This window comes from Streptomyces sp. CB01201, assembly GCF_002803085.1.
GTDB classification, from domain to species: domain Bacteria; phylum Actinomycetota; class Actinomycetes; order Streptomycetales; family Streptomycetaceae; genus Streptomyces; species Streptomyces hundungensis.
Map to the genome: position 1 here is coordinate 271469 of NZ_NNBJ01000003.1, position 55812 is coordinate 327280.

General features: G+C 71.9%; 56 protein-coding genes (2 of these 56 only partly in view). 15 read left to right on the forward strand and 41 right to left on the reverse strand.

Annotation, left to right across the window (positions count from 1 at the left end):
- Positions 1–100, forward strand: the 3' end of a protein-coding gene (locus CG740_RS09190) for a tyrosine-protein phosphatase (RefSeq protein WP_100574509.1). 824 nt of this gene lie to the left of the window's left edge; only the last 100 of its 924 coding nucleotides appear in the window; its start codon lies off the left edge, out of view; its stop codon occupies positions 98–100.
- A 91-nt stretch (positions 101–191) separates the two neighbouring features.
- On the opposite strand, the gene CG740_RS09195 is transcribed toward CG740_RS09190, so the two are convergent.
- The 5 genes from CG740_RS09195 to CG740_RS09215 form a co-directional block, all read right to left on the reverse strand.
- Positions 192–1928, reverse strand: coding sequence for a DEAD/DEAH box helicase (locus tag CG740_RS09195; protein WP_100574702.1), 1737 nt, complete (start codon positions 1926–1928; stop codon positions 192–194).
- A 131-nt stretch (positions 1929–2059) separates the two neighbouring features.
- A complete protein-coding gene (locus CG740_RS09200; RefSeq protein WP_030362889.1) occupies positions 2060–2263 on the reverse strand; it encodes a cold-shock protein in 204 nt (67 codons plus the stop codon).
- Between the two features lie 226 nt (positions 2264–2489).
- A complete protein-coding gene (locus tag CG740_RS09205; protein ID WP_100574510.1) occupies positions 2490–3647 on the reverse strand; it encodes an acetyl-CoA C-acetyltransferase in 1158 nt (385 codons plus the stop codon).
- 26 nt (positions 3648–3673) lie between these two features.
- Positions 3674–4288 carry a TetR/AcrR family transcriptional regulator gene (locus tag CG740_RS09210; protein WP_100574511.1) on the reverse strand — a complete coding sequence of 205 codons (615 nt, stop codon included), beginning with the start codon at positions 4286–4288 and terminating at the stop codon, positions 3674–3676.
- 22 nt (positions 4289–4310) lie between these two features.
- Positions 4311–5141 carry an SDR family oxidoreductase gene (locus CG740_RS09215; RefSeq protein ID WP_100574512.1) on the reverse strand — a complete coding sequence of 277 codons (831 nt, stop codon included), beginning with the start codon at positions 5139–5141 and terminating at the stop codon, positions 4311–4313.
- Positions 5142–5195: 54 nt separating this feature from the next.
- Here CG740_RS09215 and CG740_RS09220 point away from each other — a divergent pair, with 54 nt between their 5' ends.
- Complete coding sequence (locus tag CG740_RS09220; protein WP_100574513.1) at positions 5196–6365, forward strand: acyl-CoA dehydrogenase family protein; 1170 nt, start codon at positions 5196–5198, stop codon at positions 6363–6365.
- Positions 6362–7342 (forward strand): acyl-CoA dehydrogenase family protein, encoded by a 981-nt coding sequence (locus CG740_RS09225; RefSeq protein ID WP_100574514.1) that lies wholly within the window; start codon positions 6362–6364, stop codon positions 7340–7342. Before CG740_RS09220 ends, CG740_RS09225 begins: the two co-directional genes overlap by 4 nt.
- Before the next feature lie 133 nt (positions 7343–7475).
- Here CG740_RS09225 and CG740_RS09230 read toward each other — a convergent pair whose 3' ends face one another.
- From CG740_RS09230 to CG740_RS09245, 4 genes are all read right to left on the reverse strand, one after another.
- Positions 7476–8015 carry a pyridoxamine 5'-phosphate oxidase family protein gene (locus CG740_RS09230; RefSeq protein ID WP_100574515.1) on the reverse strand — a complete coding sequence of 180 codons (540 nt, stop codon included), beginning with the start codon at positions 8013–8015 and terminating at the stop codon, positions 7476–7478.
- 41 nt (positions 8016–8056) lie between these two features.
- Positions 8057–8593: a HutD/Ves family protein gene (locus tag CG740_RS09235; protein WP_234376158.1), complete on the reverse strand. Its 537-nt coding sequence runs from the start codon at positions 8591–8593 to the stop codon at positions 8057–8059.
- Complete coding sequence (locus CG740_RS09240; protein ID WP_100574516.1) at positions 8590–9309, reverse strand: vWA domain-containing protein; 720 nt, start codon at positions 9307–9309, stop codon at positions 8590–8592. Before CG740_RS09240 ends, CG740_RS09235 begins: the two co-directional genes overlap by 4 nt.
- A 272-nt stretch (positions 9310–9581) precedes the next feature.
- The gene (locus CG740_RS09245) at positions 9582–10487 is read right to left on the reverse strand and encodes a LysR family transcriptional regulator (protein ID WP_100574517.1); all 906 of its coding nucleotides are present in this window, start codon (positions 10485–10487) and stop codon (positions 9582–9584) included.
- Positions 10488–10640: 153 nt separating this feature from the next.
- Between CG740_RS09245 and CG740_RS09250 the strand changes: the two genes are divergently transcribed.
- Complete coding sequence (locus CG740_RS09250; RefSeq protein ID WP_100574518.1) at positions 10641–11066, forward strand: tautomerase family protein; 426 nt, start codon at positions 10641–10643, stop codon at positions 11064–11066.
- A 15-nt stretch (positions 11067–11081) separates the two neighbouring features.
- On the opposite strand, the gene CG740_RS09255 is transcribed toward CG740_RS09250, so the two are convergent.
- From CG740_RS09255 to CG740_RS09275, 5 genes are all read right to left on the reverse strand, one after another.
- A complete protein-coding gene (locus tag CG740_RS09255; protein WP_100574519.1) occupies positions 11082–12194 on the reverse strand; it encodes a hypothetical protein in 1113 nt (370 codons plus the stop codon).
- Positions 12195–12208: 14 nt separating this feature from the next.
- Positions 12209–12427 carry a hypothetical protein gene (locus CG740_RS09260; RefSeq protein WP_100574520.1) on the reverse strand — a complete coding sequence of 73 codons (219 nt, stop codon included), beginning with the start codon at positions 12425–12427 and terminating at the stop codon, positions 12209–12211.
- A gap of 239 nt (positions 12428–12666) precedes the next feature.
- Positions 12667–14127, reverse strand: a complete 1461-nt coding sequence (locus tag CG740_RS09265; protein WP_100574521.1) for a glutamate synthase subunit beta — start codon at positions 14125–14127, stop codon at positions 12667–12669.
- Positions 14120–18685 carry a glutamate synthase large subunit gene (gene gltB, locus CG740_RS09270; RefSeq protein WP_100574522.1) on the reverse strand — a complete coding sequence of 1522 codons (4566 nt, stop codon included), beginning with the start codon at positions 18683–18685 and terminating at the stop codon, positions 14120–14122. Before gltB ends, CG740_RS09265 begins: the two co-directional genes overlap by 8 nt.
- Positions 18686–19096: 411 nt before the next feature.
- On the reverse strand, positions 19097–19828 hold the full coding sequence (locus CG740_RS09275; protein WP_100574523.1) for a VIT1/CCC1 transporter family protein: 732 nt from the start codon (positions 19826–19828) through the stop codon (positions 19097–19099).
- Between the two features lie 239 nt (positions 19829–20067).
- Between CG740_RS09275 and rbsK the strand changes: the two genes are divergently transcribed.
- Positions 20068–20955 carry a ribokinase gene (gene rbsK / locus CG740_RS09280; protein WP_100574524.1) on the forward strand — a complete coding sequence of 296 codons (888 nt, stop codon included), beginning with the start codon at positions 20068–20070 and terminating at the stop codon, positions 20953–20955.
- Between the two features lie 226 nt (positions 20956–21181).
- Here rbsK and lgt read toward each other — a convergent pair whose 3' ends face one another.
- The 9 genes from lgt to CG740_RS09320 form a co-directional block, all read right to left on the reverse strand.
- Positions 21182–22147, reverse strand: a complete 966-nt coding sequence (lgt, locus tag CG740_RS09285; RefSeq protein ID WP_100574525.1) for a prolipoprotein diacylglyceryl transferase — start codon at positions 22145–22147, stop codon at positions 21182–21184.
- Between the two features lie 80 nt (positions 22148–22227).
- Positions 22228–23052, reverse strand: coding sequence for a DsbA family protein (locus CG740_RS09290; RefSeq protein ID WP_100574526.1), 825 nt, complete (start codon positions 23050–23052; stop codon positions 22228–22230).
- Between the two features lie 84 nt (positions 23053–23136).
- A complete protein-coding gene (gene trpA, locus CG740_RS09295; RefSeq protein ID WP_100574527.1) occupies positions 23137–23952 on the reverse strand; it encodes a tryptophan synthase subunit alpha in 816 nt (271 codons plus the stop codon).
- On the reverse strand, positions 23949–25244 hold the full coding sequence (trpB, locus tag CG740_RS09300) for a tryptophan synthase subunit beta (RefSeq protein WP_100574528.1): 1296 nt from the start codon (positions 25242–25244) through the stop codon (positions 23949–23951). Before trpB ends, trpA begins: the two co-directional genes overlap by 4 nt.
- A gap of 174 nt (positions 25245–25418) precedes the next feature.
- Positions 25419–25574: a tryptophan biosynthesis modulator TrpM gene (gene trpM / locus CG740_RS41850; protein ID WP_376208002.1), complete on the reverse strand. Its 156-nt coding sequence runs from the start codon at positions 25572–25574 to the stop codon at positions 25419–25421.
- Positions 25575–25577: 3 nt separating this feature from the next.
- Positions 25578–26387 (reverse strand): indole-3-glycerol phosphate synthase TrpC, encoded by an 810-nt coding sequence (trpC, locus tag CG740_RS09305; RefSeq protein ID WP_100574529.1) that lies wholly within the window; start codon positions 26385–26387, stop codon positions 25578–25580.
- A 165-nt stretch (positions 26388–26552) separates the two neighbouring features.
- Entirely contained in the window at positions 26553–27140 is a 588-nt protein-coding gene (locus CG740_RS09310) for a DUF2752 domain-containing protein (RefSeq protein ID WP_100574704.1), read from the reverse strand.
- Between the two features lie 73 nt (positions 27141–27213).
- Positions 27214–27483, reverse strand: coding sequence for an HGxxPAAW family protein (locus CG740_RS09315; RefSeq protein ID WP_100574530.1), 270 nt, complete (start codon positions 27481–27483; stop codon positions 27214–27216).
- A gap of 166 nt (positions 27484–27649) precedes the next feature.
- Positions 27650–28309, reverse strand: a complete 660-nt coding sequence (locus CG740_RS09320) for a TIGR02234 family membrane protein (protein WP_100574531.1) — start codon at positions 28307–28309, stop codon at positions 27650–27652.
- Positions 28310–28659: 350 nt separating this feature from the next.
- Between CG740_RS09320 and CG740_RS09325 the strand changes: the two genes are divergently transcribed.
- Positions 28660–29877, forward strand: coding sequence for a S53 family peptidase (locus CG740_RS09325; protein ID WP_100574532.1), 1218 nt, complete (start codon positions 28660–28662; stop codon positions 29875–29877).
- Here CG740_RS09325 and CG740_RS09330 read toward each other — a convergent pair.
- On the reverse strand, positions 29867–31351 hold the full coding sequence (locus CG740_RS09330) for an anthranilate synthase component I (protein ID WP_100574533.1): 1485 nt from the start codon (positions 31349–31351) through the stop codon (positions 29867–29869). The genes CG740_RS09325 and CG740_RS09330 overlap by 11 nt on opposite strands.
- A 2-nt stretch (positions 31352–31353) precedes the next feature.
- Complete coding sequence (gene hisI, locus CG740_RS09335) at positions 31354–31704, reverse strand: phosphoribosyl-AMP cyclohydrolase (RefSeq protein ID WP_100574534.1); 351 nt, start codon at positions 31702–31704, stop codon at positions 31354–31356.
- 83 nt (positions 31705–31787) lie between these two features.
- Between hisI and CG740_RS09340 the strand changes: the two genes are divergently transcribed.
- The gene (locus tag CG740_RS09340) at positions 31788–32420 is read left to right on the forward strand and encodes a TIGR03085 family metal-binding protein (RefSeq protein ID WP_100574535.1); all 633 of its coding nucleotides are present in this window, start codon (positions 31788–31790) and stop codon (positions 32418–32420) included.
- 24 nt (positions 32421–32444) lie between these two features.
- Here the strand turns inward: CG740_RS09340 and CG740_RS09345 are convergent, their stop codons facing one another.
- The 11 genes from CG740_RS09345 to hisD form a co-directional block, all read right to left on the reverse strand.
- The gene (locus tag CG740_RS09345) at positions 32445–33686 is read right to left on the reverse strand and encodes an MFS transporter (RefSeq protein ID WP_100574536.1); all 1242 of its coding nucleotides are present in this window, start codon (positions 33684–33686) and stop codon (positions 32445–32447) included.
- Between the two features lie 25 nt (positions 33687–33711).
- On the reverse strand, positions 33712–34299 hold the full coding sequence (locus CG740_RS09350; protein ID WP_100574537.1) for a winged helix-turn-helix domain-containing protein: 588 nt from the start codon (positions 34297–34299) through the stop codon (positions 33712–33714).
- 212 nt (positions 34300–34511) lie between these two features.
- Positions 34512–34892: a hypothetical protein gene (locus CG740_RS09355; RefSeq protein ID WP_100574538.1), complete on the reverse strand. Its 381-nt coding sequence runs from the start codon at positions 34890–34892 to the stop codon at positions 34512–34514.
- A 153-nt stretch (positions 34893–35045) separates the two neighbouring features.
- Positions 35046–35801 (reverse strand): imidazole glycerol phosphate synthase subunit HisF, encoded by a 756-nt coding sequence (gene hisF / locus CG740_RS09360; protein WP_100574539.1) that lies wholly within the window; start codon positions 35799–35801, stop codon positions 35046–35048.
- Entirely contained in the window at positions 35798–36202 is a 405-nt protein-coding gene (locus CG740_RS09365) for a RidA family protein (protein WP_100574540.1), read from the reverse strand. Before CG740_RS09365 ends, hisF begins: the two co-directional genes overlap by 4 nt.
- Positions 36199–36927 (reverse strand): bifunctional 1-(5-phosphoribosyl)-5-((5-phosphoribosylamino)methylideneamino)imidazole-4-carboxamide isomerase/phosphoribosylanthranilate isomerase PriA, encoded by a 729-nt coding sequence (gene priA, locus CG740_RS09370; protein ID WP_100574541.1) that lies wholly within the window; start codon positions 36925–36927, stop codon positions 36199–36201. Before priA ends, CG740_RS09365 begins: the two co-directional genes overlap by 4 nt.
- Positions 36927–37571 (reverse strand): imidazole glycerol phosphate synthase subunit HisH, encoded by a 645-nt coding sequence (gene hisH, locus CG740_RS09375; protein ID WP_100574542.1) that lies wholly within the window; start codon positions 37569–37571, stop codon positions 36927–36929. The genes priA and hisH overlap by 1 nt, the downstream gene beginning before the upstream one ends.
- Entirely contained in the window at positions 37568–37732 is a 165-nt protein-coding gene (locus tag CG740_RS40280; RefSeq protein ID WP_199846383.1) for a hypothetical protein, read from the reverse strand. Before CG740_RS40280 ends, hisH begins: the two co-directional genes overlap by 4 nt.
- A 3-nt stretch (positions 37733–37735) precedes the next feature.
- Positions 37736–38329 (reverse strand): imidazoleglycerol-phosphate dehydratase HisB, encoded by a 594-nt coding sequence (hisB, locus tag CG740_RS09380; protein WP_100574543.1) that lies wholly within the window; start codon positions 38327–38329, stop codon positions 37736–37738.
- On the reverse strand, positions 38326–39432 hold the full coding sequence (locus CG740_RS09385) for a histidinol-phosphate transaminase (protein ID WP_100574544.1): 1107 nt from the start codon (positions 39430–39432) through the stop codon (positions 38326–38328). The genes hisB and CG740_RS09385 overlap by 4 nt, the downstream gene beginning before the upstream one ends.
- Positions 39429–40760 (reverse strand): histidinol dehydrogenase, encoded by a 1332-nt coding sequence (hisD, locus tag CG740_RS09390; protein WP_100574545.1) that lies wholly within the window; start codon positions 40758–40760, stop codon positions 39429–39431. Before hisD ends, CG740_RS09385 begins: the two co-directional genes overlap by 4 nt.
- A 154-nt stretch (positions 40761–40914) precedes the next feature.
- Between hisD and CG740_RS09395 the strand changes: the two genes are divergently transcribed.
- From CG740_RS09395 to ybaK, 4 genes are all read left to right on the forward strand, one after another.
- A complete protein-coding gene (locus CG740_RS09395) occupies positions 40915–42519 on the forward strand; it encodes an oxidoreductase (protein ID WP_100574546.1) in 1605 nt (534 codons plus the stop codon).
- Positions 42520–42697: 178 nt separating this feature from the next.
- Positions 42698–43735, forward strand: coding sequence for a hypothetical protein (locus tag CG740_RS09400; RefSeq protein WP_100574547.1), 1038 nt, complete (start codon positions 42698–42700; stop codon positions 43733–43735).
- 5 nt (positions 43736–43740) lie between these two features.
- Positions 43741–44514: an LON peptidase substrate-binding domain-containing protein gene (locus CG740_RS09405; RefSeq protein WP_100574548.1), complete on the forward strand. Its 774-nt coding sequence runs from the start codon at positions 43741–43743 to the stop codon at positions 44512–44514.
- Positions 44515–44531: 17 nt separating this feature from the next.
- Positions 44532–45023, forward strand: coding sequence for a Cys-tRNA(Pro) deacylase (ybaK, locus tag CG740_RS09410; protein WP_100574549.1), 492 nt, complete (start codon positions 44532–44534; stop codon positions 45021–45023).
- Between the two features lie 135 nt (positions 45024–45158).
- Here ybaK and CG740_RS09415 read toward each other — a convergent pair whose 3' ends face one another.
- From CG740_RS09415 to CG740_RS09430, 4 genes are all read right to left on the reverse strand, one after another.
- Positions 45159–45812, reverse strand: a complete 654-nt coding sequence (locus CG740_RS09415; RefSeq protein WP_100574550.1) for an ABC transporter permease — start codon at positions 45810–45812, stop codon at positions 45159–45161.
- 34 nt (positions 45813–45846) lie between these two features.
- Positions 45847–46665, reverse strand: coding sequence for an ABC transporter permease (locus CG740_RS09420; RefSeq protein WP_199846393.1), 819 nt, complete (start codon positions 46663–46665; stop codon positions 45847–45849).
- 23 nt (positions 46666–46688) lie between these two features.
- Entirely contained in the window at positions 46689–47696 is a 1008-nt protein-coding gene (locus CG740_RS09425) for an ABC transporter ATP-binding protein (RefSeq protein WP_100574552.1), read from the reverse strand.
- Positions 47697–47780: 84 nt separating this feature from the next.
- Complete coding sequence (locus CG740_RS09430; RefSeq protein WP_100574553.1) at positions 47781–49031, reverse strand: NYN domain-containing protein; 1251 nt, start codon at positions 49029–49031, stop codon at positions 47781–47783.
- Between the two features lie 265 nt (positions 49032–49296).
- On the opposite strand from CG740_RS09430, the gene CG740_RS09435 reads away from it, so the two are divergent.
- Positions 49297–49476 (forward strand): hypothetical protein, encoded by a 180-nt coding sequence (locus CG740_RS09435; RefSeq protein ID WP_100574554.1) that lies wholly within the window; start codon positions 49297–49299, stop codon positions 49474–49476.
- An 81-nt stretch (positions 49477–49557) separates the two neighbouring features.
- On the opposite strand, the gene dnaE is transcribed toward CG740_RS09435, so the two are convergent.
- Entirely contained in the window at positions 49558–53103 is a 3546-nt protein-coding gene (gene dnaE, locus CG740_RS09440) for a DNA polymerase III subunit alpha (RefSeq protein WP_199846384.1), read from the reverse strand.
- A gap of 224 nt (positions 53104–53327) precedes the next feature.
- Here dnaE and CG740_RS09445 point away from each other — a divergent pair, with 224 nt between their 5' ends.
- From CG740_RS09445 to CG740_RS09455, 3 genes are all read left to right on the forward strand, one after another.
- The gene (locus CG740_RS09445; protein ID WP_100574555.1) at positions 53328–54656 is read left to right on the forward strand and encodes a DUF2252 domain-containing protein; all 1329 of its coding nucleotides are present in this window, start codon (positions 53328–53330) and stop codon (positions 54654–54656) included.
- Positions 54657–54769: 113 nt separating this feature from the next.
- Positions 54770–55444: a hypothetical protein gene (locus CG740_RS09450; RefSeq protein WP_100574556.1), complete on the forward strand. Its 675-nt coding sequence runs from the start codon at positions 54770–54772 to the stop codon at positions 55442–55444.
- Positions 55445–55502: 58 nt separating this feature from the next.
- A protein-coding gene (locus CG740_RS09455) for a thioredoxin domain-containing protein (protein ID WP_100574557.1) crosses the window boundary here: on the forward strand, positions 55503–55812 show its 5' portion. 500 nt of this gene lie beyond the right edge of the window; only the first 310 of its 810 coding nucleotides appear in the window; it begins with the start codon at positions 55503–55505; its stop codon lies beyond the right edge, outside the window.

The following is a 55812-nucleotide window of genomic DNA, read 5'->3' on the forward strand; positions in this document are numbered from 1 at the left end:
ACTGGGCTCTCAGTACGGTGACTTGTACGGCTACCTGACCCGGGGGCTGGGCCTGTCGCTCCGCGACCTGGCAGGGCTGCGGGCCCGGCTGGTGGCCTAGCCCGGAGCGGCACGCTCTCCTCCAGGCCGCCGCGAACAAGCCCCGCCCATTCACGTTCCGAAGGGGCGGGGCTTGCGGCTGCCCAAGGGGATCAGGCTCCGGCCCGGCCCCGGCCCGCGCCGCTCTGTCCGCGCCCACGACCGCCCGCGGAGCGAGCCGCCGACCCGCCCTGGGTGCGGGGTGCGCCGCCACCCTGGGTGCGGGAGGCCGAGCCGCCCTGGGTGCGAGAGGCCGCGCCGCCCTGGGTACGGGAGGCCGAGCCGCCCTGCGCACGGGAAGCGGCACCCCCCTGCGTACGGGAAGCCGCACCCTGACCCCGCCCGCCCTGGCCGCGGGAGGCGGCACCGCCCTGAGCCGAGCCCTGGGCGCGGCCCGACGAGCCCTGGGCGCGGCCGCCGCGCGCGCCCCGGCTGCGGCCACCGGTGGCCTTCTTCGGCTCCGGCTGGGCCGGGACCTCGATGACGACCGGCACGCCGGACGGCTCGCGCGCGCCCGTGACCCGGACGAGCTCCTCGGAGCTCGACTTGATCTCGGCCGTGCGCGGCCTGATCCCCGCGAACGACATGAGCTTGGTCATCTCGCGCTTCTCGTCCGGCAGGACCAGCGTGACGACGCTGCCCGACTCGCCCGCGCGGGCGGTGCGCCCACCGCGGTGGAGGTAGTCCTTGTGGTCGGTCGGCGGGTCGACGTTCACGACGAGGTCGAGGTCGTCGACGTGGATGCCGCGCGCCGCCACGTTCGTCGCGACCAGCGCGGTGACCTGACCGTTCTTGAACTGGTCCAGCGTGCGGTTGCGCTGCGGCTGGGAGCGTCCACCGTGCAGACCGGCCGCCCGGACCCCGCTCGCCAGGAGCCGCTTGACCAGCCGGTCCACCGAGCGCTTGGTGTCCAGGAACATGATCACCCGGCCGTCGCGGGCCGCGATCCGCGTGGTGACGGCCTTCTTGTCGGTCTCGTCCATGACGTACAGGACGTGGTGTTCCATCGTGGTGACCGCGCCCGCCGACGGGTCGACGGAGTGCACCACCGGGTCGGTGAGGAACATCCGGACCAGGCGGTCGATGTTGGCGTCCAGGGTCGCCGAGAACAGCATCCGCTGACCGTCCGGCTCGACCTGCTTGAGCAGCGCCACGACCTGCGGCATGAAGCCCATGTCGGCCATCTGGTCGGCCTCGTCGAGGACGGTGATGCCCACGTTCTCCAGCGAGCAGTCACCCCGCTCTATGAGGTCCTTGAGCCGGCCCGGGGTGGCGACCATGACCTCGGCGCCGCGGCGCAGCGCGTTGGCCTGCTTGGTGATGGAGAGGCCGCCGACGACGGTGGTCAGGCGCAGGTTCACGGCCGTGGCGTACGGCGTGAGCGCGTCGGTGACCTGCTGGGCGAGCTCGCGCGTCGGTACGAGGACCATGGCGAGCGGCGCCCTGGGCTCGGCGCGCCGGCCCGCGGTGCGGGCGAGCAGGGCGAGGCCGAAGGCGAGGGTCTTGCCGGAGCCGGTGCGGCCGCGGCCGAGGATGTCGCGGCCCGCGAGCGAGTTCGGCAGGGTGGCGCCCTGGATCGGGAACGGCTCGGTCACGCCCTGCGCGTCGAGCGTCTTGAGCAGCGCCGCGGGCATGTCCAGGTCGGCGAAGGCCTCGACGGCCGGCAGCGCGGGGGTGAGGGTCTCCGGGAGTTGGAACTCGCCCTGCGGCGCCATGGTGCGGCCCTTGGCGGGCTTCGCGGACTTGGCGGCGGGGCGGCCGGAGCTCCTGCGGGCACCGGAACTGGAACCGGAACCGGAACGGGAGCCGGTACCGGCACCGGAACCGGCACCGGGGCGCTTGCTGGTCATGCGCGTCATACGGAATTTGCCTTCCTGGGACAAGACAGCACAAGCCGGGACCCGCACCTGAGGGTGCGGGCCCCGGCTGCGAAATTCGCGAGCCGCTGAATCAGCGGCTGCAAAATACGCCTCGTCGGCGATTAGGCGGGAACGATGTTCTCCGCCTGGAGGCCCTTCTGGCCCTGGGTGACCTCGAAGGAGACCTTCTGGCCCTCAAGGAGCTCACGGAAGCCGGAGGAGGCGATGTTGGAGTAGTGGGCGAAGACGTCGGGGCCGCCGCCGTCCTGCTCGATGAAGCCGAAGCCCTTTTCCGAGTTGAACCACTTCACGGTGCCAGTAGCCATGTCATTTCTCCTAAGACAGGGGCAGTTCCGGAAATCCGCGGATTTACGGATTCCTCGTCGCCGCATTGAGCCCATCCGGAGAAACCCCGGAAACAAATAATGCGCCTGAGGATCATTCCCGTCAGGCGCACATAAAGTATATGGGTACCAAAACTGCAACAGGCACCACGATAGCACGGCCCTCCGCGGCCCGTCCGTGGGCCACGTCACGGACGGGGAGGTCGCGTCAGAGGCGTTCGATGATGGTCACGTTGGCCTGGCCGCCGCCCTCGCACATCGTCTGGAGGCCGTAGCGGCCGCCGGTGCGCTCCAGCTCGTGCAGCAGGGTCGTCATCAGCTTCACGCCGGTCGCGCCCAGCGGGTGGCCGAGTGCGATCGCGCCGCCGTTGACGTTGACGCGGTCCGGGTCGGCGCCGGTCTCCTTGAGCCAGGCGAGCGCGACCGGGGCGAAGGCCTCGTTGATCTCGACGAGGTCGATGTCGTCGATCGTCATCCCGGTCTTCTTCAGCGCGTGGGCGGTGGCGGGGATGGGCGCGGACAGCATGCGGATGGGGTCCTCGCCGCGCACCGAGAGGTGGTGGACGCGGGCGCGCGGGGTCAGGCCGTGTTCGGCGACGGCCCGCTCGGAGGCGATGAGGAGGGCGGCCGCGCCGTCGGACACCTGGGAGGAGCAGGCCGCGGTGATGGTGCCGCCCTCCAGGACGGGACGGAGCGCCGCCATCTTCTCCAGGGTGGTGTCCGGGCGCGGCCCCTCGTCCGTGGTGACGTCGCCGTACGCGACGCACTCGCGCGCGAAGCGGCCCTCGTCGACGGCTCGCAGGGCTCGCCGGTGCGAGCGGAGGGCGAACTCCTCCATGGCGCGGCGGGTGATGCCCCACTTCTCGGCGATGAGCTGCGCTCCGTGGAACTGGTTGACGGGTGCGTCGCCGTAGCGGGCCCGCCAGCCCTCGCTGCCGAGGTAGGGGCCGTCGGTCAGGCCGAGCGGTTCGGCGGCCTGGCGCGACGCGAAGGCGATCGGGATCATCGACATGTTCTGGGTACCGCCCGCCACCACCAGGTCCTGGGTACCGGAAAGGACGCCCTGGGCGGCGAAGTGGACGGCCTGCTGGGACGAGCCGCACTGGCGGTCGATGGTGACGCCGGGCACTTCTTCGGGCAGGCCCGCCGCCAGCCAGGACGTGCGGGCGATGTCGCCGGCCTGGGGGCCCACGGTGTCCAGGCAGCCGAAGACGACGTCCTCGACGGCGGCCGGGTCGACGCCGGAGCGTTCGACAAGCGCCTTCAGCACATGGGCGCCGAGGTCGGCGGGGTGGACCGCCGAGAGCCCGCCGCCACGCCGGCCCACCGGAGTGCGTACCGCTTCGACTATGTAGGCCTCGGCCATGTCAACTCCCGATTTGTGTATGCGAGTTATTCGCGTACGGCGATTCCGTCCAGGACCATCGAGAGGTACTGGCGGGCGATCTCCTCCGGGCTGTGTCCGCCGCCGGGCCGGTACCAGGACGCGGCGACCCACACCGTGTCGCGCACGAAGCGGTAGGTCAGGCGGATGTCGAGGTCGGTGCGGAAGGCGCCCGCCGCGACGCCCCGCTCCAGCGTTCCCAGCCAGGCCTTCTCGAACTTCTGCTGGGATTCGGTCAGATAGCCGAAGCGGGACAGCGCGGCCAGGTGCCGGGACTCCTTCTGGTAGATCGCGACGGCGGCGCGGTGCCGGTCGATCTCCCGGAAGGACTCGGTGACCAGGGCCTCGATGGTCTCGCGGGGGCCGAGTCCGGCGGCGAGTACGGCGTCGTAGCCCTCCCAGAGTTCGTTCAGGAAGGTCGAGAGGATCTCGTCGAGCATCGACTCCTTGGAGTCGAAGTGGTAGTAGAGGCTGCCCGCGAGCAGGCCGGCCTCGTCGGCGATCCGGCGCACGGTGGTCGCGTTGTAGCCCTGGGCAGCGAACACCTCGGCCGCGGTGGCCAGGAGTTCGCGCCGCCGCTCGGGCGAGGCGGTCACCTGCGTCTTCTTCTTGTTCGTCGGCACCTGACCATTGTGCTGTCCCCGGCTAGGCGTGCTGGCTGCTGACGGAGACGACCTCGCCGGTGAGGTACGAGGAGTAGTCGCCGGCCAGGAACACGATGACGTTGGCGACCTCCCACGGTTCGGCGTAGCGGCCGAACGCCTCGCGGGCGGTGAGCTCTTCGAGCAGTTCGGCGGAGGTGACCTTCACCAGGTGCGGGTGCATGGCGAGGCTGGGCGCCACCGCGTTGACGCGCACGCCGTACTCGGCGGCCTCGATGGCGGCGCACCGGGTCAGCGCCATGACGCCGGCCTTGGCTGCGGCGTAGTGGGCCTGGCCGGCCTGGGCGCGCCAGCCGACGACCGAGGCGTTGTTGACGATGACGCCGCCCCGGCCGCTGTCCTTGAAGGCGCGCAGGGCGGCCCGGGTGCAGCGGAAGGTGCCGTTCAGGGTGACGTCGAGGACCTTGGACCAGGCCTCGTCCGTCATGTCGACGAGGGAGCAAGTCCCGCCCAGGCCCGCGTTGTTGACGACGATGTCGAGACGGCCGTGTTCGTGTTCGGCGAGCGCGAGGAGGGCGGCGACCTGCCGTTCGTCGGTCACGTCGCAGGGGACGGAGGCGACCCGGTCCGCGCCGAACTCCGCGGCCAGCGCCTCCTCGGTCTCCTTCAGGCGGCGGGCGTGGGCGTCGCCGATGACGACGCGGGCGCCCTCTTCGAGGAGCCTGCGGGCGGTGGCCCCGCCGATCCCGGCGCCGGCCGCCGCGGTGACGACGGCGGTGCGGCCGTCGAGCAGTGCGTGGCCGGGCACGTACTGAGCCGTGTTGGCCGCCGTCCGGGCCTCGCCGGCCGCCGCCTGAGCCTTGTTGTCCGTCACGGCGCCACGTTAACCTACCAAACACTTGTTAGGGAAGGATGGTGTGCCGTACCCATGGACCTGGACCCCACGCCCGACCAGGAGGCCTTCCGGGCCGAGGCGCGCGACTGGCTCGCCGCGCACGTGCCGTCCGCGCCGCTTCCCTCTCTGGAGACCGAAGCCGGCTTCGCGGCCCACCGGGAGTGGGAGGCGCGGCTGTCCGCGGACCGCTGGTCGGTGGTGTCCTGGCCGCAGGAGTACGGAGGCCGGGGCGTCGACATCTTCCGGTGGCTGGTCTTCGAGGAGGAGTACTTCGCGGCGGGCGGCCCCGGGCGCGTCTCGCAGAACGGCATCAACCTGCTCGCGCCCACCCTGTTCGACCACGGTACGCCCGAGCAGCGGGCGCGCGTCCTGCCGGACATGGCGAGCGGCGCGACGATCTGGGCGCAGGCCTGGTCCGAGCCGGAGGCGGGCTCCGACCTCGCCTCGCTGCGCTCCAAGGCCGTGCGCACGGACGGGGGTTGGCTGCTCTCGGGGCAGAAGACCTGGTCGTCGCGGGCCGCGTTCGCCGACCGCGCCTTCGGCATCTTCCGCACCGACCCCGAGGCCGCCAGGCCCCACCAGGGCCTGACCTATCTGATGTTCGACCTGCGCGCCCCGGGGGTGGGCGTACGCCCCATCGGCCGCCTCGACGGCAAGCCCGCCTTCGCCGAACTCTTCCTGGACAACGTCTTCGTGCCGGACGAGGACGTGATCGGCGAGGCCGGCGCGGGCTGGCGGATCGCCATGTCGACGACCGGCAACGAGCGCGGTCTGATGCTGCGCTCCCCCGGCCGCTTCCTGGCCTCGGCCACGCGGCTCGTGGAGCTGTGGCGCACGGCGGGCGACCCGGCGGACACCGCACTGCGCGACCGGGTCGCGGACGCGGTGATCGGGGCGCGCGCCTATCAGCTCTTCACCTGCGCGGGCGCCTCCCGCTTCGCCGAGGGCGGTGTGATCGGCGCCGAGTCGAGCCTCAACAAGGTGTTCTGGTCGCGGTACGACATCGCCCTGCACGAGTGCGCGCTCGATCTGCTCGGCCCGTACGGGGAGCTGTCGGACGAGGCCGACGAGGCGCCCGCGCACGGGAGTTGGGCCGAGGGCCATGTCTTCTCGCTGGCCGGTCCGATCTACGCGGGGACGAACGAGATCCAGCGCGACATCATCGCCGAGCGGCTGCTCGGCCTGCCGAAGGGGCGCCGATGAGGTTTCTGCTCACCTCGCAACAGCTCGACTTCGCCCGCTCCCTGGACGCGCTGCTGAGCGCCGCCGACACGCCCGCGGCGATACGGGCCTGGGCCGCGGGGGACGCGGGGCCCGGCCGGGCCCTCTGGTCGCGGCTCGCCGATGCGGGGGTGTTCGCGCTCGGAGTGCCCGAGGAGCACGAGGGGATGGGCGCGCTTCCGGTCGAACTCGCGCTCTCGTGCGTGGAGTTGGGGCGGCACGCGCTGCCGGGTCCGGTCGTGGAGACGGTGGCCGCCGCCGCACTGCTGGCCCGGCTCGCGGAGCTCGGCGAGGAGGGCCCCGCCAAGCGGCTGCTGCCCGGTATCGCCTCGGGCGCATGCCTGGCGAGCGTGCTGTGGCCGGGCGGTGGCCCGTACGCACTCGACGCGGACGCGGCGGACGTGGTGCTCACCGTCGCGGACCAGGAGCTGCGGCTCGCCCCGGGGCACGGCCCCGTCCAGCCGTCGGCCGACCCGGCCAGGCGGCTCGCACGGCCCCTGCCGGGCGGTGAACTGCTGTACACGGGGCCCCAGTTGGAGGATGCCGTCGCCTACGCCACCGGGTGGGCGCGGCTCGCGGCGGCCGGGCAGTGTCTCGGAGTCGCCGAGGCGCTGCTTGCCCGGACGGTGGCGTACGTCAAGCAGCGCACCCAGTTCGGGGCGCCGATCGGTTCGTTCCAGGCGGTCAAGCACCGGCTCGCGGACATCCTGATCGCGATCGAGTTCGCGCGGCCGCTGCTGTACGGGGCCGCGCTGTCGCTCGCGCCGGGCGAGGTGGCCGCGGCGAAGGTGACGGCCGGGGAGGCCGCGTACGGCGCCGCCCGCACCGCGCTGCAACTGCACGGCGCGGTCGGCTACACCCAGGAGCTCGACCTGTCGCTGTGGCTGCGCAAGGCCCGGCCGCTCCGGGACGCGTGGGGGTCGCCCGGGGAATGCCGGGCGCGGGTGCTGGCGGGCTGAGGGGGGGAATCCCCACCCCGCCCCTTCCCGAGATCCTCCGGGGGATTCGATTCGGCTGCGGACCGTGCGTGGCTGGTCGCGCAGTTCCCCGCGCCCCTTGGCGGTACCGGTGCTGCCGGCTCGACCCGCGGGTTCAGGCGTCCTCGCGCACCGACCCCTCGCCGCTGCCGCGCCTGAGGGTGCGCAGCGCGGTGCCGGGACGCCAGACGCGTACGACGATCTCCTCGTTCTCGACGCCGGTGTACACGACCTCGGTCGGCTCGACACGGAAGAGGAGGAACGGTTCGGGCGGGGTCGTCTGCTCGATGTAGGACGCCAGCGCGGCCGGGTCGGTGACCCGCACCGCGCGCCCGCTGACCCGTACGTCACCGTCGGCCATCTCGGCGTCCGGGCCCGGGTTGGCCTGGAGCGAGAAGCGCGGGTCGCGCAACAGGTCGAGGGCCTTCATCGAGCCGGGCATCATGCCGAGCAGCAGCTCACCGTCCCGGAACTCCACCTCCAGGCCGGTCACCCGGGGCGAGCCGTCCTTGCGCAGGGTGCCGAGGACCTGGTGCTTGTACTTCTGGAAGCGGGCCTCGGCGAGGGCGGCGAACTGCGGCTCGGCCTGGTGGAACTCGCTCCAGGCCCGTGCCGGGGGCGCGGTCGGCGGGGTCGCCGTGTCTGTGGTGTCCATAGTTCCAGGAAACCTCGGATACCCGACAACCTCTGTCCGGATTACCGGGCGGGAAGGGTGACGACCGCCGCGTGTCCCTCGGCCCGCACCGCCACCGTGCCCCGCGCGGTGAGCTGGGCGTCGTACGGGTCCAGGTGTACGCCGTCGACGCGGGCGGGTGCGTCGAGAGCGACGACCAGGGCGGGCCCTGCGATCGTCAGGTCGCCCCGCACCACGGCGACCGCCGGCGCGGGGGTGCCCCGGCGGAACATCACGTTGAAGTTGACGACCGGGCCGGCCAGGAGGCGGCAGTCCGTGGGGGCGTCGCCGGGGAAGTGCTGGGGCACGAACCGCTCGTCCACGAGGCGGCGTCGGCCGCCCACCAGGAGGTCCATGCCGGCGCCCTCGACGACGGTGAGGATCCGGTCCACCCCCGGGAATCCGGAGAACGGGCCGTCCGCGCCGACATCGGCGAGGCTGGCCCGCCACACGAAGTCGGCGGTGCCCGCGCCCTCGGGGTGGGCCACGACGTTCCGGGTCACCCCGCCGCCGTTGCGCCACGGCACGGCCGCCCTGTCGGCGGCTCGCAGTGTCCTCACCGTACGATCCCTTCCGCCCGGGCGGCGCGCAGCCAGTGCGGGAACTCGCCGAGCAGCCGGTCGTAGAGCTGGGCGTCCGTCACCCGGCGCGGGTCGCTGCCGGCCGCGAAGAAGCCCGCGTTGTCGACGCGGCGGCGCTCGGGGACGGCCAACTCGTCGAGCCTGCGCAGGAAGTCGAACTGGTGGCTGCGGGGGTCGCCGAAACCGATGAACTGCCAGAACATCGGCAGCGTCGCCGCCTTGCAGACGTAGCGCTCGGCGGCGAGCCTGCTGCTCGGGCCGCCGTCGGTCTGGAGCACGACGAGCGCGGGGGCGCTCGCGCCGCTCTCCAGGTAGTGGTCGATGACCGCGTCCATCGCCACGTGGTAGTTGGTGCGGCCCATACGGCCGAGGTTGGCCACGATCCGCTCGATGCGGCCCCGGTGGTTGTGCAGGGCGATCTCCGTCTCGGCGTCGATGTCCGTGGAGAAGAACACGACCGGGACGCGGCCGTCGTCGTCGAGGTGTGCGGAGAGCCCGAGCACGCGGTCGGCAAGTGCCTGCACACTGCCGTCCCTGAAGTACGGGCGCATCGAGCCGGAGTGGTCGACGACGAGGTAGACGGCGGCGGTCTCGTCGTCGAGCCCGTGCTTCTCCAGCGATGTGGCGGCGTGCTTGTAGAGGGAGACGAGGGCGGGGGCACACTCCTCCACCTTCTGGAGGGACAGGGCGGGCATGCGGCTCCCTTCGCGCCGGGGTGCGGGTGACGAGGGTACGCCGCTTTGGCGGTGCGGGGCGGCTCCGCCCGGCCGGAGGTGTCCGGTGCCGCCCCGCGCCGGGGGCTTCAAGTTCCGCTCCGGGGTGGGGTGTTCGGTGCGGGCCGTCCGTGGCTGGTCGCGCAGTTCCCCGCGCCCCTCAGCAGGGTGCCCGTACCCGGCACCGGGCCTTCAGGATCCGTCGCGCCCTCGCGGCGGAGCCGCACGTGGTGGAGCTTCCGTTCCCTTCCGGGTCAGTCGGCCAGCAGGGACGCCTGGTCGCGGAGGGCGCGGGTCAGGGCCGCCGTCGCGGGGGGCGTGGGGCCGGGGCTGCGCACCAGGCTGATGCGGCGGCGTTCCTCGGGGAGGTCGTCCGGCGTGATGAGGCGGACGCCGGGCGGGATCGCGGACAGCAGCAGGGAGGGGACGGTCGTGATGCCCGCGCCGGCTGCGACCAGGTGCAGCTTGGTGAGCCAGTCGCGGGCGGAGTGGTGGACCCGGGGGCGTCCGGGCAGGCCCGGCCAGATGCCGAGCAGGGGCTCGTCGTCGACTGCCGGGCCGGCGATCCACGTCTCGTCGGCCAGTTCGCGCGCGGTGACGCCGGCCCGGTCGGCGAAACGGTCGGCCGGCACCGCCAGGACCAGGCGGTCCTCCAGGAGCGGCTCGGCGTGCAGGGGCGGATCGTCGGCGTCGGGAGCGCGGTGCGGTGGCCGGGAGGAGAGCAGCGCGAGGTCGAGGGCGCCGGCGCGCAGCGCCCTCAGCAGTGAGGGAGTGGTCCCCTCCCGGGTGGTGACGCGGACCCGCGGGCTTTCCCGGCCCAGGGTCGCGAGGGCGCGGGCCACGAGCACCGCTCCGGCGGCGGGGATGAAGCCGAGTCGCACGTGGCCGCCGTCGTCCTGGGCGCCGCTCAGTTCCCGGTCGGCCGCCGCCAGCGCGTCCAGCGCGGTCACGGCGTGGCGCAGCAGGACCCGGCCCGCGGTGGTCAGCCGGACGCCGCCCGGATACCGGTCGAACAGCCGGGACCCGGTGGCCTGTTCCAGGCCGGCCACCTGCCGGGAGACGGCCGACTGCGTGTACCCCAGTGCCTGGGCCGCAGCCGTGAAGGTGCCCCGCTCGGCCACCTCACGCAGCACCCGCAGGCCGACCACCGTGATGTCCATGAGCGATGAGCATATCCAGCATGCCAACCATTCGCTGGCCGAATGGGACTCGGGTTCCTAGCGTGGGGAGCGATGGCCTTGCGGGACTTCGGGTTACGTCGACTCCCCCGGTCATGGATTGTCACCAATCATCACGAAGGGAAGCGAGCGAGCATGCCGCTGATCACCATCCACCTGCGCCAGGGCACCACCCCCGAGTACCGCCGCGAGGTCTCCGCCGCGCTCCATCAGGCGATGATGGACGTGCTGAAGATCCCGCACGACGACCAGTTCCATGTCTTCCACGAGGTCACGCCCGACAACTTCCACATGCAGCCGGTCGTGTTCGGCCTGCCGCGCGGTGAGCGCACCATGCTCATCCAGCTGTCCTTCAACCACCGCACGGCCCAAGAGAAGAGCGCACTGTTCCGGGCGATCGTCGATCAGCTCCGGCTGCGCGCCGGCGTCCCCGAGGAGGACGTCCTGCTGATGGCCGTGGAGACGGCCCGCGAGAACTGGTGGGCCGCCGGCCGTGTCGTCAGCCCCGAGACCGGCTTCGACGTGCGCATGCCCCCCGTCGAAGCCGTCGGCACGGACTGACCCCATCGCCGTGGGTCAGGGAGTCTCCGCCTGGTCCTGGAAGGCGGGCAGGGCGAAGATGCGTTCCTTGGCGGGGTCCGGCATCAGCTCCACCAGGGGCAGGACCAGGTCCCAGAGGTTCTGCTTGTCGACCTCGCGGGCCAGGGCGTCCAGGTCCGTGTCCGAGAGGTCGCCCGCCGCCTCGGCCACCACCGTGCGGGACGGCTCGGGCAGCAGCTCGACCAGGGGCAGGAATTCCGCCCACAGCGCTGTCGCCACGACCGCGGGCACGATGCCGGACAGGACCTCGGGGTCGGTGAGGGACGGCAGGAGGGCCACCGCCCGGCGGTCCTCCTCGGACAGGAGGGCCACCAGGGGGAGCAGGGACTCCCACAGGTCCTGCTCAGCCGTGGTGCGGACCAGGGTGTCGAGGCGGTCCTGGGGCTGGCGGGCGGCCAGGGTGGCGATGCGGGCGCGCTGCTCCCCCGTCACCATGCCGGCCACCGCGAGGGCCTCGGGCCACAGGCCGTCGGCGGCCGAGGCGATGACGTGGGCCAGGCGGTCCTCGCCCATCAACTCGACGATGTCGCCCAGGCGTTGGGGCTGGTCCACGGCGAAACCGGTGCGCAGCACCACCGCGTCGTCGACCTGCGGCAGGATCCGGGTGAGCGCCGAATCGCGCAGATGGCCGACGAAGCGGCCCATCGTGAGGTGGTCGCCGCGTTCGGCGAGCGCGACCGAGATCCGCACGAGCAGGTTCTCGTCGAGCCGGTCGACGATGCCCTCGATGCGCCGGGGGTCGAGGTGCGCGCAGGACGCGGCGGTGAAGGCGACGGGCAGCTTCTCGATGATGTCGGCGGCCCGGGCGGGTTCGAGGCGGCCCGCGACGGCGGCGGCGAGCCGAGGGCCGAGGGCCTTCTGCGAGATGGCGGCGGCGACCCCGGCCGGTACGAGCTTGGTGGCCTTGGCGATGCGGTCCAGCATGTCGGGCATGCCGTCGAACAGGGCCGCCACCGTCTGTTCGCGCAGGGTGCGCAGATCGTCGGCGGGCAGCCCGGCGAGGAAGGCGAGCCGTTCGGGGCGCTCGTCGAGCAGGGCCGCGAGCTTCTCGATCTCGGCGCGGGCCCGGAGCGTGTCGCGGGTGTCCATGGCAGTCACCGGCCTCACTTGAAGAGGATGCGGCGGACGGGGCCGCGGGCCAGGGCGGGCACGAGCCCGAGGGCGGCTTCCGCGGCCTCGCCGAGCCCGGCCGCGCGGCTTTCGCGTTCCTTGCTCAACGCGCCTGCCAGATAGGTGAGTTGATCCTCCGTCAGGCGTGCGAGGGAGGGCGGTGGCGCCGCCCCCAGTTCCGTACTCAGCTGCGAAAGCGGTTCGTTGCTCACGGGACCTCCCGAAGACGGACGGCGGCTCGTCCCGAGACTGAGGCGCAATTGACTAATAGTCAATACGTGGCGCAGACCCGGGCCGGCACCGTGCCGACCGGGCCCGAAGCGTGCCGACCGGGCCCGAAGCGTGCCGACCGGGCCCCGGACATGCCGCGGCGCCCGCCCAGTCGTCCGGTCGGGGACAGTGGGGCGGGCGCCGGTCAGTTCCGTACGTCGTTGTACGGGACGATGAGGGGTCAGACCGTGAGCGCGCGGTCCGTGGGGCGGATCGGGGCGGGCAGGTCGCTCGCACCGGTCAGGTAGCGGTCGACGCCGCGTGCCGCGGAGCGGCCCTCGGCGATCGCCCAGACGATCAGGGACTGGCCGCGGCCCGCGTCACCGGCGACGAACACGCCGTCGACGTTGGTCGCGAAGTCCGCGTCACGGGCCACATTACCCCGCTCGTCCAGTTCGAGGCCGAACTGCTGGACGAGGCCATTGGCCTGGTCGGTGCCGGTGAAGCCCATGGCGAGGGTGACCAGCTGGGCCGGGATGCTCCGCTCGGTGCCCGGCTTCTGGGTCAGCTTGCCGTCCACGAACTCGACCTCGGCGAGGTGCAGCGACTGCACGTTGCCGTCCTCGTCGCCCTCGAAGTGGGTGGTCGAGACGGAGTAGACGCGCTCGCCGCCCTCCTCGTGCGCGGAGGTCACCTTGTAGAGCATGGGGAACGTCGGCCAGGGCTGGCCCGGGTTCCGCTCGTCGCCCGGCCTCGGCATGATCTCCAGCTGGGTGACGGAGGCCGCGCCCTGGCGGTGGGCGGTGCCGACGCAGTCCGCGCCGGTGTCGCCGCCGCCGATGACCACGACGTGCTTGCCCTCGGCGGTGATCGGCGGGGTGACGAAGTCGCCCTCCTGCACCTTGTTGGAGAGCGGCAGGTACTCCATCGCGAAGTGGATGCCGTTCAGCTCGCGGCCCGGCACCGGCAGGTCGCGCGAGACCGTGGCGCCGGCCGCGATGACGACCGCGTCGTAGCGCTTGCGCAGCTTGGCGGCGTCGATGTCGCGGCCGATCTCGACCTCGGTGCGGAACTTGGTGCCCTCCGCGCGCATCTGCTCGATGCGGCGGTTGATGTGCACCTTCTCCATCTTGAACTCGGGGATGCCGTAGCGCAGCAGGCCGCCGATGCGGTCGGCGCGCTCGTAGACGGCGACCGTGTGTCCGGCCCGGGTCAGCTGCTGGGCGGCGGCGAGGCCCGCCGGGCCCGAGCCGATGACCGCGACGGTCTTGCCGGACAGGCGCTCGGGCGCCTGCGGCCTGACGTCGTTGCTGTCCCACGCCTTGTCGATGATGGAGACTTCGACGTTCTTGATGGTGACGGCGGGCTGGTTGATGCCGAGCACGCACGCCGACTCGCACGGGGCCGGGCACAGCCGCCCGGTGAACTCCGGGAAGTTGTTGGTGGCGTGCAGGCGCTCGGAGGCGGCCTGCCAGTCCTCGCGGTAGGCGTAGTCGTTCCACTCGGGGATCAGGTTCCCCAGCGGACAGCCGTTGTGGCAGAACGGGATGCCGCAGTCCATGCAGCGCCCGGCCTGCTTGCTGATGATCGGCAGCAGCGAACCGGGAACGTAGACCTCGTTCCAGTCCTTGACTCGCTCGCCCACCGGACGGGTCGTGGCGACCTCGCGCCCGGTGGTCAGGAAGCCCTTGGGGTCAGCCATTGGTCGCCGCCTCCATCATCTTCTCGGTGGTCTCCTGCTCGGAGAGACCGGCGAGCTCAGCGGCGTCCTTGGCGGCGAGCACTGCCTTGTACGTGGTCGGGATGATCTTGTTGAAGCGGTCCACGGCAGCGGACCAGTCGGCGAGCAGCTTCTCGGCGACCGTCGAGCCGGTCTCCTCGAAGTGGCGGCGCACGACGTCGTGCAGCCACTGCTTGTCGGTGTCGTCGAGCGCCTCGACGGCGCTCAGGTTCCCGGAGTTGACGTTGTCGCGGTCCAGGTCGATGACGTACGCGATGCCGCCGGACATGCCGGCCGCGAAGTTGCGCCCGGTCTCGCCGAGGACCACCGCGTGGCCGCCGGTCATGTACTCGCAGCCGTGGTCGCCCACGCCCTCCGAGACGACCGTGGCACCCGAGTTGCGGACGCAGAAGCGTTCGCCGGTGCGGCCGCGCAGGAACAGCTCGCCGCCGGTCGCGCCGTAGGCGATGGTGTTGCCGGCGATCGTCGAGTACTCGGCGAGGTGGTCCGCGCCCCGGTCGGGACGGACGACGACACGGCCGCCGGAGAGGCCCTTGCCGACGTAGTCGTTGGCGTCGCCCTCCAGGCGCAGGGTCACACCGCTGGGCAGGAAGGCGCCGAAGGACTGGCCGGCCGAGCCGGTGAAGGTGATGTCGATGGTGTCGTCGGGCAGGCCCGCACCGCCGAACTTCTTCGTCACCTCGTGGCCGAGCATGGTGCCCACGGTCCGGTTGATGTTGCGGATCGCGATCTGCGCGCGGACCGGCTGGGCGGCCTCGGCGGAGTCGGCCTCCAGGGCGTCGGCGGCGAGCTTGATGAGCTGGTTGTCCAGCGCCTTCGCGAGGCCGTGGTCCTGGGCGACCGCCGCGTGGCGCACGGCGCCCTCGGGCAGCTCCGGCACGTAGAACAGCGGCTCCAGGTCGAGGCCCTGGGCCTTCCAGTGCGTCACGGCCCGGTCGGTGTCGAGGAGTTCGGCGTGGCCGACGGCCTCCTCGATGGTGCGGAAGCCGAGCTCGGCGAGGATCTCGCGGACCTCTTCGGCGATGAACTCGAAGAAGTTCACGACGAATTCGGGCTTGCCCGAGAAGCGGTCGCGCAGCACCGGGTTCTGGGTGGCGATGCCGACCGGGCAGGTGTCGAGGTGGCAGACGCGCATCATGACGCAGCCGGAGACGACGAGCGGCGCGGTCGCGAAACCGAACTCCTCGGCGCCGAGCAGCGCGGCGATGATCACGTCGCGGCCGGTCTTGAGCTGGCCGTCGGTCTGCACCACGATGCGGTCGCGCAGGCCGTTGAGCAGCAGGGTCTGCTGGGTCTCGGCGAGGCCGAGCTCCCAGGGGCCGCCCGCGTGCTTGAGCGAGGTGAGCGGGGACGCGCCCGTTCCGCCGTCGTGGCCGGAGATGAGGACGACGTCCGCGTGCGCCTTGGAGACACCCGCGGCGACCGTTCCGACGCCGACCTCGGACACGAGCTTCACATGGATGCGCGCGGCGGGGTTGGCGTTCTTGAGGTCGTGGATCAGCTGAGCCAGGTCCTCGATGGAGTAGATGTCGTGGTGCGGCGGCGGCGAGATGAGGCCGACGCCCGGGGTGGAGTGCCGGGTCTTGGCGACCCACGGGTAGACCTTGTGGCCGGGCAGCTGGCCGCCCTCGCCGGGCTTGGCGCCCTGCGCCATCTTGATCTGGATGTCGTCCGCGTTGACCAGGTACTCGCTGGTCACACCGAAGCGGCCGGAGGCGACCTGCTTGATGGAGGAGCGGCGCGCCGGGTCGTACAGGCGGTCCGCGTCCTCGCCGCCCTCACCGGTGTTGGACTTGCCGCCCAGCTGGTTCATGGCGATGGCCAGCGTCTCGTGCGCCTCGCGCGAGATGGAGCCGTACGACATGGCACCGGTGGAGAAGCGCTTGACGATCTCGGAGACCGGCTCGACCTCGTCGATGGAGATCGACGGGCGCTCGCTGTTGAAGCCGAACAGTCCGCGCAGGGTCATGAGGCGCTCGGACTGCTCGTTCACGCGGTCCGTGTACTGCTTGAAGATGTCGTAGCGCTTGTTGCGGGTGGCGTGCTGGAGGCGGAAGACCGTCTCCGGGTCGAACAGGTGCGGCTCGCCCTCGCGGCGCCACTGGTACTCGCCGCCGATCTCCAGGGCGCGGTGCGCCGAGGGGACGCCGGAGGCCGGGTAGGCCTTGGCGTGCCGGGCGGCGACCTCCTTGGCGACGATGTCGAGACCGGCGCCGCCGATCTTGGTGGCGGTGCCGATGAAGTACTTCTGCACGAAGGCCTCGTCGAGGCCGACGGCCTCGAAGACCTGGGCGCCGCGGTAGGAGGCGACCGTCGAGATGCCCATCTTGGACATGACCTTCAGGACGCCCTTGCCGAGCGCGTAGATCAGGTTGCGGATGGCCTGCTCGGGCTCCAGGCCCTCGATGAAGGTGCCGGCCCGCACGAGGTCCTCGACGGACTCCATCGCGAGGTACGGGTTGACGGCCGCGGCACCGTAACCGATGAGCAGCGCGACGTGGTGCACCTCGCGCACGTCACCGGCCTCGACGAGCAGGCCCACCTGGGTGCGCTGCTTGGTGCGGATGAGGTGGTGGTGGACGGCAGCGGTGAGCAGCAGCGACGGGATCGGCGCGTGCTCGGCGTCGGAGTGCCGGTCGGACAGGACGATCAGGCGGGCGCCGCCCTCGATCGCCGCGTCCGTCTCGTTGCAGATGGCCTCGATGCGGGCGGCGAGCGCGTCGCCGCCGCCGGAGACCCGGTACAGACCGGAGAGCGTGGCGGCCTTCATGCCCGGCATGTCGCCGTCGGCGTTGATGTGTATCAGCTTCGCCAGCTCATCGTTGTCGATGACCGGGAAGGGCAGTGTGACGCTGCGGCACGAGGCGGCGGTGGGCTCCAGGAGGTTGCCCTGGGGGCCGAGCGTGGAGCGCAGGCTGGTGACCAGTTCTTCGCGGATCGCGTCCAGCGGCGGGTTGGTGACCTGCGCGAAGAGCTGGGTGAAGTAGTCGAACAGCAGCCGGGGGCGGGCGGAGAGCGCGGCGATCGGCGAGTCGGTGCCCATCGAGCCGAGCGGCTCGCCGGCGGTGCGGGCCATCGGCGCGAGGATGACGCGGAGCTCTTCCTCGGTGTAGCCGAAGGTCTGCTGGCGGCGGGTGACCGAGGCGTGGGTGTGCACGATGTGCTCACGCTCGGGCAGGTCCTCCAGCTCGATCTCGCCGGCTTCCAGCCAGTCCTTGTACGGGTTCTCCGTGGCGAGGGAGGCCTTGATCTCCTCGTCCTCGATGATCCGGTGCTCGGCGGTGTCGACGAGGAACATCCGGCCGGGCTGGAGGCGGCCCTTGCGGACGACCTTCGCCGGGTCGATGTCCAGGACGCCGACCTCGGAGGACAGCACGACGAGGCCGTCGTCGGTCACCCAGTAGCGGCCCGGGCGCAGACCGTTGCGGTCCAGGACCGCGCCGACCTGGACGCCGTCGGTGAAGGTGATGCAGGCCGGGCCGTCCCAGGGCTCCATCATCGTGGCGTGGAACTGGTAGAAGGCACGGCGTGCCGGGTCCATCGACTCGTGGTTCTCCCACGCCTCGGGGACCATCATCAGGACCGAGTGCGGCAGCGAGCGCCCGCCGAGGTGGAGGAGTTCGAGCACCTCGTCGAAGGACGCGGAGTCGGAGGCGTCCGGCGTGCAGACGGGGAAGATGCGGTCGATCTTCCCGGCGCCGGAGTTGAACAGGTTGGACGCCAGCTGGGACTCGCGGGCCACCATCCAGTTGCGGTTGCCCTTGACCGTGTTGATCTCGCCGTTGTGCGCGACGAAGCGGTACGGGTGGGCCAGCGGCCAGCTCGGGAACGTGTTGGTGGAGAACCGCGAGTGCACAAGGGCGACGGCGGTGGCGCAGCGGCGGTCGGAGAGGTCCGGGAAGAACGGCTCCAGCTGGCCGGTGGTCAGCATGCCCTTGTAGACGATGGTCCGGGCGGAGAGCGACGGGAAGTAGACACCGGCCTCCCGCTCGGCGCGCTTGCGCAGGACGAAGGCCTTGCGGTCGAGCGCGATGCCGGCCGAGCTGCCGTCGCTGACGAACAGCTGGCGGAAGGCGGGCATGGTGGCGCGGGCGCCGTTGCCGAGCAGTGCGGGGGTGACGGGGACCTCGCGCCAGCCGAGCACGGTGAGCCCCTCTTCACCGGCGATCGTCTCGATCCGCGAGACGGCCTCCTCGGTCTCCTCCAGGGGCAGGAAGGCGATACCGACGGCGTACGAGCCGGCCTCGGGCAGCTCGAAGTCACTGACCTCGCGCAGGAACGCGTCCGGAACCTGGAGCAGGATGCCGGCGCCGTCACCGGAGTCCGGCTCGGAGCCGGTGGCACCGCGGTGTTCGAGATTGCGCAGTACGGTCAGGGCCTGCTCGACCAGCTCATGGCTGGCAACCCCGGTGAGGGTGGCCACGAACCCGACGCCACAGGCGTCGTGCTCGTTACGGGGGTCGTACATCCCCTGCTGGGCGGGGCGACCGTCCATGGGCGACCAGGCGTCGGAACGCATCGGCTCTCCCGTCGTCGTTGTGGCATTGGGGGCTCCCCCGCTCGATCGGATTCGAGAGCTTGGGGGGCGTATTACCGAGGGACGACGCTGGCCCTCTTGAAATTTCGTGCAGGTTACATGATGGAACGTATCTCGGGAACCGGATAGCGCATTCCAACATGCGGACACCCCGACATGAGCTTCGTTGCCCACGGGGGCGCACAGGAGTGCGGTTATGGGTGTGTACGGCCTATGCCCGGCGGTGAAAGATCCGAAACCGCCGAGTAACGATTAGTTATTCGGGCCGATGCATACTCCGCCATTCTACGGCTTGGGGCCGCCGAGTGCGCAGGACGTATGTCACACGGGGCGGCGCCGATCGGCACCGCCCCGTGTGATGACCTCGGCGTTTCAGCGCCCGAGGGTGTCGCGTCAGCCGATGGCCGTGCCGAAGAACGAACCGATGCCGAAGGTGAGGGCCGCCGCCAGACCGCCGAGGGCCAGCTGGCGCAGGCCGCTGAACCACCACGAGCGGGCCGTCACCCGGGCGACCACCGCGCCGCAGCCGAAGAGGCCCACGAGGGCGAGCAGCACGGCCGGCCACAGCGCGGTCGCGCCGAGCAGGTAGGGCAGCAGGGGAAGGAGCGCGCCGAGCGCGAAGGAGGCGAAGGAGGAGACCGCGGCCACGGTGGGCGAGGGCAGGTCCGAGGGGTCGATGCCCAGCTCTTCGCGGGCGTGGATCTCCAGGGCCTGCTCGGGATCCTGCGACAGCTGCCGGGCGACCTCACGGGCCAGCGCCGGCTCGACGCCCCGCGACATGTAGAGCTCGGCGAGCTCGCGCTCCTCGTCGGCCGGGTGCTTGCGCAGCTCCCGCCGCTCGATGTCGAGTTCGGCCTCCACGAGCTCGCGCTGCGAGGCCACCGAGGTGTACTCGCCGGCCGCCATCGAGAAGGCGCCGGCCGCGAGACCGGCGAGACCGGTGATGATGATCGTGCGGTGCGAGACCTCGCCGCCGGCGACGCCGGTCATCAGGGCGAGGTTGGAGACCAGGCCGTCCATCGCACCGAACACGGCCGGGCGCAGCCAGCCGCCGTTGACGTCACGGTGGGTGTGGTTGTCGCGGTGCGCCTCGTGCAGCGTCGCTTCGGTCTCGATGATGGCCACGGTGGTTCCCCTTACCTTCAGCAGCGGGCAGCAATCACGTCCCGCTCCCCCTCAACACCGTTGAACATACGCTCGATGTAAGGGCCCCGCCAGCAAGTAAGGCCTTACTCAGTGAGGGTGTACTCAGTAAGCCAGGCCTTGCTGAACAGCAGGTCAGGGGCTGTTTCGCCCGTTCTGCGCCGAACGCGCCGGGGCATATGCGGTCACCGAACCGGCCGCCCCCGGGAGACAATCCCGGCATGACCCGGATCACCGTGCTCGGCAGCACCAACATGGACCTCGTCGCCTACGTCACGACCGCCCCGCGCAGCGGCGAGACCGTCACCGGGCACGAGTTCCGCACCGTCCCCGGCGGCAAGGGCGCCAACCAGGCCGTCGCCGCCGCCCGGGCGGGCGCGGAGGTCGCGATGATCGGCGCGGTCGGCACCGACGAGTTCGGCGGCCGGCTGCGGGCCACGCTGGCGGCGTCGGGAGTCGACATCGATCTGCTGCGCACCACCGAGGGGCCCTCCGGCACCGCCCACATCGTGGTCGACGGCGACGGGGCCAACTCGATCGTCGTCATCCCCGGCGCCAACGCCTCCGTCACCTCGCTCAGCCACGCGGACCGCGCGGTGATCGCCGAGGCCAGGTCCCTGCTGCTCCAGCTGGAACTTCCGATGAGCGCGGTCGTCGAGGGCGCCGAAGCGGCTCGCCGCAACGGCGTGCGGACGATCCTGACGCCCGCGCCCGCCCAGACCCTGCCGCCCCAACTCCTCGCTGCCACCGACCTGTTGGTGCCCAACGAGCACGAGGCCGCCACCCTCACCGGCATCTCGGGCGACCCGGAGCGGGCCGCCGATGCGCTGCTCAGGCAGGTGCCCGAGGTCGTGATCACGCTCGGCGCACGGGGTTGTCTGTACGCATCGCGGGCGCAGCCCGAGCCGGTCGCGGTGCTTGCCCCGCCGGTCACGGCGGTGGACACGACCGGCGCCGGTGACGTCTTCGTGGGCGCCCTCGCGGTGGCACTGGCCGAGGGCCGCCCGATGACCGACGCGCTCACGTGGGCGTCCACCGCGGCCGCGCTGTCCGTCCAGCGGCCGGGAGCGGCCACGTCGATGCCGTACCGGGCGGAGATCGACGGATAGCCCTTCCGGGAAGGTACGTGCCCGGTCCTGGACAGCGCGGCCAAGCCGCTCAGGCGCCCGGCACCGCAGGGACCCGTACTGGCCAGGCGCCCGGCACCGCAGGGGCTCCGCCCCCGCCCCCGCTCCTCAAACGCCGGAGGGGCTGATTCTGAGCGCCGCTCCTCGGCCGCGGGAGGGGGTGCTTCGGGGCCCCGCCCCGGGCACCACCACCCACCCCCAACCGCGATCAGGCCTTCTTCGGCTCCGGCTCCGACGCCAGGGACTCCGCCTCGGGGTCGGTGGAGGCATCCGTCGGGTCAGCGGGGTCGGCGGGCGTCCCCGCCTCCGTCGCGTCCCCCTTGTCCAAGGGCTTGTCCAAGGACACCGGCTCGTCGTCCTGGGCACCGGGCTCGACGATCTCCTCGCGACCGGGGCGCAGCTTCGAGGAGACGACGATGTAGGCGACCGCCAGCAGGAAGACACCGCCGGCCGTCCAGTCGTTCAGCCGCAGGCCGAGGATGTGGTGGGCCTCGTCGACCCGCATGTACTCGATCCAGAACCGGCCCACGCAGTACGTGGCCACGTACAGCGCGAACGCCCGCCCGTGGCCCAGCTTGAAGCGGCGGTCGGCCCAGATGACCAGGAAGCCCGCGGCGAGGCACCACAGCGACTCGTACAGGAACGTCGGGTGGTAGGTGCCCGCGATCCGGTTGGGGCCCTCGCTGATCTTCAGCGCCCAGGGCACATCGGTGGGGCGGCCGTACAGCTCCTGGTTGAACCAGTTGCCCCAGCGGCCGATGGCCTGGGCGAAGGCGAGGCCGGGGGCCAGCGCGTCGGCCCAGGCGGGCAGCGGGATGCCCCGGCGGCGGCAGCCGATCCAGGCGCCGACCGCGCCGAGCGCGACCGCGCCCCAGATGCCGAGGCCGCCTTCCCAGATCTTGAAGGCGCCGACCCAGTCCGCACCGTCGCTGAAGTACAGCTGGTAGTCGGTGATGACGTGGTAGAGCCGGCCGCCGACGAGCCCGAAGGGCACCGCCCAGACGGCGATGTCGGCGACGGTGCCGGAGCGGCCGCCGCGCGCGACCCAGCGCTTGTTGCCGTACCAGACGGCGACGAAGACACCGATGATGATGCAGAAGGCGTAGCCGCGCAGCGGGATCGGTCCGAGGTGGATCACGCCGGTCGACGGGCTGGGGATGAAGGCAAGTTCCATGGCAGGGACGACGCTACCGTGCCGGGCGGGCGCAGCGGCAACCCGCCCGGCAACTTATGAGTAACGAGAGGCCCCCGACCTCAGGAGGCCGGACTCGCCTTTCCGGCCGGCTTGCCCTTGTTCGCCGCGGCCACCCACTTCTTCAGGTTGGCCGGAGTGATCTGCTCACTGCCCTTGGCAGGGAAGATCGCCTCGCCGTTGAGCTGCACGGTCGGCGTGCCGTTGAACTTGCCCGCCTGGAACGCCTCGTTGGACTTCACGACCCAGCTGTTGTGCGTGCCGTTCTCGACGCAGGAGCGGAAGGCGGGCGTGTCGAGGCCGGGCACCTTCTTGGCCAGATCGAGCAGCTTGGCGTTGTCCGCGTACGCGTCGTCCATCTCGTCGGGCTGGTTGGTGTAGAGCACGTCGTGGTAGGCGGAGAACTTCCCCGCGTCCTGCGCGCAGCCCGCCGCGTTGGCCGCGTGGAGCGAGCCGCTGCCGCGGGTCTTGTCGTCGATGAGGGTGGCCAGGTGGTACTGGACGCGGATCTGGCCGCTGTTCTCCAGCTCGTGGATGGTCGAGCGGAAGCCGTTCTCGAACGCGGCGCAGGCCGGGCAGCGGAAGTCCTCCCACACCGTGAGGGTGGACGGGGCGTCGGCGGCGCCGACCGGGATGGCCAGGCTGTCCTTCTCGTCGGCTCCGGTGGGCGCCACGACCGGGCCGTTGGTCGCGGAGTTCTTGGCGCTGTCGCCGCCGCCCGCGTTGGCGGCGATCACGCCGATCACGGCGGCGAGGGCCAGCACGCCCACCACGGCACCGGCCACGATCAGCTGCCGCCGGCGGCGCTCGCCCGCCTTGTGCTGCTCACGTTCTTGGACGAGCCGGTCGCGCGCGGCCCTTTTCGCATCGGGGTTCTTGTCACTCACACCCGCAGCAACGAACCGGGGAGGCACGCTCGTGCCTCCCCGGTCCCACTTCCACCCGTACGGGTTAGCTGTGCGAAGCCCGCGCTACGACGCCCTGCGAACGCCTTCGGCCAGCTCGGCCGCCAGTTCCCGTACCGCGGTGAGGCCCGCCGCGTGATCGGGGGCGTCCAGCATGCGCTTGACGAAGGCCGAGCCGACGATCACGCCGTCGGCGAAGGCCGCGACCTCCTTGGCCTGGACCGCGTTGGAGACGCCCAGGCCGACACAGACCGGGAGTTCGGTGGTGGCCCGGGTCCGGGCGACCAGGTCCTCGGCCGAGGCGCCGACCGACTCCCGGGTGCCCGTGACGCCCATCAGCGAGGCCGCGTACACGAATCCGGAACCGGCCGCCGTGATCTCGGCGAGGCGCTCGTCGCGGCTGCTGGGGGCGACCACGAAGACCGTGCCGAGGCCGTGCTTGTCGGCGTGCTCGCGCCACAGCGCGGACTCCTGGACCGGCAGGTCGGGCAGGATGCAGCCGGCGCCGCCCGCCTCGGCCAGCTCGGCGGTGAAGCGCTCCACGCCGTAGCGGTCGATGGGGTTCCAGTACGTCATGACCAGGACCGGCTTGCCGCTGGCCGCGTGGGCCTCGCGGACCGTGCGCAGCACGTCGGCGATCTTCACGCCGCCCTTGAGGGCGATGTCGTCGGCGGTCTGGATGACCGGTCCGTCCAGGACCGGGTCGCTGTGCGGCAGGCCCACCTCGACGATGTCGGCGCCGCCGTCGAAGACGGCCTTGGCCGCCTCGATCCCGCCGTCGACGGTCGGGAAGCCGGCGGGCAGATAGGCGACGAGCGCGGCCCGGTTCTCGGCCTTCGCCTTGGCGAGGGTGTCGCTCAACAGCTGTACGTTCCCGCTCACTTGGCGTCTCCCTCGATCTCGGCGAAGCCGGCCGCGTCGGCGGCGACCTCGGTGTCGGCGTCGCTTCCGTACAGGCCGAAGTAGCGCGCGGCGGTGTCCATGTCCTTGTCGCCGCGGCCGGACAGGTTGATCAGGATCAGGCCGTCCTTGCCGAGCTCCCTGCCGACGTCGAGCGCGCCCGCGAGCGCGTGCGCCGACTCGATCGCCGGGATGATGCCCTCGGTGCGCGAGAGCAGCCGCAGGGCCTGCATCGCCGCGTCGTCGGTGACCGCGCGGTACTCGCCGCGGCCGATGTCCTTGAGGTAGGAGTGCTCGGGGCCGATGCCCGGGTAGTCCAGGCCCGCCGAGATCGAGTAGGGCTCGGTGATCTGGCCCTCCTCGTCCTGGAGGACGTAGCTGCGCGAGCCGTGCAGGATGCCGGGCTCGCCCGCGGTCAGGGTCGCCGCGTGCTCGCCGGTCTCGACGCCGTGGCCGGCGGGTTCGCAGCCGATGAGGCGCACGGAGGCGTCCGGGATGAAGGCGTGGAACAGGCCGATCGCGTTGGAGCCGCCGCCGACGCAGGCCACGGCCGCGTCGGGCAGACGTCCGGCCCGCTCCAGGATCTGGCGTCGGGCCTCGACGCCGATGACGCGGTGGAAGTCGCGGACCATCGCGGGGAAGGGGTGGGGGCCGGCGACCGTACCGAAGAGGTAGTGGGTGCGGTCGACGTTGGCGACCCAGTCGCGGAACGCCTCGTTGATGGCGTCCTTGAGGGTGCGGCTGCCGGAGGCGACCGGAACGACCTCGGCGCCGAGCATCCGCATCCGGGCCACGTTCAGGGCCTGGCGCTGGGTGTCGATCTCACCCATGTAGATGGTGCATTCGAGGCCGAACAGGGCGCAGGCGGTGGCGGTGGCGACGCCGTGCTGGCCGGCGCCGGTCTCGGCGATGACGCGGGTCTTGCCCATGCGCTTGGTGAGCAGCGCCTGGCCGAGCACGTTGTTGATCTTGTGCGAGCCGGTGTGGTTGAGGTCCTCGCGCTTGAGGAACACCCGGGCGCCGCCCGCGTGTTCGGCGAAGCGGGGCACCTCGGTCAGGGCGCTGGGCCGGCCGGTGTAGTTGACCATCAGGTCGTTGAGCTCGGCGGCGAAGGCCGGATCGTGCTTGGCCTTGTCGTACTCGACGGCCACCTCGTCCACCGCGGCGACCAGGGCCTCGGGGATGAACTTGCCGCCGAACGCGCCGAAGTACCCTTCGGCGCTGGGGACTTGACCCTCGGGGTCGGGTACGAAGAAGTCGTTCTCGTTGGGCATGCGGATACCTCACGGGGGCGGTTGGGCCCCGGTCCTGGGTTGGCTCGGGAAGCGGATGCGCCCAGGCGCCGCAGGTGATCACGGAAGTGCGCGACTACGGCCCGTACGGGGCTGGTCGCGCCCGTGCGACGACATCGCACAGGTCACTTCCCCGCGCCCCTTCGGGGGCGCGGCTCACGCGGCGCTCGGGCCGCCGGGCCATCGCATGCCGTTGACCTGGCCCGGCTCCGAGCCGATGACATAGCGCACACGCCGTCCGTGCACCCGGCGCGCCGGGGCGCGGCAGCCGCGGGGGCGGCAGCCGGGTGCGAGGCGGACGGAGAGGGCCATGGGTCAGCCGCGGCCGTGGCGCAGGGCGGGGTGGGCGCCGGCGGCGACCAGGTCGGCGACGGCCGCGCGGGGGTCCTTGCCGGTGACCAGGGACTCGCCGACCAGCACGGCGTCGGCGCCCGCGTTGGCGTACGCGATGAGGTCGTGCGGGCCGCGGACGCCGGACTCGGCGATCTTCACGATGTGGTCCGGGATCTCCGGGGCGACCCGGTCGAACGTGCCGCGGTCGACCTTGAGGTCCTTCAGATTGCGCGCGTTGACGCCGATGATCTTGGCGCCCGCCTCGACGGCCCGGTCGACCTCGTCCTCGTCGTGCACCTCGACCAGCGGCGTGAGCCCGATCGACTCGGCGCGCTCGATCAGCGACTCCAGGGCCGGCTGGTCCAGGGCGGCGACGATGAGCAGCGCCAGGTCGGCGCCGTACGCGCGGGCCTCCCACAGCTGGTAGGCGGTGACGATGAAGTCCTTGCGCAGGACCGGGATGTCGACCTTGGCGCGGACGGCCTCCAGGTCGGCGAGCGAGCCCCCGAAGCGGCGCTGTTCGGTCAGCACGGAGATGACGGACGCGCCGCCCGCCTCGTAGTCGGCGGCGAGCGCGGCCGGGTCGGCGATGGCGGCGAGCGCGCCCTTGGAGGGGCTGGAGCGCTTGACCTCGCAGATGACCTTGACGCCTTCGCCGCGCAGAGCCGCGACGCCGTCACGGGCGGCCGGCGCCTTGGCGGCGCGCTCCTTGAGCTCGTCGAGGCTGACCCGTGCCTGCCGCTCTGCGAGGTCGGCGCGGACGCCTTCGATGATCTCGTCGAGCACACTCACGCGAGCGGCCCCCTTCCGGGACGGTGATGTCGGTCAGAACGAGGGTGACCTTCAGTAGCGGTCACGATCAGCCATGACGATGGTATCCGCACCGGGCCCGAGGGCTCGCATCCGGTTGCGCGGCGTCCCAATAATTGGGACGTCACCTGCGGGTTTATCGGTCCGTCATGGCGCGAGTACGGAGCCGAACGGCAGATTCCGGACCACCGAGAAGATCACTACGGCGGCCCCGACGAGCCACCACTGGCGGTCGCTCGGCGCGATCCGCAACGGCAGGCCTCGGGCCGAGCGGACGGCCCACAGGACCCAGCACACGCTGAAGAGCAGATAGCCGGTGACGGCCATCGCGTTGGCGTGCAGCGCCGCCGCGAAGTGCCCCGTGATGAAGTCGTGGGCGCTGCGCAGCCCGCCGCAGCCGGGGCAGTAGAGGCCGGTGAACCGGTACAGCGGGCAGACCGGGTAGTGGCCCGGCTCGTTCGGGTCCACCAGACCCACGTACGCGAAGGCCGAGGCCACCGCGCCGAGCGTGCCGAGCGGCACCAGGAGCCTGCGCAGCGGGCTGCCGGCCGGGGCGGCCGGGCGCGGCGGGGCGGCGGAGTGGGCCGGGTGCACGGGCGCGGCGAAGTGGGCCGGGTTCGCCGCGGCGGCCGGGTGTGCGGGGGCCGCCGGGTTCGGCGGGGCGGCCGGGTACGCCGGGGGTGCGGGGGCCGCCGGGTTCGGCGGGGCGGCCGGGTTCGGGTGGGGTGCGTCCACGGGGCGATTGTCGCCGTTCACAGGGAAAGGCGCAGCCCCTGAGGGGCTGCGCCTTGCGCGGTGGCTCAGGGATTCAGCCGACCTGGGCCTCAAGGCGGGCGCGCACCTTGGCGGCCGCGTCCTCGCGCATGCGCTGGATCTCGGGCGTGTCCTTCGGGGTGCCGAGGCCGGCCATCTTCATGATCCCGCCGACGACGGCGGCGATGCCGAGGAGTGCGATGCCGGCCCAGAAGCCCACCGGGTTGGCGGCCACTATGAAGACGCAGGTCACGCAGAATCCGATGAAGGCAATGATGACACCGGTCCAGGCTGCCGGGGTGTGGCCGTGGCCGCTCTTCGCCATGGGGGTTGCTCCTCGTAGGTGTTTCCGTGTTGTCGGCGTTGTCGTCGTCGGCGCTGCCGGCGATGTCACCGGCTCGGTTTCGGCGACGTGTCGCTTCGGCCGCTGTCGTCGAACCCGACGCTCGCTGCCATTGTCCCGCACGGGAATGGGTGGGTGAGTGCGGGGGTCAGCTCTCGCGCGTCGGGTCCTCGCCGCGGTCGAGCGCCTTCCAGAGTTCCTCGGGGCGCTCGGGGTCGGGGGCGGTGCGCGCCTTGCGCGGGCGGGGGGTGCCGTCGCGCTCGTAGCGGCCGCCCATCGCGGGCCAGGCCGCGCCGAAGCGGAGCGCGAGGAGTCCGGCGAGCAGCAGCAGGGCGCCGCCGACGATGGCGACGTAGGGCCAGCCGGTGTGGGTGAGCGCGCCGGCGGTGGCGGCCGCGTCGCCGCTGGCCTTGGCCGCCTTCTCGTCCAGGGCCGCGCTGTCGCCGATGCCGAGCCAGGCGGTCGCGGCGGCGCCGGCGCCGCTGAGGGTGAGCAGCGCGGAGACGATGATCCGGCCGGCGCCGCGTACCGCGAAGACCGCGACCAGGGCGGCGAGCCCGACGATCGCGAGGGCGGAGGGAACCCCGGTGGTGGCGCCGCCGGTTGCATCGAGCGGCAGCGCGCCGCCACCGACGACGGAGGCGTTGCCGCGCGTCCAGACCTGGCCGGAGGCCAGGAGGACGACGGCGGCGCCGACGGCTCCGGCGAGCAGAGCGACGGCCAGGCTGCTGCGGCCGCCGCCGCGGGCGGACGGCGCGGCGGCTTCGGCACGGGGCTGGGGTACGGATGCGGCACTCACGTACTCCACTATCGCCTGCGGGCGCCTCGAACCCTCACCCGGGGGCCGCCTCGCGGCGGCGGGGGCGGCGCCGGGCACCGGCCGGGCGGGGCCGGGAACCGGCTGCGCCCGGGGCACGCGGCACCAAGGGCGGGCAAGCGCTCGGCCATCGAACAACCATCGGGCTCCCTCGAACCGCCCGCGAACTGTTCCCGAACGGGCCGTGAAGGCAAAGCGGCGATAGAGATTCCGGCGCGCTCCTTGTTGGCATGGCCCAGTCAGCCTAGGTTCACCGCCGGTCCGGGTCGCGCACCACGCGGCGCGGCCGGCCCAGCGCACCCGCACGACTCCAGGTTCACCCACCACACGGAGGCAGTAAGTTGCGCAGATCCCTCTCCCCCACCGCCCTGGCCGCCACCTTGGCCGCGGCAGCGCTCGCCCTGGCCACTCCCCTCGCCCAGGCAGCGACCCCTTCCACCGACGCACACGTCACCACCGTGCGCTCCTGTGCGGCCCCGACGCGACTGGACGTCATGGCGTGCAAGGCGCTGAAGGTGACCGGCGGCACGGTGAAGTCCGCCGGCGCCGAACGCGCCCTCACCGGCGCCGCCGCACCGTCGGGCTACGGCCCGTCGTCGCTCCAGTCCGCCTACAAGTTGCCCTCGTCGAGCGCCGGTTCCGGCCGTACGGTCGCGATCGTCGACGCCTACGACGACCCCAACGCGGCGGCCGACCTCGCCAAGTACCGCTCCCAGTACGGGCTTCCGGCCTGCACCGTGGCCAACGGCTGCTTCAAGAAGGTCGGTCAGACCGGCACGTCGACGCTGCCGGGCGCGGACGCCGGCTGGGCCGAGGAGATATCCCTCGACCTCGACATGGTCAGCGCGGCCTGCCCGAACTGCAAGATCCTGCTCGTCGAGGCCAAGTCCGCCTCGATGGCGAACCTGGGCACGGCCGTCAACACGGCCGTCTCGCTCGGCGCCAAGTACGTCTCCAACAGCTACGGCGGCGGCGAGTCGTCCTCGGACACGTCCTACGACAGCCAGTACTTCAACCACCCGGGCGTCGCCATCACCGTGAGCTCCGGTGACGGCGGCTACGGCACCGAGTACCCGGCGGCCTCCCGCTATGTCACCGCGGTCGGCGGCACCTCGCTCAACTCGTCCTCCAACAGCCGGGGTTGGACCGAGAGCGTGTGGAGCGGAGCCGGTTCCGGCTGCTCCGCGTACGACGCGAAGCCGAGCTGGCAGAAGGACACCGGCTGCTCGAAGCGGACCGTCGCGGACGTCTCGGCGGTCGCCGACCCGAACACGGGTGTCGCGGTGTACGACACCTACGGCGGCGACCCGGGCTGGGAGGTGTTCGGCGGCACCAGCGCGTCCTCGCCGCTGATCGCCGCGGTGTACGCGCTGGCGGGCGTCCCGTCCTCGGGCTCCACGCCGGCCTCGTTCCCGTACGCCCACACCGGTTCGCTCAACGATGTGACGAGCGGCTCGAACGGCAGCTGCTCGCCGGCCTACCTGTGCAAGGGAGGCAGCGGCTACGACGGCCCGTCGGGGCTCGGCACCCCGAACGGGACCGCCGCGTTCACCGGCTGAGCCGGTTGGCCGTGTTGACCGCGCGCAGGACGGCGGCCGCCTTGTTGCGGCACTCGTCGTCCTCCGCCACCGGGTCGGAGTCGGCGACCACGCCGGCTCCGGCCTGCACATACGCGGTGCCGTCCCGCAGCAGGGCGGTACGGATCGCGATCGCGGTGTCGGAGTCCCCGGCGAAGTCGAGGTAGCCGACACAGCCGCCGTAGAGCCCGCGGCGGCCGGGCTCCAGCTCCTCGATGATCTGCATCGCGCGGGGCTTGGGCGCACCGGAGAGCGTGCCGGCCGGGAAGCAGGCCGTCAGGACGTCGAACGCGGTGCGTCCCTCGGCGACCCGGCCGGTCACCGTCGACACGATGTGCATCACATGGGAGTACCGCTCGATCGACATGAAGTCCACGACCTCCACCGAACCCGGCTCGCACACGCGGCCCAGGTCGTTGCGGCCGAGGTCGACGAGCATGAGGTGCTCGGCGCGCTCCTTGGGATCGGCCAGGAGCTCGTCGGCGAGCGCCTGGTCGCGCTGCGGGGTGGCGCCGCGCGGCCGGGTCCCGGCGATCGGGTGCAGCATCGCCCGCCCGTCCTCCACCTTGACGAGGGCCTCGGGGCTGGAGCCGACGACGTCGAAGCCGTCGAACCGGAACAGGTACATGTACGGCGACGGGTTGGTGGCGCGCAGCACCCGGTAGACGTCCAACGCGCTTGCGCGGCACGGCGTTTCGAAGCGCTGCGAGGGCACGACCTGGAAGGCCTCGCCGGCCCGGATGCGCTCCTTGATGTCCTCGACGGCGTCCTGGTAGGCCGGGCCGCCCCACAGCGCGGTGTACTCGGGCAGCTCGGACGGGGGAAGGGCGACCGGCGCGTACTCGGCGGGCTTGGCGAGGTCGGCCTCCATCGCGTCGAGCCGGGCCACCGCGTCCTCGTACGCCTCGTCCACGCCGGTGTCGAGGTCGTTGTGGTTGATCGCGTTGGCGATCAGCAGGACCGAGCCGTCCCAGTGGTCGAGCACCGCGAGGTCCGAGGTGAGCAGCATGGTCAGCTCGGGCAGCCGGAGGTCGTCGCCGCCGTGCTCGCCGATCTTCTCCAGGCGCCGCACGATGTCGTAGCCGAGGTAGCCGACCATTCCGCCGGTGAAGGGCGGCATCCCGGCCACCAGGTCGCGCGGGGTGTGCAGGGCCTCGACGGTGGCCCTCAGGGCCGCCAGAGGATCACCCGAAGTGGGGACCCCGACCGGCGGTGTACCGAGCCAGTGGGCCTCGCCGTCGCGCACGGTGAGGGTCGCGTCCGACCGTACGCCGACGAAGGAGTACCGCGACCAGGTGCGGCCGTTCTCGGCCGATTCCAGGAGGAAGGTGCCGGGCCGCTCGGCGGCGAGCTTGCGGTACAGGCCGACCGGGGTGTCGCCGTCCGCGAGGAGGCGGCGGTGGACCGGGATGACCCGGCGGTCGACGGCGAGCTTGCGGAAGGTGTCGAGGTCCATGACTACTTCCCGAGGTCGAGTACGTCGGCGTCGAAGCAGGTGCGGTCCCCGGTGTGGCAGGCCGCGCCCACCTGGTCCACCTTGACCAGGACGGTGTCCGCGTCGCAGTCCAGGGCGACCGACTTCACGTGCTGGACGTGCCCCGAGGTGTCCCCCTTGACCCAGTACTCCTGACGGCTGCGCGACCAGTACGTGCAGCGGCCGGTGGTCAGGGTGCGGTGCAGGGCCTCGTCGTCCATCCAGCCGAGCATGAGCACCTCGCCGGTGTCGTACTGCTGGGCGATGGCCGGGACCAGACCATCCGCGCCGCGCTTGAGGCGGGCGGCGATGGCGGGGTCGAGATTGCTGGTCATGCCCCTATTCTGCCGTGGCCGCGAGGGCTTCCGGGCGGTGCGTCCACTGTCCGGACGACCCCGGCGGCCGTACGCTGGCGGACATGTCGACCCATGCCAAACGTGAACGGCTTCTGCTCGCCGACCTGTTGGAGGCGGCGGGCCCCGAGGCACCGACCCTCTGCGAGGGCTGGACGGCCCGCGAACTCGCGGCCCATGTGGTGGTGCGCGAGCGCCGCCTGGACGCGGCGGGCGGGATCCTGATCGGCGCGCTCAAGAACCGCCTCGACCGGGTCCAGGCGGAATTCGCCGCCAAGCCGTACGAGGAACTGATCCAGCTGATCCGTACCGGCCCGCCGAAGTTCTCCCCGTACAGCCTCAAGCAGGTCGACGAGGGCGCCAACGCGGTGGAGTTCTATGTGCACGCCGAGGACGTCCGCCGGGCCCAGCCGGACTGGACGCCCCGCGAGCTCGACCCGGTGTTCTCGGACGCGCTGTGGTCCCGCCTGGAGAAGGCGGCCCGGCTGATGGGCCGCAAGTCGCCGGTGGGCATCGTGCTGCGCCGCCCTGACGGCCAGACGGTGGTGGCGCACAAGGGCACCCCGGTGGTCACGGTCACCGGCGCGCCGGGCGAGCTGACGCTGTTCGCGTACGGGCGCCAGGAGGCGGCGCAGGTCGAGATCGAGGGCGAGAAGGAGGCCTCGACCCGGGCCCTGGAGGCGAAGCTCGGGCTCTAGCCGCCGCGAGCACCGCGGCATGGTTCAGCGCGGGAGTTCGGCGCGGCGCAGGTGGCCGGAGGCGAGGCCGATCAGTGCGCCCGTCGCGCACACGCCCGCGCTGGCCACGAACACCGGCTGGGTGCCCCAGATGCCGATGGCCGCGCCCGCCAGCGGGTAGCCCAGCGGTGCGATGCCCATGGTGAACAGGGAGGCCACCGCGGTGACCCGGCCCAGGTAGGCGGGGTCCGTGGCGGTCTGCAACAGGGCCCCGCACAGGGCCCCGCTCAGTCCGGCGAGCAGTCCGATGAGGACCCCGGCGACGGCCGCGAGCGCCACCGAGGGGGCGTAGGCGAGGCCCGCGATGGCCGTCGTGCCGCCGAGCAGGGATGCCGCCAGGACGAGCCCCGCGCGCGGCAGGCGGCCGCGCACCGAGAGCAGCAGCGAGGCGGCACCCGCGCCGGCGCCGAATGCCGCGACGATCCAGCCCATGCCGGCCGCGCCCCACCCCCGCTCCTGGGCGAGCAGGGTGAGTCCGATGTTCAGCGGGGCGGCGAAGCCGAGTTCGCCGACCGCCACGACGAGCATCAAAGGGGCGAGCAGGCGGTGGCGGCGGATGTAGCGAAGCCCGTCGGTGAGCTCGCGCAGCGGCGGCCCCTGCGCCTTCCGGCCGTCACCTTCGAGCCGGGCCATCCGGACCCGCACGAGCAGGACGGTCGACACCGCGAACAGGGCGCCCGCCGTGGCGAAGGTGGCCGTGGTGCCGCCGAGCGCCACGGCGAGCCCGCCGAGCGGGGCCCCGGTGATGTTGGCGACCCGTGCGGCGAGCCCCTTCAGCCCCTGCACCCGGGCCAGCTCGCCGGGTCCGGTGATCCGGGGCGGCAGCGCGCCGAGGGCGGGGAGCAGCACCGCGTCCACGGCGCCGAAGACGAGGGCGAGCACGATCAGGAGCCACAGGTGCGGGCCCGTGAGCAGCAGGGCCGCCGCCATGGCCAGGATGATCACGCTGCGGGCCGCGTCGCTGCCGATGACGACCCGGCGCGGCCCGAACCGGTCGGCGATGACGCCTCCGCCGAGCATGAGCAGCGCCCGGGGCACCGCGCCGACCGCGAGCACGAGCCCGGCCTGCCCCGCGCTCCCGGAGCGGGCCGCGGCCCAGGACAGCGCCATGTAGTACACGCTGTCGCCGACGAGCGAGAGGGTGTACGCGGCGAGCCACCGCAGCACATTGCCGTCCCGGTGGGCCGGGCGGGCGGGGGCCGGCGGTATGAGGGTGGTGACGGTCATGGCGGAACCTCTCCGACGGGCAGGGTCAGACACGGAAGGGGAAGCCGTACAGGTGGACCGCGACGTGTTCGCGGTCCGCGCCGTCGCCGGCCTTCGCCGCCGCCTCGCCGCGCTCCTTGAACTTCTCCAGGACGGCGCCCAACTCCTCCTCCATCTCCCGCACTTCGGCCGGGTTGAGCGAGACGGCGTACTCGCTGCTGAACGAGGCGCCGGTCCACTCGGCGCTCCAGGCCGCCATCTCGTCGAGGAAGGCCCGGTACAGCTCCATCCGCTGCTCGACCAGGAGCCGGGTCACGGAGGTGTGGACGGCCACCTTCTCCGGGGCGTCCTTGAAGTCCTCGTGGCGGTAGCTGACCCCGTCCGAGGCGGGCCGCCACCAGCGCTCCCGCCCGTCCTTCCCCTGCGCCCCGGCCTCCTCGATGAGGCCGTGGTCGGCGAGCTTGCGCAGGTGGTAGCTGACGAGGGACACCGCCTCGTCGACCTGGTCGGCGAGCTGGGAGGCGGTGGCGGAGCGGGCGATGTAGAGCGCGCGGTAGAGCTTCATGCGCAGGGGGTGGCCGAACGCCTTGAGCGTGTCGACGTCGGTGATCCTGCGATTGCCTTGGGCTGCCATGCATCCAGGCTAGATAGGAAAGAAAACTTGCGCAATATAAGTTGCGCAACAAATGCTGCGCGTCTCGGTACGCTCGGTGCGAAGGATGCGTGGCTCGGTTCGGGGTGGAGCAGGATGCCGGTGGCCACGGTCGCTCTCATCGCGCTCAGTCGGCGACGCCCGGGCGTCAGTTGTCGGCGTACGCCGTCGGCGAAGCAGGCGTCACGGCTGCGTCACCCGCGGGGGTCGGCGCGAACAAATCCGGCTGGGTCGGCCAGATAGCGGTCGAGGTCCGGGTCTTCGTGGAGTGCGGAGGTCTCGTCGTGGATCCGCCATGCCGGGCCGAGTTCGGTGCGAAGGCAGCCGAGCGCTTGGCGTACCGCCTCGTTGAAGTCGTGGCACTCCGCTGCACGCCACGGTCCCGGGTCCAGGGGGTAATCCCAGTTCAACGACGTGTCGTAGCGATCTATCAGGCTGCTCAGGTCGTCGCGGAGGTGGTGGCTGATCGGCAGTCGGTCCAGATCGACCGCGTACCCCCACGCCTCCTGGTCCTCCGGGGCCGCCCAGAGGACCACGCCTGATCCCGCGTCGAAGAAGAACCTGGCGGTGGGCATGTGGTCGGCCTCTCGCTGTGTGTGTCGGTTCGATCGGCGCTGCGAGGGCGCCGAAAAACCCCGGCCACCGTTACCAGGGCTCAGGGGAGCTCGCGGGATGTCGCGCGGGGCCCGGCACTCTCATGCGTGCCGGGCCCCGCGCGGCGGCCGGGGTCAGCGGACCGGGTGGCCTGCCTTGGCCAGGGATTCCTTGACCTCGGCGATGCGCAGGTCGCCGAAGTGGAAGACCGAGGCGGCCAGGACCGCGTCCGCGCCCGCCGCGATCGCCGGCGGGAAGTGGTCGAGGCGGCCCGCGCCGCCGGAGGCGATCACCGGCACGGTGACATGGCGGCGGACCGCCGCGATCATCTCCGTGTCGTAGCCGTCCTTCGTGCCGTCCGCGTCCATGGAGTTGAGCAGGATCTCCCCCGCCCCCAACTCCGCGGCCCGGTGCGCCCATTCGACCGCGTCGATGCCGGTACCCTTGCGGCCGCCGTGCGTCGTCACCTCGAAGGAGCCGGACTCCGTACGGCGGGCGTCGACCGAGAGGACCAGCACCTGGCGGCCGAAGCGCTCCGCGATCTCGCGGATCAGGTCGGGCCGCGCGATGGCGGCCGTGTTCACGCCCACCTTGTCCGCGCCCGCCCGCAGCAGCTTGTCCACGTCGTCGGCGCTGCGTACGCCGCCGCCGACGGTGAGCGGGATGAAGACCTGCTCCGCCGTGCGGCGCACCACGTCGTAGGTGGTCTCGCGGTTGCCGGAGGACGCCGTGATGTCGAGGAACGTCAGCTCGTCCGCGCCCTCGGCGTCGTACAGCTTGGCCATCTCGACCGGGTCGCCGGCATCGCGCAGGTTCTGGAAGTTGACGCCCTTGACGACCCGGCCGCCGTCCACGTCCAGGCAGGGGATCACCCGTACCGCGAGGGTCATGACGCGGCCGCCGTCCGCCGGTAGGCCTCCACCTCGACCTCGACGACCAGGCTCGGGTCGACGAAGCCGGACACGATCAGCATCGTGGCCGCCGGGCGTACGTCGTCGAACAGCTCCTTGTGGGCGCGGCCCACATCGTCGACGTCCCGGGCATGGGTGATGTACATACGGGTGCGGACCACGTCCTCGCGGCCGAGGCCCAGGGACTCCAGGGCCTTGACGGCGACACCGAAGGCGGTGACGGTCTGCTCGTAGGGGCCGCCCTCGTCGATGCGGCCGTTGACCGTCGACGTGCAACCGGCCACCAGGACAAGGCCGTTCGGGAGCTCCACCGCGCGGGAGTAGCCGAAGCGCTCCTCCCAGGGGGCACCGGAGGAGATCTTGCGGACCTCGTCACTCATGCCGAGACCACCTTCAGCGCCTCTTCCAGCGTGAAGGCCTTCGCGTAGAGGGCCTTGCCGACGATCGCGCCCTCGACGCCCTGCGGGACGAGCGCGGAGATCGCCCGCAGGTCGTCGAGCGAGGAGACGCCGCCCGAGGCGACGACCGGCTTGTCCGTGGCCGCGCAGACGTTCTTCAGGAGTTCCAGGTTGGGGCCCTGGAGCGTGCCGTCCTTGGCGATGTCGGTGACGACGTAGCGCGCGCAGCCCTCGGCGTCCAGGCGGGCGAGCGTCTCGTACAGGTCGCCGCCGTCGCGGGTCCAGCCGCGACCGCGCAGCGTGGTGCCGCGCACGTCGAGGCCGACCGCGATCCGGTCGCCGTACTCGGCGATGACCTTGGCGACCCACTCGGGGGTCTCCAGGGCCGCGGTGCCGAGGTTGACGCGGGTGCAGCCGGTGGCGAGGGCGGCCGCCAGGGAGGCGTCGTCGCGGATGCCGCCGGACAGCTCGACCTTGATGTCCATGGCGCCCGCGACCTCGGCGATCAGGGCGCGGTTGTCGCCGGTGCCGAAGGCCGCGTCCAGGTCGACCAGGTGCAGCCACTCGGCGCCCGAGCGCTGCCAGGCCAGGGCCGCCTCCAGGGGCGAGCCGTAGGAGGTCTCGGAGCCGGACTCGCCGTGGACGAGACGCACGGCCTGGCCGTCGCGGACGTCGACGGCGGGGAGGAGTTCGAGCTTGGGGGCCATCACAGGGTTCCGATCCAGTTGGTGAGCAGCTGGGCTCCGGCGTCGCCGGACTTCTCGGGGTGGAACTGGGTGGCCCACAGGGCGCCGTTCTCCACCGCGGCGACGAACGGCTCGCCGTGGGTGGCCCAACTGACCCTGGGGGCGCGGATCTTGGCGTTGGTGACTTCGAGGCTCCAGTCGTGCACGGCGTAGGAGTGCACGAAGTAGTAGCGGGCCCCGGCGTCCAGGCCGGCGAACAGCTCGCTGTCCTCGGGGGCCTCGACGGTGTTCCAGCCCATGTGCGGCACGACGGGGGCCTTGAGCGGCGAGACGACACCGGGCCACTCGTCGAGGCCCTCGGTCTCCACGCCGTGCTCGATGCCGCGCTCGAAGAGGATCTGCATGCCGACGCAGATGCCCATGACCGGGCGGCCGCCGGAGAGCCGGCGCCCCACGATCCAGTCGCCGCGCGCGTCGCGCAGCCCCTTCATGCAGGCGGAGAAGGCGCCGACGCCGGGGACCAGGAGCCCGTCGGCGTTCATGGCCCGGTCGTAGTCGCGGGTGATCTCCACGTCGGCCCCGACGTGGGCCAGGGCCCGCTCGGCGGAGCGGACGTTGCCGAACCCGTAGTCGAAGACGACGACCTTCTTGGCGGGTGCGCTCATGACCAGACGTCCAGTCGCAGAATGCCGGCGGCCAGGCACATCACGGCGCCGAACGACAGGAGGATGATCAGGCTCTTCGGCATCCCCTGCTTGACGAAGGAGATGATTCCGCCGATCAGGAAGAGGCCGAGCACGATCAGGATGGTGTTGAGACCGTTCATGCTTTACAGGGCACCCTTGGTGGAAGGAAGGATTCCGGCAGCGCGCGGGTCACGCTCGGAGGCATAGCGCAGAGCCCGGGCGAGCGCCTTGAACTGGCACTCGACGACGTGGTGCGCGTTGCGTCCGTACGGTACGTGGATGTGCAGCGCGACCTGCGCCTGGGCCACGAAGGACTCGAAGATGTGCCGGGTCATCGTCGTGTCGTACTCGCCGATCATCGGCGCCATGTTCTCGGGCTCGGTGTGCACGAGGTACGGGCGGCCCGACAGGTCGACGGTCACCTGGGCGAGCGACTCGTCGAGGGGGACGGTGCAGTTGCCGAAGCGGTAGATGCCGACCTTGTCGCCGAGGGCCTGCTTGAAGGCGGCGCCGAGCGCGAGCGCGGTGTCCTCGATGGTGTGGTGGGTGTCGATGTGCAGATCGCCGTCGGTCTTGACCGTGAGGTCGAACAGGCCGTGCCGGCCGAGCTGGTCGAGCATGTGGTCGTAGAAGCCGACGCCCGTGGAGACGTCGACCTTTCCGCTGCCGTCGAGGTCGATCTCGACGAGGACGGACGTCTCCTTGGTGGTGCGTTCCACCCTGCCAACGCGGCTCATGCGCTCTGCTCCTTCTTGAGTTGACGGACCGCGTCGAGGAACGCGTCGTTCTCGGCCGGGGTGCCGGCGGTGACCCGCAGCCGGCCCGGCACTCCGTTGTCCCGGACCAGGACGCCCCGGTCGAGGATCCGCTGCCACATGGCGTGGCTGTCGTCGAAGCGGCCGAACTGGACGAAGTTGGCGTCCGATTCGGTCACCTCGTAGCCGATCGCCCGCAGTTCGCCGACCAGCCGGTCCCGCTCGTCCTTGAGCTGCTCGACATAGCCGAGCAGGGTGTCCGTGTGCTCCAGGGCCGCGAGCGCGGTCGCCTGGGTGACGGCGGACAGGTGGTAGGGCAGGCGGACCAGCTGCACGGCGTCGACCACCGCGGGGTGCGCGGCGAGGTAGCCCAGGCGCAGTCCGGCCGCGCCGAAGGCCTTCGACATGGTCCGCGAGACGACCAGGTTCGGGCGGCCCTCGATGAGCGGGAGCAGCGAGTCGCGGTGGCTGAACTCGACGTACGCCTCGTCCACGATCACCATCGAGGGCCCGGCCGCCTGGGCCGCCTCGTACAGCGCGAGCACCGTCTCGGCGGCGACCGCGGTGCCCGTCGGGTTGTTGGGCGAGGTGATGAAGACGACGTCCGGCGCGTGCTCGGCGACGGCCCGCTCGGCCGCCGCGAGGTCGATGGTGAAGTCCTCGTCGCGGGGGCCGGAGATCCAGCCGGTGCCGGTGCCGCGGGCGATCAGCGCGTGCATCGAGTACGAGGGCTCGAAGCCGATCGCGGTGCGGCCGGGGCCGCCGAAGGTCTGGAGCAGCTGCTGGATGACCTCGTTGGACCCGTTGGCCGCCCAGACGTTCTCGACCGCGACCGGGTGCTTGCCGGTGCGGGTGAGGTACTTGGCCAGCTCGGTGCGCAGCTCCACCGCGTCCCGGTCCGGGTAGCGGTTGAGGCTCCGGGCCGCCTCGGCGACCCGCTCGGCGATCCGCTCGACCAGCGGCTCGGGCAGCGGGTAGGGGTTCTCGTTGGTGTTCAGCTGGACGGGGGTGTCCAACTGGGGTGCCCCGTAAGGGGACTTGCCGCGCAGCTCGTCCCGTACGGGGAGGTCGTCGATGCCTGTCATGCGTTCGGCACCTTCCAGGAGAAGCGGGCCTTGAGCGCCGCCCCGTGCGCCGGCAGGTCCTCGGCCTCGGCGAGGGTCACCACGTGGTGGGCGACCTCGGCGAGCGCGTCGCGGGTGTAGTCGACGATGTGGATGCCGCGCAGGAAGGACTGCACGGACAGGCCCGAGGAGTGGCAGGCGCAGCCGCCGGTGGGCAGGACGTGGTTGGAGCCCGCGCAGTAGTCGCCGAGCGAGACCGGCGCCCAGGGGCCGACGAAGATCGCGCCCGCGTTGCGGACCCGGTCGGCCGCGGCGGCGGCGTCCGCGGTCTGGATCTCCAGGTGCTCGGCGCCGTACGCGTCGACGACCTTGAGGCCGTCCTCCAGCGAGTCGACCAGGACGATCGCGGACTGCCGTCCGGCGAGCGCCGGCTTGATCCGGTCCTCGATGTGCTTGGTCGCCGCGACCTGCGGCTCCAGCTCCTTCTCGACCGCCTCGGCGAGCGCGGGCGAGTCGGTGACCAGGACGGCGGCGGCCAGCGGGTCGTGCTCGGCCTGGCTGATCAGGTCGGCGGCCACGTGCACCGGGTCGGCGGTGTCGTCCGCGAGGACGGCGATCTCGGTCGGGCCCGCCTCGGTGTCGATGCCGATGCGGCCGGTGAAGTAGCGCTTGGCGGCGGCCACCCAGATGTTGCCGGGGCCGGTCACCATGTTGGCGGGCGGGCAGCCGTCGGGGCCCGAGGTGCCGTACGCGAACATCGCGACGGCCTGGGCGCCGCCGACCGCGTACACCTCGTCGATGCCGAGCAGCGCGCAGGCCGCCAGGATCGTGGGGTGCGGCAGGCCGTCGAACTCCCTCTGCGGCGGCGAGGCGAGCGCGATGGAGCCGACGCCGGCCTCCTGCGCCGGGACCACGTTCATGATCACGGAGGACGGGTAGACCGAGCGGCCGCCGGGCGCGTACAGGCCCACGCGCTCGACCGGCACCCACTTCTCGGTGACCGAGCCGCCGCGCACGACCTGGGTGGTGCGGGTGGTGCGGCGCTGGGCGCGGTGGACGATCCTGGCCCGCCGGATCGACTCCTCCAGAGCGGCCCTGACCTGCGGATCCAGCTGGTCGAGAGCGTCCTTGAGGGCCTTGGCCGGCACCCGGACCCGCTCCAGCTTCACGCCGTCGAACTTCTCCGCGTACTCGATCAGCGCCGCCGTGCCGCGATGATGCACGTCCTCGCAGATGGGCCGCACCTTCTCCAGGGCGGCTTCCACGTCGAACTCGGCACGGGGCAGCAGGTCGCGCAGGGCGCCACCCTCGGGGAGGGTGTTGCCGCGCAGATCGATTCGGGAGATCACGTATCCAATTCTCTCAGACGCCCCGGAAGCACTGGACGCCTGTATCAGTGGCTGATACGCAACCCGGGCGTCACACCCTGTCACCCGCGGCCACTAGCGTTCCTCCTGTCAGGGTGGACTCAGCGACTCAGGGTGGACGGCGAGGGGGACGGCATTGACCGAGGCGCCCGATCCGGGTGAGGCACCGGACTGGCTCAGCCCGGCGGAGCTGGGCATGTGGCAGGCCTTCCGCAATGGCAGCACCTACGATCTGCGCACCCGCAATCCGGTGCGCGACGATCCCTTCGCGGTACGGCCCTGGGGCCCCGAGCGCAGCGTGCGGGCCCGGGTGGTGGCGCTGCTCCTGCTGAGCGGGCCGCCCGCGCTGCCGGGCCGGGTCGCGGCCCTGAAGCTGAACGGCGTGCAGATCACCGGCACGCTCAACCTGTCCGGCGGCACGGTCACTCCGTACGTCGAGCTGAACAACTGCCGGTTCGAGAACGAAGTCCTGCTCCCCGAGGCCCACTTCACGACCGTACGCATGGTGAGCTGCGCGATTCCGCGCCTGGAGGCGGCCCGGCTGACCACCGAGGGCGATCTGCACCTGCCGCGCTGCCGGGTCGCGGGCGGCATCCGGCTGACCGACGCGCACATCGGCACCGACCTCCTGCTCAGCCAGGTCGTGGTGCACGCCGACCGCAACGGCCGCTCGATCGCGGCCGACGGGCTCGCGGTCGCGCAGGACCTCCAGGCCGACCTCATCGAGTCGTACGGGGAGCTGAGCCTGCGGGCCGCGAAGATCGGGGTGACCCTGAGCCTGCGCGGCAGCCGCCTGATCAACCCGGACGGCCGGCGCGCGCTCAACGCCCCGCAGCTGACCGTCGAGCGCACCCTGTACCTGACCTCGGCGGCCGTCTACCCGAGCGGCAACCAGGCGGGCACCACTCCCCCGTACGGGACGAACTACACCAACACCCCCATCCGGGGGACCCTGATCCAGCCGTTCGAATGCCGGGGCGGGCTGCGCCTGGACGACGGGCGGTTCGGGGACGCGGTGGACCTGGCGCAGTCCCAGGTGGTGATGACCGACACGCAGGAGCTGTCGCTGCGCCGCATCCAGACGCCGGAGCTGCGCTTCACCGGCCGGCGCCCCGAGCGCGGCAAGGTCGTCCTCTCCGGGGCCCGGGTGGTCAACCTGGTCGACATGGCGGCCAGTTGGCCCGGCCCCGGGCATCTGACGATGAGCGGCTTCGCCTACGAGAACCTCATCCCGATCGGCACCTTCACGCTCGCCCAGCGACTCGGCTGGGTGACCGCGGCGACCCCCGAGTACGCGCCCGAGCCGTACGAGCGCCTGGCCGCGGTGCTGCGCGGCTGCGGTGAGGACGCGGACGCCCGTGAGGTGCTGCTCGCCAAGCAGCGCAGACGCCGCGAGACGCTGCCGCTGGCCGCGAAGGCGTGGGGCGTGCTCCAGGATGTGACGGTGGCGTACGGGTACCGGCCGGGCCGGGCCGCACTGTGGATGGCGGTCCTGTGGGCGGCGGGCACCCTCGCCTTCTCGCACTACGATCCCCGGCCGATCAAGGCCGACGAGCACCCGGACTGGAACGCGGCGCTCTACGCGCTCGACCTCCTCATCCCGGTGGTCAACCTGGGCCAGGACGGCTACTGGAGGCTCTCCGGCGCCTGGCAGTGGGCGGCGGCGCTGCTGATCATGCTGGGCTGGATCCTGGCGACGACCGTGGCCGCGGGCGCCTCCCGGCTGCTGCGGCGGGGCTGACCCGGCGCGGGGCCGCCGGGGGCGTTTTCGCGAGCTCCGCGCGAAGTCTTCACGGGCTCCCCGCGCGGCCGTCCGCGGCTGAATTTGCCGGTCCTTGACCCCGGGTCGTACAACCCTCACCACCGATACGAAAGCTTCACAATGGACCCCCTGGCGCCGCCCCCACCTGCGGATTTCAATGGTCCACACCATGACATTCGTATCCGCGCTGATCCGCACCGCACGGCGGGCCAGGCATACACCACTTCTCGCCACGGGTCTGCCCGATGGCCGAGAAGTGCTGTTGGATGCCCCCGATGCCCGGCTCGCCCCCGCGCTGGTCTCGGCCGCGCTCGGCGAGTACGAAGTGGCGGCGAAGCTGCTCGCCACCACCCGCGAGCTGGCCGAGTGGGAGAACCGCGACCGCTACACGGTCCGGCTCGCCGCCTTCGCGGTGAGCCGGCCGGAGTGGCTCGCCCACTGGCTGGCCGCATGCCCCCGGGATCCGGACGCCCTGCTCGTCAAGGCCGAGCTGGCGATCGTGCGGGCCTGGGGCTCGCCCGCCCGGGCCGAGCAGCTGCGCGAGGTGGCGCCGCTGATCCACTCGGCGGCCGAGGGCGACCCCGCCGACCCGGTGCCGTGGCGGATCGCCCTGGACCACGCCCGGGGCACGCATGCGCCGCACACCGTTTTCGAGGAGTTGTGGGGCGAGGCCATACACCGGTCCTCGCACCACTACGGCTGCCATGTGGCGGCGCTCCAGTACCTGTCCGCCCAGTGGTACGGCTCGCACCGCGAGTGCTTCGACTTCGCCGAGCGGGCCGCCGAGGACTCCCTGCCGGGCTCCCTGATCCGGGCACTCCCGGCCCGCGCGGCCTTCGCCTATCTGGTGGGCGGCGGCGGCCACGCCATCCCGTACGAGCGGATCGACGCGGCGGCCGATCTCGGCATCGAGCTGTCCGCCGCCTATGAGCCGGGCGACCCGTGGCCGGCCGAGGTCCGCAACCTGCTCGCCTACGTCCTCGTCATGCGCCGGCGCTGGCCGGAGACGCTGGAGGAATTCCGGCGTATCGGGCCGTATGCCACGTCGTTCCCCTGGCTGCATCTGGCCGCCGATCCACTGGGCCAGTACCTGGAACTCCGTGAGTTCGTACGAACCGAGGCCGCCGCGGGCACGCCGTGGGGGCGCGACCGCCACAAGCCCGGACGAGCCCGCTCCGGCGGCCATTACGCTTGAGCGTTGTGACCACCGCACGCCTCCCGCTCTTCCCGCTCAACTCGGTCCTGTTCCCCGGCCTCGTCCTGCCGCTGAACATCTTCGAGGAGCGCTATCGCGCCATGATGCGCGACCTGCTGAAGACCGGCACCGACGCATCAGGCCCCTCCGAGGGCGAGGACGGCGACGAGCCGCGCCGTTTCGCCGTCGTGGCGATCCGGGACGGGCGCGAGGTCGCACCCACCGCGCCCGGGTTCCCCGACCCGACCGCGACGGCCGAGAAGGGCCCCGCCGCGGGCTTCGGCGCCGACCCCGCCCAGGCGTTCCACCGGGTGGGCTGTGTCGCGGACGCGGCCACGATCCGGGAGCGCTCGGACGGCAGCTTCGAGGTGCTGGCCACCGGCACGACCAGGATCCGCATCCTGTCGGTGGACGCGAGCGGGCCGTATCTGACGGCCGAGGTCGAGGAGCTGCCGGAGGAGCCGGGCGAGGAGGCGGGCGCACTCGCCGAGGGCGTCCTGCGCGCGTTCCGCTCGTACCAGAAGCGGCTCGCGGGCGCCCGGGAGCGCTCACTCGCCGGCACCGCGGACCTCCCCGACGAGCCCTCGGTGGTGTCCTACCTCGTCGCCGCGGCCGCGGTCCTGGACGTCCCGGCCAAGCAGCGGCTGCTCCAGGCCCCGGACACGGCGACCCGGCTGCGCGAGGAGCTGCAACTGCTGCGTACGGAGACCGCGGTCATCCGCCATCTGCCCTCGCTGCCCGCGGTGGATCTGACCCGCTCCCCGACCAGCCCCAACTGACCGACCGGAGGGCCGCCTTGGCCAAGAAGAAGCAGAGCGGGGGCACCCCGGCGACGGTGGCCCTGACGGCGGCGGGCACCGCCTTCACCGTGCACGCCTACGAGCACGACCCGGCCGCCGCCTCCTACGGCGAGGAGGCCGCGCAGGCCCTCGGGGTGAGCGCGGAGCGGGTGTTCAAGACGCTGGTCGCCGACGTGGACGGCGAACTGACGGTGGCCGTGGTCCCGGTGGCCGGATCGCTCGACCTCAAGGCGCTCGCCGCCGCGGTCGGCGGCAAGCGGGCCACGATGGCCGACCCGGCGGCCGCCGAACGCACCACCGGCTATGTGCGGGGCGGCATCTCCCCCCTCGGCCAGCGCAAGAGGCTGCGTACGGTCCTGGACGACTCCGCGTCCGGGCACGCCACGATCTGTGTCTCGGCCGGCCGCCGGGGCCTGGAGGTCGAGCTGTCCCCCGCCGACCTGGCGGCCCTCACGGGGGCGCTGGTGGCCCCGATCGGGCGCGTTTAGCACCTCGACGTACCTCCCGTACTCGACTAGAACCCGAGGGCGGGAGGTACGCCCATGTCGAAGCGGACCCGCAAGCGGAAGTGGCGCGTCAAGAAGGGCCGGGCCAACCACGGAAGGCGCCCGGCCTGAGCGTGCCTAGAGGCCGGAGGAGTCCGGCTTTCCCGGTCCCGGGTCCAGCTGCGGCACCTGCCACACGGGATCCGGGTCCCGGGGCCCGAACAGGGCCGTGAGGCCCAGGTGGACGGCCATGGCGGCGACCGGCCAGGCGAGCAGCGCGCCCTTGGCGTCGAGCTTCAGCGGGGCGTCGAAGGTGACGCCCGGTCCGGCCGCCTTCGCGGCGGCCACCACGTCCTGGTTCGGCCCGAGCCAGACGCCCAGGCGCCAGGCGAGGACCGAGCCGAGCAGGCTGCCGATCGCGAGGCCGACGACCAGGGCGATGCCGCCCTTGCGGCGGAACAGGAAGACCGCGGCGGCACTGAGCGCGCCGAGCCCGAGCGCCAGCAAGATGAACGTTCCGTCACCGCCGATCGCCTCCTCCCCCTCGGTGTCCTTGAGGAAGACGGCCTTGTCGTCGGCGATCAGGGGCACGCGCGGAGCGAGCCACAGCCACAGCAGTCCGAGCGCCACTCCGAGCACCGTCACGGCGACGGCGACGAGCGCCGCGTCCCGCAGGTCCTTCCGCATGACCAGCGCCCCCTCACTGGGTTCGGGGCGGGAGCCCCCGGCGTGCGTCTGCCACGGGTCGTTGCCCGGGGGCTGCTCATGGGGCGGTGTCAGAGGTGCGGTCACCCTGACATCGTGCCAGGCGTGCCTGTGGGCTGCCTCACCGGACCGCCGCCCGGCGGTAGGCCCAGGCCGCCACGGCGAGCGAGACGACCCCCACCGCCGCGCACACGCCGAGGTCGAGCCCGATCAGGGCCCAGTCGGGGTGCGCGTCGAAGCCCCGCGCGAAGGCCTCCACCCCGTAGGTGGACGGCAGCAGATCACGCGCGTACGCGATCGGCCCCGGCATCCGGGACGCCGGGAGCACGCCGAGCAGCAGCGCCGCCGACATCCCCAACTGGCCGAACAGCGTGGCGAGTTCCTGCCGGGGAGCGAGCAGCCCGAGGGCCGCGCCGAGTCCGGACAGGGCCGCGCCGGCGAGCGGGATCACCGCGGCCAGGATCCACAGATGCGCCATCGGGAGCCCGAACAGGAGGCAGCCGAAGACGGCGGTGACGAACGTGCCGGGCACGGTGAACGAGGCGTAGGCGGCGGCGGTGCCGAGGACCACGGAGGCGGGCCGCACGGGCAGCGTCGCGTAGTGGTCGAGGCCGCCGTCGGCCCGCAGCCGGCCGAAGTACTGGGCGAGCAGGTTGAGCGCGACGAAGGCGACGACCAGCACGCTGGAGCCGGCCACCACCGAACGGGCCTCGCTGCCGCCGTCCACCACGCCCCGCATCAGGATCATGATGCCGACGGACTGGAAGGTCGCGACGAAGAGGAGCGGGATGCGGGCCACCCGGGCCCGGGAGAGCTGGGCGCGGTAGACCGCGGCGAGCGCGGGCAGCAGACGGGCGCGGGGGGCGAGCGGGGCCGCGTGCGAGGCGCCCGGGCGCCCGGTGGCACCGCTCGCCGAGGCCCGTTCGGCCGCGGCCTCCACACTGCTCTCCAGCGGAATGGCGCTCACGCCTTCACCAGCCCTTCCGTGCGGCCGCCGAGGGCGAGGTAGACGTCTTCGAGGCTCGGCGTGGCCAGGGTGAAGTCGTCGAGGGCGGCGAACGCGGGGCCGCCGGTGACCGTGGCGACGGCGGCGCGGGCCCGTTCGGGGCTGAGCCGCAGCGTCCAGCGCCGGCCGGCCTCCTGGGCCTCGGCGCGCAGCGCGGCGACCTCGGGGACCTCGACGGGGGCGCGGTCGCGCCACACGAGCTCGACCCGCACCTCGTCGGCGACGCGGGCCTTGAGGCCCGCGGGGGTGTCGCAGGCGATGACCCGGCCGCGCTCGATGACGGCGACCCGGTCGAGGACGGTCTCGGCCTCGATCACGTTGTGGGTGACGAGCAGGACGGTCGCGCCGCGCTCGGCCCGCCGCCGGTCGACGGCGGCCCAGACCGCGCGCCGGGCCACCGGGTCCATGCCGGTGGTGGGCTCGTCCAGGACGAGGACGGGGCGCTCGCCGACGAGGGCGGTGGCGAAGCAGGCCAGCCGCCGCTGGCCGCCGGAGAGCTTCTTGAGCGGGCGTCCGGCGATCTCGTCGAGGCCCAGCTCGGCGAGGACGGCGTCGCGTTCGGCGCGGGCCTCGCGCAGGGGGAGCCCGCGCAGCCGGCCGGTGGTCTCGACGGCGAGCGAGACGGTGAGTTCGTCCAGTGCGGTGGACTCCTGGCCGAGGTAGGCGATGAGCCGGGCCGCCCGTTCGGGGTGGCGCACCAGGTCGTGGCCGAGCACGTCGACCGAGCCGGCGTCGGGCCGCATGAGCCCGGTCAGCTGGCGCACCAGGGTGGACTTGCCGGCGCCGTTGGGCCCGAGCAGCCCGAAGATCTCGCCGCGGTGCACTTCGAGGCTGATCCCGTCGGTGGCCCGCACCTCGGGCGTACCGGGCGCACCGCGCCGGCCCCGGGTCGCGGGGTACGTCTTGACCAGGCCCCGCACCGCGCAAACGGTGCCGGCCCGCGCCGCTGCTGTGCCGGTACTCACGGGGAACGAGCCTAAGGGGTCGAAGGACCCGCCCGGCCCCGGGGGCGGCTTAGCGGACCCGCCGAGCCGCCCCCGGCCACCGTGCTACTCGCCGGCCGGCTGGCGTTCGGCGGCGGCCCGCACGTCGATCTCGCGCCAGAAGCCGGCCCGGATCGCGTACCGGTCGTGCTCGTCGATCTGGTCGTCCTTGTGCGCCAGGAGGCCGAACCGGGCGGCGTAGCGCAGGAGTTCACCGTCGATGCGGTGCGGGATGCGCGGGTACATGGTGGACAGCTTCTGGACGTGCGAGGGCTCGGGGAGGCGTTCCATCCAGCGCCGCGCGAAGACCTGGCCCACCTCGTAGGGGTCGCCGCCGACCGTGGTGATGTCCTCCTCGCGGTCGGCCCAGCGCTGCTCGGCGCTGGTGAGCTGGGCAAGCGTCGGCAGCGAGGCGGTCTCGGGGGATTCCCCGAGCGCGGAGCCGGGCCGCTCCACCCAGCCCTTGTCGGAGGACCAGCGCAGAGTCGCCGAGGCCGGCGGCGCGGGGGCGGCCGGGGTGGTGCCGGGGCCGCGCAGGGAGGCCAGGTCCTTCGGGGTGGGTACGCCCTTGGCGCCGGTCGGCGCGGGCACGGAGGCACCGTTCTCGCTGGGGGCCTCGGGGGGTGCGGTGCCGTTGCGGACCGCGGCGGCCTGGGCCTCGGCGGCCCGCTCGGCGGATGCGGCGAGCGCGGACTCGGGCAGCGGCGCGGAGAGGATCGCGGCGATCTCGGGCCGGGGCGCGGGCGCGGGGGCGCAGATCCCGGTGAGGTCGCGGGCGCGGACGGCCTGGGTGATCCAGGCCCGGTCGAGCACCCGGCGCTCGTCGGCCTCGGCGACCAGGTCCTCGGACTGGTTGTAGTCGCCGTCGGCGGCCTGGACGGCCCACAGGTGGACGGCCACACCGTGTTCCTTGGCGGACATCAGGCCCGGCAGCAGATCGCCGTCGCCGGTCACCAGGACGACGTCCGAGCAGGCGCGGTTGCGGGCCAGTTCGGTCAGCTCGGCGTGCATGGCCGCGTCCACGCCCTTCTGCGCCCAGCGGCCGTCGCTGCGGGTCAGGGCGCCCAGGCGAACGGTGACCCTGGGCATCACGCGCAGCCGCCGGTGTTCGGGCTGGGGCACCCGGTCGGGAGCGCCGTCGAACCAGTAGATGCGCAGGAGCGGCTGCTGGGTGTCGGCCTCAGCCCGCTCGCGGAGCCCCTGGATCAGGGCGGCGTGATCGACCGTGATGCGGGAACGGGCCGGTTCTCCGGCCAGCAGACTCGCGGCGGCACCGAGCAGGTAGCCGGCATCCACCAGGACGACGCAGCGGTCCATGCGTTCCACCCTCTTTCGGGAACGGAAAAGCCGAAGAAATAAAGAAATCAGGAACGGGGGTTCGGGAGATCACCGAATGAACTTCGGGTTTCCTTCGAGTCTGCCCGACCGCGCAAGGGTTGAGCACCGGAACTCGATCATCGGCGTGGCGGATTGGCGCGTCACGCCCTGCTCACGCAGCGTAATGATCCGAAATGCGCCCTTTGCCCACCTGTGTGAGTCTGACAGCGGCCCTGGCCCCGAGTTCCCCACAGGAGGCAGCACCATGGCCAAGAACAAGAACCGCAAGTCCGGCAGTCAGCAGGAGCGCTCCGAGGCCGCCGAGCGCGGCCAGGAGCAGTCGAAGTCGACCGCCTTCGAGTCCCAGGCCATGCCCCAGTCGCAGGCCCAGGGCAGCCCGGCGGATGTTGCCCGTAAGCACCAGCGTCGCTTCGGTCATAACTAGCCGTCCTTGAGAAAAAGGGGCGCACCCGATGGGTGCGCCCCTTTCTCGTGCGATGCCGTGACGGAAGGGACTCCGCGCGGCTCAGCCGGCCAGGCAGGACGGGCCGAGCAGCACCTTCAGGTCGCCGAAGAGGGCCGGATCCGGCTGGACCCGGTGCCGGTCGAGCCGCAGCACGGTGGTCGAGCGCGGGCCCTGGAGCTTGATCCGCACCTCGGTGTTGCCCCGGTGGTGCCCCAGGATCTCGCCGAGCCGGCTGACCATCGGCGGGGTGACCTTCACGGTGGGGATGGTCAGCACGACCGGCGCGTTGGTGCCCGCCGACGACAGGTCGGGGACCATCAGCTCCATCGCGACCAGCCGCGGGATGTCCTCGCGCTTGTCGAGCCGGCCCTTGACGAACACCACGGCGTCCTCGACCAGCTGGGTCGACACCAGCTGGTACGTCGCCGGGAAGAACATGCACTCGATGGAGCCGGCCAGGTCCTCGACGGTGGCGATCGCCCAGGCGTTGCCCTGCTTGGTCATCTTGCGCTGGAGGCCCGAGATGATGCCGCCGATGGTGACGATCGAGCCGTCCGAATAGTCCCCGCCGGTGAGCTGGCCGATGCCCGCGTCCGCCTTGTCGGACAGGACGTGCTCCAGGCCGAACAGCGGGTGGTCGGAGACGTACAGGCCGAGCATCTCGCGCTCCTGGGCGAGCAGATAGGACTTCTCCCACTCCACGTCGCCGAACTCGACGTCGAGGCCGAAGCCCGGCTCGCTGCTGTCCTCGTCCATGCCGCCGAAGAGGTCGAACTGGCCCTCGGCCTCCTTGCGCTTGACCTGCACCACGTTGTCGATCATGGGCTCGAACTGGGCGGTCAGGCCCTTGCGGGTGTGGCCCATGGTGTCGAAGGCGCCCGCCTTGATCAGCGATTCCGTGGTGCGCTTGTTGCAGGCGGCGGCCTCGACCTTGTCGAGGTAGTCGGGGAAGGAGGCGAACTTCCCCTTGGCCTTGCGGGAGCGGATGATCGAGTCGACCACGTTGGTGCCGACGTTGCGCACCGCCTCCAGGCCGAACAGGATCACGTCGTCGCCCTGGGCGGCGAAGTTGTGCACCGACTCGTTGACGTTCGGCGGCAGCACCTTGATGCGCATGCGCCGGCACTCGTTGAGGTAGATGGCCGACTTGTCCTTGTCGTCCTTCACCGAGGTGAGCAGCGCCGCCATGTACTCGGCCGGGTAGTTGGCCTTGAGGTACGCGGTCCAGTAGGTGACCAGGCCGTACGCCGAGGAGTGCGCCTTGTTGAACGCGTATCCGGCGAACGGGACCAGGACGTCCCACAGGGCCTGGATCGCCGCGTCGGAGTAGCCCTTCTCCTTGGCGCCGGCCTGGAAGAGGACGAAGTTCTTCGCCAGCTCCTCGGGCTTCTTCTTGCCCATCACGCGGCGCAGGATGTCGGCCTCGCCCAGCGAGTAGCCCGCGACGATCTGGGCGGCCTTCTGCACCTGCTCCTGGTACACGATGAGGCCGTAGGTGAGGCCCAGGGTCTCCTTGAGCGGCTCCTCCAGCTCCGGGTGGATCGGGGTGATCTCCTGGCGGCCGTTCTTGCGCTCGGCGTAGTTCGTGTGCGAGTTCATGCCCATCGGGCCCGGCCGGTACAGGGCCGAGACGGCGGAAATGTCCTCGAAGTTGTCGGGCTGCATCTGGCGCAGCAGCGAACGCATCGGGCCGCCGTCGAACTGGAAGACGCCGAGGGTGTCACCGCGGCAGAGCAGTTCGAAGGTCTTGGGGTCGTCGAGCGGGAGCGAGAGCATCTCCAGGTCGATGCCCTTGTTGGCCTTCACCATCTTGACGGCGTCGTCCATGATGGTCAGGTTCCGCAGACCCAGGAAGTCCATCTTCAGCAGGCCGAGCGACTCGCACTGCGGGTAGTCCCACTGCGTGATGGTGACGCCGTCGGTGTGCCGGACCCAGATCGGCGCGTGGTCGACGATCGGCTCGCTGGACATGATGACGCCGGCCGCGTGCACGCCCATCTGCCGGACCAGGCCCTCGACGCCCTTGGCGGTGTCGATGACCTTCTTCACGTCCGGCTCGTTCTCGTACATCCCCCGGATCTCGCCCGCCTCGCTGTAGCGCGGGTGCTTGGGGTCGGTGATGCCGGAGAGGTCGATGCCCTTGCCGAGGACGTCGGCGGGCATGGCCTTGGTGAGGCGGTCGCCCATCGCGTACGGGTAGCCGAGGACGCGCGCGGAGTCCTTGATGGCGTTCTTCGCCTTGATCTTTCCGTAGGTGCCGATCATGGCGACCTTGTCGGAGCCGTACTTCTCCGTCACGTACCGGATCACCTCGACGCGCCTGCGCTCGTCGAAGTCGATGTCGACATCGGGCATGGAGACGCGCTCGGGGTTGAGGAACCGCTCGAAGATCAGGCCGTGCGTGATCGGGTCGAGGTCGGTGATGCCCATGGCGTACGCGACGATCGAGCCGGCCGCCGAACCCCGGCCGGGGCCGACCGCGATGCCGTTGTTCTTGGCCCACATGATGAAGTCGGCGACGACCAGGAAGTATCCCGGGAACCCCATCTGGATGATGATGTCCATCTCGTACTCCGCCTGCTTCTGGCGGTCGTCGGGGACACCTCCCGGATAGCGGCGCTCCATGCCGACCCGGACTTCCTCCTGGAACCAGGTGACCTCGGTGTAGCCGTCGGGGATCTCGAACTTCGGCATGAGGTTCTTGGCCTCGAACATGCCGCTCGTGTCGATCTGCTCCGCGACGAGCAGGGTGTTGCGGCAGCCCTCCTGCCAGGCGTCCGAGGAGTCCACCGCGTACATCTCATCGGTGGACTTCAGGTAGTAGCCGGTGCCGTCGAAGCGGAAGCGGTCCGGGTCCGAGAGGTTCTTGCCGGTCTGGATGCAGAGCAGGGCGTCGTGCGCGGTCGCCTCGTGGGCGTAGGTGTAGTGCGAGTCGTTGGTGACCAGCGGCGGGATGCCGAGCTTCTTGCCGATCTCCAACAGGCCGTCGCGCACCCGGCGTTCGATCTCGATGCCGTGGTCCATCAGCTCCAGGAAGTACCGGCCCTCGCCGAAGATGTCCTTGTAGTCGGAGGCGGCCTGCACCGCCTCGTCGAACTGGCCGAGCCGCAGCCGGGTCTGGACCTCGCCGGAGGGGCAGCCGGTGGAGGCGATGAGCCCCTCAGACCACTGCGAGATCGTCTCCTTGTCCATCCGGGGCCACTTCTGGAGCCAGCCCTCGGCGTACGCGTCCGAGGAGAGCCGGAAGAGGTTGTGCAGACCGGTCTTGCTCGCCGCCCAGATCGTCTTGTGCGTATAACCACCCGAACCGGACACGTCGTCGCGCTTCTGGTGCGGCTGGCCCCACTGGATCTTGCGCTTGTTGCGCCGCGACTCGGGGGCCACGTACGCCTCGATGCCGATGATCGGCGTGACGCCCGCCTTCTTCGCCGAATGGAAGAAGTCGTAGGCGCCGTGGAGGTTGCCGTGGTCGGACATGGCGATGTGCGTCATGCCCATCTCATTGCAGGCGTCGAACATGTCCTTGAGCCGCGCGGCACCGTCCAGCAGCGAGTACTGGGTGTGGACGTGAAGGTGCGTGAACGGTGTCTTGGACGTGCCAGTCACGGCTGTGGCCTCCAGCGGCAAGGGGGGTTCGCAGAGCGAGGGGGACAGCCTTGGAGTCTACGTCGCCCCGCTGACAGCCGACGGTGAACCTCGGCGCGGGGCGCCCCGGCGAGGAGCGGCGGCCGATCGTCGCGGCGGGCACTCCGGGGTACGGTCGCGCGTTGGTAGGGGCATACCCTGCCCCGATCGTGACGCAGGCAGTACGCACCAGGAGGCACCCAGCGATGTCGGCCCCGCAGCCCAGCGCCCAGGCGCGCGGCGAAGAGATACTCGCCGTATTCGAGACGGCGTTCGGCCGGCTCCTGGCCGCCGACCCGGCGGCCTTCCGGGTCAAGTTCCGCAAGATGGCGGCCTCCGCGTTCGCCTTCTACCGGGGCACGGCCTGCCTGTTCTACGCGGATCTGGAGAAGGAGCGGCACGGCGGCCCCTACCTGGACGAGCGCACCGGCCGGGTCTGGATCCACGGCGACCTGCACGCCGAGAACTTCGGCACGTACATGGACGCCAACGGCCGGCTGATCTTCAACGTCAACGACTTCGACGAGGCGTACGTCGGCCCCTTCACCTGGGACCTGAAGCGGCTCGCCGCCTCGCTCGCGCTGATCGGCTACACCAAGGCGTTCAGCGACGAGCAGATCACCGATCTGGTGCGCACCTACGCGGCCGCCTACCGCGAGCGCATCCACGCGCTCGCCTCCGGCGCCAAGGACGACGAGGTGCCGCCCTTCACGCTGGACACGGCCCAGGGCCCGCTGCTCGGCGCGCTGCGCGACGCCCGCGCCCGCACCCGGTTCGCGCTGCTCGACTCGATGACCGAGATCCGCGACTACGAGCGCCGGTTCACCGAGGGCGACGGCTCGATCGAGCTGGACGCGGCGACGCGCTACAAGGTGCTCGCGGCCTTCGACGGCTATCTGGAGACGCTGCCCGAGGAGAGCCTGGTGCGCCCGGACTCCTACCGGGTGAAGGACGTGGTCGGCCGGCGCGGCATCGGGATCGGCTCGGCCGGGCTGCCCTCGTACAACATCCTGCTCGAAGGGCACAGCGACGCCCTGGAGAACGATGTGGTGATCTACATCAAGCAGGCGCAGACCCCGGCCGTGTCCCGGCACATCACGGACCCGGCGGTGCGCGGCTACTTCGAGCACGAGGGGCACCGCACGGTGATCTCGCAGCGCGCGCTCCAGGCCGCCGCCGACCCGTGGCTTGGCTGGACCGAGCTGGACGGCGCGGGGCAGCTGGTCGCCGAGGTCTCGCCGTACGCCGTGGACCTGGACTGGTCGGACCTCGACGACCCGGACGAGATCACCGCGGTCGTCGCCGACCTCGGCCGGGCCACCGCGGCGATGCACGCGGCGGCGGACGACGAGAGCGGCCACTCGGAGCTGGTCCCGTTCTCCACCGAGCGCGCCATCGACGCGGCGATCGCCGCCGACGAGGAGGGCTTCGCCGCCCTGCTCGTGGACTTCGCGCACTCCTACGGGTCGCGGGCCCGGGCCGACCACCAGATCTTCGTCGACCTGTTCCGCAACGGCCGCATTCCGGGCCTGTAGGCCTTCGCCGTCGGGCCGGGACCAAGTGTTCCGGCCACGACCGGCCGGGCCGGTCCCGCTCTCACCGAACCTTTAGGCACGGCTGACAGCGGGACATGGCACACTCACCCGCGATGGACATATCGAGGACGCAGCTCAGGGCGGCACGCGCGGCGCTTTTCACAGCGCTCGTCGTGACGCTCTCGGCCGCGTCCCACGTGCTGCTCTCACAGGTCCCGCTGCCGCTCCCCCTGGTGGCCGGCGCGGCCGGCGCCGTGTTCGTGATCGCGTACGCCCTGGCCGGGCGCGAGCGCGGCTACTGGGCGATCGCGGGGGCCCTGGTCCCGCTGGAGCTGGCCGCCGACACCCTGTTCACCACGGGCCAGCACGTCTGTTACGGCCCGGCGGGCGGCCCCGTCGCGGGCGCCCTGCGCGCGGTCGGCTTCGACCTGCTGTGCGGCGGCGGCACGCTGGGGGCCGTGCACACCCCGGCCGGCGCGGCCACGCTGCTGACCCACCCGGGGCCGGCCGTCCCGTGGCTGCTGCTCGGCGCACACCTGGCCGTCGGGCTGCTCGCGGCCCTGTGGCTGCGGCGCGGCGAGGCGGCGCTGGCCCGGCTGCTGCGCGCGGTCGGCGTGTTCGCGTTCCGGCCGCTGCTGATCGCGGTCGCCGTGGTGCGGGCCGCCGACGCGCACGGCCGCCCGCTCGCGCGCCCGGCGCACCCCGGGCCCGGCGGCTCGCGCACCCGCCTCCTGGTGCACTCCGTGGCACGAAGGGGACCGCCCCGCCCGGCGCTCGGCGTGCTCTGAGCGCCGAGCCCCCGCAGTCCCCCCTGCTTTCCCCACCTGCCATCCGGAGAAAAAGATCATGAGTTCCCGCAACAGCCAGGCCAACAAGGCTGCCGCCCGCGAGCGGCTGCGAGCGGAGCGCGAGCGCGAGGCCAAGAAGGCCAAGACCCGCCGCCAGCTCATCGTGGCCGGGTCCATCGTCGCCGTCCTCGCCGTAGCCGGCGGAGCGAGCTACGGGATCATGCAGGCCATGAAGCCCAGCGCCTGGGACGCCGCCAAGGACAAGGCCCTGGTGAAGCCCGCCAACTCGGGCAGCGACGGCACGACCGTCGTCATCGGCAAGGCGGACGCGAAGAAGACCCTCGAAATGTACGAGGACCCGCGCTGCC

What these genes read in the sequence shown, in the direction of transcription:
- CG740_RS40280 (WP_199846383.1), bottom strand. Translation starts at nt 37,732, where the DNA reads ATGAACGGTCTCAACACCATCCTGATCGTGCTCGGCCTCTTCCTGATC.
- hisB (WP_100574543.1), bottom strand. Translation starts at nt 38,329, where the DNA reads ATGAGCCGCGTTGGCAGGGTGGAACGCACCACCAAGGAGACGTCCGTC.
- CG740_RS09315 (WP_100574530.1), bottom strand. Translation starts at nt 27,483, where the DNA reads ATGGCGAAGAGCGGCCACGGCCACACCCCGGCAGCCTGGACCGGTGTC.
- gltB (WP_100574522.1), bottom strand. Translation starts at nt 18,685, where the DNA reads ATGCGTTCCGACGCCTGGTCGCCCATGGACGGTCGCCCCGCCCAGCAG.
- trpB (WP_100574528.1), bottom strand. Translation starts at nt 25,244, where the DNA reads ATGCCCAACGAGAACGACTTCTTCGTACCCGACCCCGAGGGTCAAGTC.
- CG740_RS09450 (WP_100574556.1), top strand. Translation starts at nt 54,770, where the DNA reads ATGGACATATCGAGGACGCAGCTCAGGGCGGCACGCGCGGCGCTTTTC.
- CG740_RS09430 (WP_100574553.1), bottom strand. Translation starts at nt 49,031, where the DNA reads ATGGACCGCTGCGTCGTCCTGGTGGATGCCGGCTACCTGCTCGGTGCC.
- CG740_RS09230 (WP_100574515.1), bottom strand. Translation starts at nt 8,015, where the DNA reads ATGGACACCACAGACACGGCGACCCCGCCGACCGCGCCCCCGGCACGG.
- CG740_RS09245 (WP_100574517.1), bottom strand. Translation starts at nt 10,487, where the DNA reads ATGGACATCACGGTGGTCGGCCTGCGGGTGCTGCGTGAGGTGGCCGAG.
- CG740_RS09250 (WP_100574518.1), top strand. Translation starts at nt 10,641, where the DNA reads ATGCCGCTGATCACCATCCACCTGCGCCAGGGCACCACCCCCGAGTAC.
- CG740_RS09345 (WP_100574536.1), bottom strand. Translation starts at nt 33,686, where the DNA reads ATGACCGTCACCACCCTCATACCGCCGGCCCCCGCCCGCCCGGCCCAC.
- CG740_RS09225 (WP_100574514.1), top strand. Translation starts at nt 6,362, where the DNA reads ATGAGGTTTCTGCTCACCTCGCAACAGCTCGACTTCGCCCGCTCCCTG.
- hisF (WP_100574539.1), bottom strand. Translation starts at nt 35,801, where the DNA reads ATGACCCTCGCGGTACGGGTGATCCCCTGCCTGGACGTGGACGGCGGC.
- CG740_RS09255 (WP_100574519.1), bottom strand. Translation starts at nt 12,194, where the DNA reads ATGGACACCCGCGACACGCTCCGGGCCCGCGCCGAGATCGAGAAGCTC.
- trpM (WP_376208002.1), bottom strand. Translation starts at nt 25,574, where the DNA reads ATGGCCCTCTCCGTCCGCCTCGCACCCGGCTGCCGCCCCCGCGGCTGC.
- priA (WP_100574541.1), bottom strand. Translation starts at nt 36,927, where the DNA reads ATGGCCCCCAAGCTCGAACTCCTCCCCGCCGTCGACGTCCGCGACGGC.
- CG740_RS09365 (WP_100574540.1), bottom strand. Translation starts at nt 36,202, where the DNA reads ATGAGTGACGAGGTCCGCAAGATCTCCTCCGGTGCCCCCTGGGAGGAG.
- lgt (WP_100574525.1), bottom strand. Translation starts at nt 22,147, where the DNA reads ATGGAACTTGCCTTCATCCCCAGCCCGTCGACCGGCGTGATCCACCTC.
- CG740_RS09355 (WP_100574538.1), bottom strand. Translation starts at nt 34,892, where the DNA reads ATGCCCACCGCCAGGTTCTTCTTCGACGCGGGATCAGGCGTGGTCCTC.
- CG740_RS09445 (WP_100574555.1), top strand. Translation starts at nt 53,328, where the DNA reads ATGTCGGCCCCGCAGCCCAGCGCCCAGGCGCGCGGCGAAGAGATACTC.
- CG740_RS09330 (WP_100574533.1), bottom strand. Translation starts at nt 31,351, where the DNA reads ATGGACCTCGACACCTTCCGCAAGCTCGCCGTCGACCGCCGGGTCATC.
- hisI (WP_100574534.1), bottom strand. Translation starts at nt 31,704, where the DNA reads ATGACCAGCAATCTCGACCCCGCCATCGCCGCCCGCCTCAAGCGCGGC.
- CG740_RS09240 (WP_100574516.1), bottom strand. Translation starts at nt 9,309, where the DNA reads ATGCCCGCCCTGTCCCTCCAGAAGGTGGAGGAGTGTGCCCCCGCCCTC.
- CG740_RS09200 (WP_030362889.1), bottom strand. Translation starts at nt 2,263, where the DNA reads ATGGCTACTGGCACCGTGAAGTGGTTCAACTCGGAAAAGGGCTTCGGC.
- CG740_RS09350 (WP_100574537.1), bottom strand. Translation starts at nt 34,299, where the DNA reads ATGGCAGCCCAAGGCAATCGCAGGATCACCGACGTCGACACGCTCAAG.
- CG740_RS09400 (WP_100574547.1), top strand. Translation starts at nt 42,698, where the DNA reads ATGGTCCACACCATGACATTCGTATCCGCGCTGATCCGCACCGCACGG.
- CG740_RS09195 (WP_100574702.1), bottom strand. Translation starts at nt 1,928, where the DNA reads ATGACCAGCAAGCGCCCCGGTGCCGGTTCCGGTGCCGGTACCGGCTCC.
- CG740_RS09435 (WP_100574554.1), top strand. Translation starts at nt 49,297, where the DNA reads ATGGCCAAGAACAAGAACCGCAAGTCCGGCAGTCAGCAGGAGCGCTCC.
- CG740_RS09340 (WP_100574535.1), top strand. Translation starts at nt 31,788, where the DNA reads ATGTCGACCCATGCCAAACGTGAACGGCTTCTGCTCGCCGACCTGTTG.
- hisH (WP_100574542.1), bottom strand. Translation starts at nt 37,571, where the DNA reads ATGAGCGCACCCGCCAAGAAGGTCGTCGTCTTCGACTACGGGTTCGGC.
- CG740_RS09385 (WP_100574544.1), bottom strand. Translation starts at nt 39,432, where the DNA reads ATGACAGGCATCGACGACCTCCCCGTACGGGACGAGCTGCGCGGCAAG.
- CG740_RS09265 (WP_100574521.1), bottom strand. Translation starts at nt 14,127, where the DNA reads ATGGCTGACCCCAAGGGCTTCCTGACCACCGGGCGCGAGGTCGCCACG.
- CG740_RS09220 (WP_100574513.1), top strand. Translation starts at nt 5,196, where the DNA reads ATGGACCTGGACCCCACGCCCGACCAGGAGGCCTTCCGGGCCGAGGCG.
- rbsK (WP_100574524.1), top strand. Translation starts at nt 20,068, where the DNA reads ATGACCCGGATCACCGTGCTCGGCAGCACCAACATGGACCTCGTCGCC.
- CG740_RS09205 (WP_100574510.1), bottom strand. Translation starts at nt 3,647, where the DNA reads ATGGCCGAGGCCTACATAGTCGAAGCGGTACGCACTCCGGTGGGCCGG.